Origin of the sequence: Chryseobacterium sp. R2ACT005, from assembly GCF_049949215.1 — a bacterium.
Classification (GTDB): Bacteria; Bacteroidota; Bacteroidia; order Flavobacteriales; family Weeksellaceae; genus Chryseobacterium.
Genome location: NZ_CP188192.1, coordinates 3,631,668 through 3,689,338 on the forward strand (window position 1 = coordinate 3,631,668; position 57,671 = coordinate 3,689,338).

At 35.7% G+C, this 57,671-nt stretch carries 56 protein-coding genes (2 of these 56 cut by a window edge); 37 read left to right on the forward strand and 19 right to left on the reverse strand.

Annotated features, from left to right (window positions below; all coding sequences use genetic code 11):
- On the forward strand, window positions 1-998 hold the 3' portion of the coding sequence (locus ACPF63_RS16575; RefSeq protein WP_426480650.1) for a carbon starvation CstA family protein. It extends 844 nt beyond the left edge of the window; the window shows 998 of its 1,842 coding nt (coding positions 845-1,842); its start codon lies off the left edge, out of view; it ends in the stop codon at window positions 996-998.
- Window positions 999-1,269: 271 nt separating this feature from the next.
- Here ACPF63_RS16575 and ACPF63_RS16580 read toward each other — a convergent pair whose 3' ends face one another.
- Window positions 1,270-4,041 (reverse strand): TonB-dependent receptor plug domain-containing protein, encoded by a 2,772-nt coding sequence (locus ACPF63_RS16580; protein WP_426480651.1) that lies wholly within the window; start codon window positions 4,039-4,041, stop codon window positions 1,270-1,272.
- A gap of 919 nt (window positions 4,042-4,960) precedes the next feature.
- Window positions 4,961-7,291: an ATP-dependent helicase gene (locus tag ACPF63_RS16585; RefSeq protein ID WP_426480652.1), complete on the reverse strand. Its 2,331-nt coding sequence runs from the start codon at window positions 7,289-7,291 to the stop codon at window positions 4,961-4,963.
- Window positions 7,292-7,737: 446 nt separating this feature from the next.
- On the opposite strand from ACPF63_RS16585, the gene ACPF63_RS16590 reads away from it, so the two are divergent.
- The 3 genes from ACPF63_RS16590 to secG all read left to right on the forward strand — a co-directional run bounded on the left by ACPF63_RS16590 (window position 7,738) and on the right by secG (window position 11,637).
- Window positions 7,738-9,051 (forward strand): M16 family metallopeptidase, encoded by a 1,314-nt coding sequence (locus tag ACPF63_RS16590; RefSeq protein WP_180565240.1) that lies wholly within the window; start codon window positions 7,738-7,740, stop codon window positions 9,049-9,051.
- 53 nt (window positions 9,052-9,104) lie between these two features.
- Window positions 9,105-11,150 (forward strand): M16 family metallopeptidase, encoded by a 2,046-nt coding sequence (locus tag ACPF63_RS16595; RefSeq protein ID WP_426480653.1) that lies wholly within the window; start codon window positions 9,105-9,107, stop codon window positions 11,148-11,150.
- A gap of 133 nt (window positions 11,151-11,283) precedes the next feature.
- A complete protein-coding gene (gene secG / locus ACPF63_RS16600; protein WP_426480654.1) occupies window positions 11,284-11,637 on the forward strand; it encodes a preprotein translocase subunit SecG in 354 nt (117 codons plus the stop codon).
- A 51-nt stretch (window positions 11,638-11,688) separates the two neighbouring features.
- Here secG and ACPF63_RS16605 read toward each other — a convergent pair whose 3' ends face one another.
- Together ACPF63_RS16605 and recR are read right to left on the reverse strand one after the other, a co-directional pair.
- Window positions 11,689-12,528, reverse strand: coding sequence for a glycosyltransferase family 2 protein (locus ACPF63_RS16605; RefSeq protein ID WP_426483230.1), 840 nt, complete (start codon window positions 12,526-12,528; stop codon window positions 11,689-11,691).
- Window positions 12,524-13,135 (reverse strand): recombination mediator RecR, encoded by a 612-nt coding sequence (gene recR, locus ACPF63_RS16610; protein ID WP_034697032.1) that lies wholly within the window; start codon window positions 13,133-13,135, stop codon window positions 12,524-12,526. Before recR ends, ACPF63_RS16605 begins: the two co-directional genes overlap by 5 nt.
- 391 nt (window positions 13,136-13,526) lie before the next feature.
- Between recR and ACPF63_RS16615 the strand changes: the two genes are divergently transcribed.
- From ACPF63_RS16615 to ACPF63_RS16635, 5 genes are all read left to right on the forward strand, one after another.
- Complete coding sequence (locus ACPF63_RS16615; RefSeq protein WP_426480655.1) at window positions 13,527-14,132, forward strand: hypothetical protein; 606 nt, start codon at window positions 13,527-13,529, stop codon at window positions 14,130-14,132.
- A 24-nt stretch (window positions 14,133-14,156) separates the two neighbouring features.
- Window positions 14,157-14,648, forward strand: a complete 492-nt coding sequence (locus ACPF63_RS16620) for a hypothetical protein (RefSeq protein ID WP_426480656.1) — start codon at window positions 14,157-14,159, stop codon at window positions 14,646-14,648.
- A gap of 84 nt (window positions 14,649-14,732) precedes the next feature.
- A complete protein-coding gene (locus ACPF63_RS16625) occupies window positions 14,733-16,175 on the forward strand; it encodes an aminoacyl-histidine dipeptidase (RefSeq protein WP_426480657.1) in 1,443 nt (480 codons plus the stop codon).
- A gap of 187 nt (window positions 16,176-16,362) precedes the next feature.
- Entirely contained in the window at window positions 16,363-16,944 is a 582-nt protein-coding gene (locus tag ACPF63_RS16630; RefSeq protein WP_426480658.1) for a TIGR00730 family Rossman fold protein, read from the forward strand.
- Between the two features lie 17 nt (window positions 16,945-16,961).
- A complete protein-coding gene (locus ACPF63_RS16635) occupies window positions 16,962-17,330 on the forward strand; it encodes a hypothetical protein (protein ID WP_426480659.1) in 369 nt (122 codons plus the stop codon).
- Between the two features lie 75 nt (window positions 17,331-17,405).
- On the opposite strand, the gene ACPF63_RS16640 is transcribed toward ACPF63_RS16635, so the two are convergent.
- Both ACPF63_RS16640 and ACPF63_RS16645 read right to left on the reverse strand, forming a co-directional pair.
- The gene (locus ACPF63_RS16640; protein WP_047382628.1) at window positions 17,406-17,735 is read right to left on the reverse strand and encodes a 2Fe-2S iron-sulfur cluster binding domain-containing protein; all 330 of its coding nucleotides are present in this window, start codon (window positions 17,733-17,735) and stop codon (window positions 17,406-17,408) included.
- A gap of 12 nt (window positions 17,736-17,747) precedes the next feature.
- Window positions 17,748-18,803 (reverse strand): NAD(P)/FAD-dependent oxidoreductase, encoded by a 1,056-nt coding sequence (locus ACPF63_RS16645; RefSeq protein ID WP_077414059.1) that lies wholly within the window; start codon window positions 18,801-18,803, stop codon window positions 17,748-17,750.
- A 153-nt stretch (window positions 18,804-18,956) separates the two neighbouring features.
- Between ACPF63_RS16645 and ACPF63_RS16650 the strand changes: the two genes are divergently transcribed.
- A complete protein-coding gene (locus ACPF63_RS16650) occupies window positions 18,957-19,727 on the forward strand; it encodes a DUF3108 domain-containing protein (RefSeq protein ID WP_077414057.1) in 771 nt (256 codons plus the stop codon).
- A 281-nt stretch (window positions 19,728-20,008) separates the two neighbouring features.
- On the opposite strand, the gene pheS is transcribed toward ACPF63_RS16650, so the two are convergent.
- Both pheS and ACPF63_RS16660 read right to left on the reverse strand, forming a co-directional pair.
- On the reverse strand, window positions 20,009-21,019 hold the full coding sequence (gene pheS / locus ACPF63_RS16655) for a phenylalanine--tRNA ligase subunit alpha (protein ID WP_077414055.1): 1,011 nt from the start codon (window positions 21,017-21,019) through the stop codon (window positions 20,009-20,011).
- A 126-nt stretch (window positions 21,020-21,145) separates the two neighbouring features.
- The gene (locus ACPF63_RS16660) at window positions 21,146-21,805 is read right to left on the reverse strand and encodes a YceI family protein (RefSeq protein ID WP_077414054.1); all 660 of its coding nucleotides are present in this window, start codon (window positions 21,803-21,805) and stop codon (window positions 21,146-21,148) included.
- A 75-nt stretch (window positions 21,806-21,880) separates the two neighbouring features.
- Between ACPF63_RS16660 and ACPF63_RS16665 the strand changes: the two genes are divergently transcribed.
- Entirely contained in the window at window positions 21,881-22,816 is a 936-nt protein-coding gene (locus tag ACPF63_RS16665) for a sulfate/molybdate ABC transporter ATP-binding protein (RefSeq protein ID WP_426480660.1), read from the forward strand.
- A 289-nt stretch (window positions 22,817-23,105) separates the two neighbouring features.
- On the opposite strand, the gene ACPF63_RS16670 is transcribed toward ACPF63_RS16665, so the two are convergent.
- On the reverse strand, window positions 23,106-23,450 hold the full coding sequence (locus ACPF63_RS16670) for a zinc ribbon domain-containing protein YjdM (protein WP_077414050.1): 345 nt from the start codon (window positions 23,448-23,450) through the stop codon (window positions 23,106-23,108).
- Between the two features lie 382 nt (window positions 23,451-23,832).
- On the opposite strand from ACPF63_RS16670, the gene ACPF63_RS16675 reads away from it, so the two are divergent.
- The 14 genes from ACPF63_RS16675 to ACPF63_RS16740 all read left to right on the forward strand — a co-directional run bounded on the left by ACPF63_RS16675 (window position 23,833) and on the right by ACPF63_RS16740 (window position 37,841).
- Window positions 23,833-25,038 (forward strand): RsmB/NOP family class I SAM-dependent RNA methyltransferase, encoded by a 1,206-nt coding sequence (locus ACPF63_RS16675; protein ID WP_077414049.1) that lies wholly within the window; start codon window positions 23,833-23,835, stop codon window positions 25,036-25,038.
- A gap of 188 nt (window positions 25,039-25,226) precedes the next feature.
- Window positions 25,227-26,894, forward strand: a complete 1,668-nt coding sequence (locus ACPF63_RS16680; protein ID WP_426480661.1) for a GLPGLI family protein — start codon at window positions 25,227-25,229, stop codon at window positions 26,892-26,894.
- 320 nt (window positions 26,895-27,214) lie between these two features.
- A complete protein-coding gene (gene asnB / locus ACPF63_RS16685) occupies window positions 27,215-28,882 on the forward strand; it encodes an asparagine synthase B (RefSeq protein ID WP_426480662.1) in 1,668 nt (555 codons plus the stop codon).
- Window positions 28,883-29,277: 395 nt separating this feature from the next.
- On the forward strand, window positions 29,278-30,090 hold the full coding sequence (locus ACPF63_RS16690) for a hypothetical protein (protein WP_142719267.1): 813 nt from the start codon (window positions 29,278-29,280) through the stop codon (window positions 30,088-30,090).
- Window positions 30,091-30,228: 138 nt separating this feature from the next.
- A complete protein-coding gene (locus tag ACPF63_RS16695) occupies window positions 30,229-31,632 on the forward strand; it encodes an MFS transporter (RefSeq protein WP_426480663.1) in 1,404 nt (467 codons plus the stop codon).
- Window positions 31,633-31,766: 134 nt separating this feature from the next.
- Entirely contained in the window at window positions 31,767-32,642 is an 876-nt protein-coding gene (locus ACPF63_RS16700; RefSeq protein ID WP_426480664.1) for a pirin family protein, read from the forward strand.
- A 154-nt stretch (window positions 32,643-32,796) separates the two neighbouring features.
- Window positions 32,797-33,108: a GNAT family N-acetyltransferase gene (locus ACPF63_RS16705; RefSeq protein ID WP_149388378.1), complete on the forward strand. Its 312-nt coding sequence runs from the start codon at window positions 32,797-32,799 to the stop codon at window positions 33,106-33,108.
- A 59-nt stretch (window positions 33,109-33,167) separates the two neighbouring features.
- Complete coding sequence (locus ACPF63_RS16710) at window positions 33,168-34,067, forward strand: pirin family protein (protein ID WP_077414039.1); 900 nt, start codon at window positions 33,168-33,170, stop codon at window positions 34,065-34,067.
- Between the two features lie 14 nt (window positions 34,068-34,081).
- A complete protein-coding gene (locus ACPF63_RS16715) occupies window positions 34,082-34,621 on the forward strand; it encodes an NADPH-dependent FMN reductase (RefSeq protein WP_426480665.1) in 540 nt (179 codons plus the stop codon).
- Entirely contained in the window at window positions 34,614-35,192 is a 579-nt protein-coding gene (locus tag ACPF63_RS16720) for a TMEM175 family protein (RefSeq protein ID WP_426480666.1), read from the forward strand. Before ACPF63_RS16715 ends, ACPF63_RS16720 begins: the two co-directional genes overlap by 8 nt.
- A gap of 1 nt (window position 35,193) precedes the next feature.
- Window positions 35,194-35,412: a (4Fe-4S)-binding protein gene (locus ACPF63_RS16725; protein WP_047424288.1), complete on the forward strand. Its 219-nt coding sequence runs from the start codon at window positions 35,194-35,196 to the stop codon at window positions 35,410-35,412.
- Window positions 35,412-35,807, forward strand: a complete 396-nt coding sequence (locus ACPF63_RS16730; RefSeq protein ID WP_077414035.1) for an OsmC family protein — start codon at window positions 35,412-35,414, stop codon at window positions 35,805-35,807. Before ACPF63_RS16725 ends, ACPF63_RS16730 begins: the two co-directional genes overlap by 1 nt.
- Window position 35,808: 1 nt before the next feature.
- The gene (locus ACPF63_RS16735; protein WP_175627200.1) at window positions 35,809-36,096 is read left to right on the forward strand and encodes a GNAT family N-acetyltransferase; all 288 of its coding nucleotides are present in this window, start codon (window positions 35,809-35,811) and stop codon (window positions 36,094-36,096) included.
- Between the two features lie 185 nt (window positions 36,097-36,281).
- Window positions 36,282-37,841: a sodium:solute symporter gene (locus ACPF63_RS16740; RefSeq protein WP_077414033.1), complete on the forward strand. Its 1,560-nt coding sequence runs from the start codon at window positions 36,282-36,284 to the stop codon at window positions 37,839-37,841.
- A 70-nt stretch (window positions 37,842-37,911) separates the two neighbouring features.
- Here ACPF63_RS16740 and ACPF63_RS16745 read toward each other — a convergent pair whose 3' ends face one another.
- On the reverse strand, window positions 37,912-40,149 hold the full coding sequence (locus ACPF63_RS16745; protein WP_077414032.1) for a reprolysin-like metallopeptidase: 2,238 nt from the start codon (window positions 40,147-40,149) through the stop codon (window positions 37,912-37,914).
- Between the two features lie 326 nt (window positions 40,150-40,475).
- On the opposite strand from ACPF63_RS16745, the gene ACPF63_RS16750 reads away from it, so the two are divergent.
- The 3 genes from ACPF63_RS16750 (at window position 40,476) to ACPF63_RS16760 (ending at window position 42,931) form a co-directional block, all read left to right on the forward strand.
- Complete coding sequence (locus tag ACPF63_RS16750) at window positions 40,476-40,994, forward strand: hypothetical protein (protein WP_426480667.1); 519 nt, start codon at window positions 40,476-40,478, stop codon at window positions 40,992-40,994.
- 110 nt (window positions 40,995-41,104) lie between these two features.
- Window positions 41,105-41,956: a transketolase gene (locus ACPF63_RS16755; RefSeq protein ID WP_077414028.1), complete on the forward strand. Its 852-nt coding sequence runs from the start codon at window positions 41,105-41,107 to the stop codon at window positions 41,954-41,956.
- 30 nt (window positions 41,957-41,986) lie between these two features.
- On the forward strand, window positions 41,987-42,931 hold the full coding sequence (locus ACPF63_RS16760) for a transketolase family protein (RefSeq protein ID WP_034697001.1): 945 nt from the start codon (window positions 41,987-41,989) through the stop codon (window positions 42,929-42,931).
- A gap of 203 nt (window positions 42,932-43,134) precedes the next feature.
- On the opposite strand, the gene ACPF63_RS16765 is transcribed toward ACPF63_RS16760, so the two are convergent.
- The 6 genes from ACPF63_RS16765 to ACPF63_RS16790 form a co-directional block, all read right to left on the reverse strand.
- Complete coding sequence (locus ACPF63_RS16765; RefSeq protein ID WP_426480668.1) at window positions 43,135-43,644, reverse strand: hypothetical protein; 510 nt, start codon at window positions 43,642-43,644, stop codon at window positions 43,135-43,137.
- Window positions 43,622-44,101, reverse strand: coding sequence for a hypothetical protein (locus ACPF63_RS16770; protein WP_077414026.1), 480 nt, complete (start codon window positions 44,099-44,101; stop codon window positions 43,622-43,624). Before ACPF63_RS16770 ends, ACPF63_RS16765 begins: the two co-directional genes overlap by 23 nt.
- A gap of 69 nt (window positions 44,102-44,170) precedes the next feature.
- Window positions 44,171-44,731, reverse strand: a complete 561-nt coding sequence (locus tag ACPF63_RS16775; RefSeq protein WP_426480669.1) for a hypothetical protein — start codon at window positions 44,729-44,731, stop codon at window positions 44,171-44,173.
- Window positions 44,732-44,738: 7 nt separating this feature from the next.
- Complete coding sequence (locus ACPF63_RS16780; RefSeq protein WP_426480670.1) at window positions 44,739-45,275, reverse strand: DMP19 family protein; 537 nt, start codon at window positions 45,273-45,275, stop codon at window positions 44,739-44,741.
- 39 nt (window positions 45,276-45,314) lie between these two features.
- Complete coding sequence (locus ACPF63_RS16785; RefSeq protein WP_180565234.1) at window positions 45,315-45,848, reverse strand: DUF4303 domain-containing protein; 534 nt, start codon at window positions 45,846-45,848, stop codon at window positions 45,315-45,317.
- A gap of 98 nt (window positions 45,849-45,946) precedes the next feature.
- Window positions 45,947-46,108: a hypothetical protein gene (locus ACPF63_RS16790; protein WP_426480671.1), complete on the reverse strand. Its 162-nt coding sequence runs from the start codon at window positions 46,106-46,108 to the stop codon at window positions 45,947-45,949.
- Window positions 46,109-46,694: 586 nt separating this feature from the next.
- Here ACPF63_RS16790 and ACPF63_RS16795 point away from each other — a divergent pair.
- From ACPF63_RS16795 to gwsS, 9 genes are all read left to right on the forward strand, one after another.
- Window positions 46,695-46,904 carry a TIGR04139 family peptide modification target gene (locus ACPF63_RS16795; RefSeq protein ID WP_426480672.1) on the forward strand — a complete coding sequence of 70 codons (210 nt, stop codon included), beginning with the start codon at window positions 46,695-46,697 and terminating at the stop codon, window positions 46,902-46,904.
- Between the two features lie 134 nt (window positions 46,905-47,038).
- Window positions 47,039-47,830 carry a hypothetical protein gene (locus ACPF63_RS16800; protein WP_426480673.1) on the forward strand — a complete coding sequence of 264 codons (792 nt, stop codon included), beginning with the start codon at window positions 47,039-47,041 and terminating at the stop codon, window positions 47,828-47,830.
- A complete protein-coding gene (gene gwsG, locus ACPF63_RS16805; protein ID WP_426480674.1) occupies window positions 47,827-48,729 on the forward strand; it encodes a grasp-with-spasm system ATP-grasp peptide maturase in 903 nt (300 codons plus the stop codon). Before ACPF63_RS16800 ends, gwsG begins: the two co-directional genes overlap by 4 nt.
- Before the next feature lie 509 nt (window positions 48,730-49,238).
- Window positions 49,239-49,604 carry a hypothetical protein gene (locus ACPF63_RS16810; protein WP_426480675.1) on the forward strand — a complete coding sequence of 122 codons (366 nt, stop codon included), beginning with the start codon at window positions 49,239-49,241 and terminating at the stop codon, window positions 49,602-49,604.
- 3 nt (window positions 49,605-49,607) lie between these two features.
- Window positions 49,608-49,808: a GNAT family N-acetyltransferase gene (locus ACPF63_RS16815; RefSeq protein WP_426480676.1), complete on the forward strand. Its 201-nt coding sequence runs from the start codon at window positions 49,608-49,610 to the stop codon at window positions 49,806-49,808.
- Complete coding sequence (locus ACPF63_RS16820; RefSeq protein WP_426480677.1) at window positions 49,801-50,085, forward strand: hypothetical protein; 285 nt, start codon at window positions 49,801-49,803, stop codon at window positions 50,083-50,085. Before ACPF63_RS16815 ends, ACPF63_RS16820 begins: the two co-directional genes overlap by 8 nt.
- A gap of 57 nt (window positions 50,086-50,142) precedes the next feature.
- Window positions 50,143-50,451: a hypothetical protein gene (locus ACPF63_RS16825; RefSeq protein ID WP_426480678.1), complete on the forward strand. Its 309-nt coding sequence runs from the start codon at window positions 50,143-50,145 to the stop codon at window positions 50,449-50,451.
- Between the two features lie 146 nt (window positions 50,452-50,597).
- Window positions 50,598-51,515, forward strand: a complete 918-nt coding sequence (locus tag ACPF63_RS16830) for a hypothetical protein (protein WP_426480679.1) — start codon at window positions 50,598-50,600, stop codon at window positions 51,513-51,515.
- A 147-nt stretch (window positions 51,516-51,662) separates the two neighbouring features.
- Complete coding sequence (gwsS, locus tag ACPF63_RS16835) at window positions 51,663-52,733, forward strand: grasp-with-spasm system SPASM domain peptide maturase (RefSeq protein WP_426480680.1); 1,071 nt, start codon at window positions 51,663-51,665, stop codon at window positions 52,731-52,733.
- Between the two features lie 91 nt (window positions 52,734-52,824).
- Here gwsS and ACPF63_RS16840 read toward each other — a convergent pair whose 3' ends face one another.
- The 3 genes from ACPF63_RS16840 to ACPF63_RS16850 form a co-directional block, all read right to left on the reverse strand.
- Window positions 52,825-53,202: a hypothetical protein gene (locus tag ACPF63_RS16840; RefSeq protein WP_047373649.1), complete on the reverse strand. Its 378-nt coding sequence runs from the start codon at window positions 53,200-53,202 to the stop codon at window positions 52,825-52,827.
- A gap of 69 nt (window positions 53,203-53,271) precedes the next feature.
- Window positions 53,272-53,742, reverse strand: coding sequence for an Lrp/AsnC family transcriptional regulator (locus ACPF63_RS16845; protein ID WP_039371059.1), 471 nt, complete (start codon window positions 53,740-53,742; stop codon window positions 53,272-53,274).
- Window positions 53,743-53,876: 134 nt separating this feature from the next.
- Window positions 53,877-57,671: the 3' portion of a translocation/assembly module TamB gene (locus tag ACPF63_RS16850; RefSeq protein ID WP_426480681.1), read on the reverse strand. It continues 996 nt past the right edge of the window; only the last 3,795 of its 4,791 coding nucleotides appear in the window; the start codon falls outside the window, past its right edge; it ends in the stop codon at window positions 53,877-53,879.

Below are 57,671 nucleotides of genomic sequence, written 5' to 3' on the forward strand. Positions count from 1 at the left end.
CAGCGATCACTGCTTTTGTAAATGGTGGAGGGCCTATTATTGGCGGACCTGTACTTCCTTTTATTTTTATCGTGATTGCCTGCGGAGCAATTTCCGGTTTCCATGCTGTGATTGCTACGGGAACAACTCCTAAAATGCTTAATAAAGAAAGAGAAATTCTTTTTGTAGGATATGGAGCAATGCTTGTGGAAGGTTTTGTAGCATTGATGGCACTTATTGCGGCATGTACACTGATGCCGGGTGATTATTTTGCGATCAACACCCCTAAGGAAGCTTATGATTCTTTTCTTGCAACACATCCTTCACTACATGGTGTAGACATAGATTATTATTCACAAAAAATAGGGATTGACCTGTATGGAAGAACCGGAGGTGCCGTATCTCTGGCTGTAGGAATGGCCCATATCTTCAACAAAATCCCTTATATGGATCAGCTGACGGCCTACTGGTATAATTTTGCGATTATGTTTGAAGCTGTATTTATTCTTACTGCTATTGATGCAGGGACAAGAGTGGGACGTTTCTTCTTACAGGAAATGCTGGGTTCTGTAGTTCCAAAATTCAATGATAAAAACTGGATTCCGGGAATTATTATCAGCAGTCTTCTTTTCACTTTTGCCTGGGGATATCTTGTGTATACCGGAAACGTAAACAGCATCTGGCCGTTATTCGGAATCAGTAATCAGCTGCTGGCTGCCTGCGGACTTATCGTCTGTACAACAATGCTAATCAGGATGAACAGGGGAAAATATGCTTTATGCTCAGCTATTCCCGGAGTTTTCATGGCCGGAATTACATTCTGGGCCGGGTATATCCAGGTGACCGCCATTTATATTCCCAAAGGACAGTACTTACTGGCTGCACTAGCAGCAACAGCCATGATTCTTATGCTTATTGTATTTATAGGGGCTTTCCGAAAATGGTATCAATTGCTTCAGATCAACAAAACAGTAATGGATCATTATGGAGAACCTGTGAAGGAACTTGTGGAAAGATAAATTCATATGATCATAAATAAAAAAACAGTTCAGAAATTTCTGAACCGTTTTTTTTTATTGAAGTTCCTTAATCTTATAAAAATGCAGAATATATACATTAAAACCATTAAGAAGGATTTAAGAAATAAAGTATAGTTAAGATGAATCATTCTGATTTTTAAGCTTAAAGCGAAGCTTATCTTAATACTCAATATCTTAATACAATCTTAATGTTTCAAAATATAAAACTTTAAACAATTTCATAAGTCATAAGTAAGATCTGTTATTGAATTTAAAAATTGAAATTAAGTCTCGCAAAAACATATCTACCATTTTGTCCAAACTGTGAAGTAGAACGTGAATAGATAAACTGGTCATTATTGGTAGAAGCAGTAAGGTTTTTTGTTGGATAAATATCAAACAAATTATTTACCCCCAAAGTCAACCCTACGTTTTTAGTAAACTGGTAAGCAGCAGATATATCGGTAATGATCTTATCTCCGATCGGTTGGTGTTCATTAAAATCTATGATTCCGTCTCCGTTCACATCAATAATATCAGCACCTGTTACTTTTCCAAAATAAGTATTTCTCAGATAGAACGTAGCATCCTTCCATGAAAGGGTGTGCGAAAGACTGGCTTTCACTCTAGGCACAGCTTCTTCCAGATACACTCTTGATTTTTCAGAAAAATATACTTTCTCAAGCTGTGGTGACTGTAAAAGTCCTGCAGAATGGATATCTCCTACCTGTTTGGTCTTATTAAGGTTAATAGCAAAGTTATTATCGAGTTTTATACCTGAAAATCTTACATTATGTGAAATCACTACATCCAACCCTTTTGTTTCCGTATCAATTGCATTCGTGAAGAACTGAGCACCGTTCACATTTAATTTATCATATTCTTTTTGTGCATCTGAAGGCACATCTTTTCTTAAGAACTGGTCCGTAAGGATGATACGGTTGTCGATTCTTGTGAAATATCCGTCTGCTGTAAAGCTAAGCCCTGCTGAAGGAATTTTGTAGGTAAATCCCACACTTGCTGATTTGGAAGTTTCCTGCTTCAGTTTTGGCATACCTAGCAATCCTGCCAGCTGGGAATCATTACTGAAAGTTCCTACTTCCAAAAGTTGATTATTCGTAAACAATGTAGAAGTTACATTATAATAAATCTGGTGGATAGACGGAGCTCTGAATCCTGTAGATCCTGCAAATCTCACATTGAAATTAGGCGCTACTTTGATTCTTGAAGCTAATTTATAATTGAATGTCGATCCGAAATCAGAATAATTTTCATATCTCGCAGCAGCGTCTACCAATAACCAGTTGGTGAAGTTAAATTCTACATCTGCATAAGCTGCCACCGACTGTCTGTTTTTATCCACAGCATTCTCAGGTTTAAATCCATTGAATACCTGTGATCCTCCCGGCAGAGGCAGTCCAAAAAAGTCCGTAGCTCTCTGGCTTGGATCTCCGTTCCAGATATTTCCAAATTGATCATATGTCTGATACGAAGCTTCTTCACCTTGGGTAATTTTAAAATTCTCATAGCGGTGCTCTGCTCCAAATGCTACGTTAATCCCTTCCCAAACATCATATTTTTTAGAGAAATCTAAATTGATTGTGTTTTGGGAAAATCTCAGCCCTCCTGCATTAAATTCTCTTGGTGAGTCAAAACGTAAGGAGGTATTTCCGGTGTTTTGAATATTATAGGTGAATGAATTCTGCCCGTATGTATTACTGAAATCAATATTCCAGCCGTCCCATTTCCCTTTGACTCCTGCAGCCAGTGAAATATCCTGGATATCCGTTCCAATCTGTGGAAGATAACCATTAGGATATAATCCTGTAAAGGTTCTGCTTTCACTTGGTCTTCTGTAAAATCCTCCGGAAGTTCCGTGTCTTAAACTATATCCTCCAAAAGTATAAACCTTCCAGTTATCATTGATTGGCAATTCAGCATTTATAAAAAGCTGGTGGTTATTAAGTTTAGACTGTCCTACCTGCATATTGTAGTCTTTTCTGGACTGCCCTCTGTACGCCAATTCCTGATCGGTAAAGTAATTAAGCTGCTCTCTGGTAAAATTTCCAGGTTTCAAAATACTTTGTAATGCAGAAATGGTATTGGCTCCCTGGATTGAATTTTGCAGCTCCTGAGAAAAGTAGTTTACATTTTGTGCATACTGATGTACATAATTTACAATCTGCTGTGAATTGGGTGTATTCCCAATATTCGTAAAAAGAGAAGAAAGATTAACTCCGTCATTTAGTGCACGTTGTTCAATGGCATTATAAGCATTGTAAATAGGTCCATTTTCTGTTCCGGCTCTATAAGTTGGATTTCTGAACTGTGAAGACCAAGTGATATTGAAGAAACCTCCTTTGGTTCCTATTTTATTACCATAGTTCAGATCCAGCTGAATATTCTGTCCGTCAAAATCGCCGGTATGGTCATTAGCTGTTGGTGTTAAATTTCCTCCATAACTTATTTGTCCTGCCAGTTTTCCTGTATCTCTTTTCAAGTCAAGATTAATTACTCCGGCAATGGCATCAGATCCATATTGTGCTGCAGCTCCGTCTCTTAATACTTCTATTCTGTTTAATGCAAAAGACGGAATGGCATTTAAATCCGTTCCTACGGTACCTCTTCCGGGTGTTCCGTTTACATTCACCAATGCTGAAGTGTGTCTTCTTTTTCCATTAACCAAAACCAATACCTGGTCCGGCCCCAAACCTCTCAGCTGGGCAGGATCCAAATGATCCGTTCCGTCTGAGTTAGTCTGAATCGTAGAAGTAAATGATGGTGCTACTGCATTCAGGATTTGTCCAATATTTGTTTGTGGGAGAATGATTGAAGATTCTTTCACATTGAATACATCTACAGGAACCGGGCTGTCTGTTTTAGATCTGGCTCCAGCTCTTGATCCCAGCACCACTATTTCTTCTACATTATTGGTTTTTATACTGTCTTTATTTGTTTTGATGCTGTCTTTTTCCTGTCCGTAAGTATATACTCCAAGAAAAAATAAAACAGAGGCCGAAAGAATAGTTTTTTTATTTCTCATATAATTTAATTTGATTGAACATTTATGTTTTTACAAGCTGCAAATGTAAAATATATTTATTAGTCCACAAAATCAATAGACTTTGTTTTTATAAAAAATGGTTATCGTTTCTTTCTATCCCTACTTAAAGTTATGATAAATTAAGAACATTCCAATAAAATAAGATACTAAAGAATATAAAATCAGACAAATAAAGATTGGAAACGCTATGATCGCAAGGAAATATGTTACTCTCTATTATTCTTCGATCGCAAAGGCACTTCGTTCAGCAGAGAAATTGTCTTCAATAAGTGGAACGTCATTGCGAACGAAAAATAAATACATCTGAATGAACACATTGCGAACTTTGTGTTTAAAATAGGTAATCTAAACGCTATGACCGCAAAGGAAAATTTACAGCTTATTATTCTTATGTCGCAAAGGCACTTCGTTTAGCAGAGAAATTTCTCTTTGCTAAGTGGAACGCCTTTGCGATCGAAAAATAAATACGTATGAATGAAGACATTGCGAACTTTGTGTTTAAAATAGGTAATCTAAACGCTATGACCGCAAAGGAAAATTTACAGCTTATTATTCTTATGTCGCAAAGGCACTTCGTTTAGCAGAGAAATTTCTCTTTGCTAAGTGGAACGCCTTTGCGATCGAAAAATAAATACATCTGAATGAACACATTGCGAACTTTGTGTTTAAAATAGGTAATCTAAACGCTATGACCGCAAAGGAAAATTTACAGCTTATTATTCTTATGCCGCAAAAGCACTTCGTTTAGCAGAGAAATTTCTCTTTGCTAAGTGGAACGCCTTTGCGATCGAAAAAATAGACAGAGTGCAATAGTTACATTGCGGGCTTTGCATTTAAAAATAAAAAAAAACGGATCCAAAAATTGAACCCGTTTTATTTATATTGCATTGTTCTGAAATTAAATCTTAGTCAGTTTTGCATATTTCAGAATCAGGTTTTTCTCTCCTTCATGGATGAAAATAACTTTTGCTTTGATATTCTGAGGATCCGTTCCATCCAGGAAGCTAACTTCTCCAATTCCAAAACGGTCGTGTCTCACCTTATCTCCTACTTCAATATCCTGGGAAGAAGCTCCACTTGGATTGATAATTTTAGCTGTACTTACAGGTTTCAGTTTTCTTACTTCCTGAGCAGGTTTTGAGGCATCACCTCTATCGAGAGTCTTCTTTTCAACCTTTTTGAAAGATTTAATTTCAGAAGGATGTTCATCAAAAATATTGGATCTTACCCCTGAATTATTGATAAATCTTTTTTCCAAAACAGGATTAAGGAATTCAATATATTCATCATCAATTTCACTTAAGAATCTTGAAGGTTCTGCATCTGTGATTTTCCCCCATTGAAAACGGGAAACAGCATATGAGAAAAAGACCTGTTTTTCAGCCCTTGTCAGTGCTACATAAAATAGTCTTCTCTCTTCCTCAAGATCTTCTCTGGTGGCAGAGCTCATAAAGCTTGGGAACAGATTTTCTTCAAGTCCTACTAAGTGAACTACTGGAAACTCAAGTCCTTTTGAAAGGTGAATAGTCATCAATGAAACCATATCATCTTCCAGGTTCTTATCCTGAGTATCTGCTGAAAGGGCGATATTTTCAAGGAAATTGGAAAGACTCGGATCTCCGTCCTCAAGCTGCATCTGCTCTTCAATGAATCCCTGCATGGAGTTCATCAATTCCTGTACGTTTTCTACTCTGGAAATTCCTTCAGGAGTCTGATCATCTTTTAAAAACTTAATCAACCCGCTTCGCTTTGCCACTTCCATAGCAACACTGTAAGCTGTTTCTGTTTTCAGCAATACCTGAAAAGCTTTTATCATAGACCAGAAGTCGTTCAACTTGTTCAAAACTCCGTTGTTCAGGCCCAATTGAGGTGCATACATCGGAAGATTTTCCAATACTTTTGAAACCGCAATATTATGAGCATCTGCAAAAACGATCAGTTTATTCTGTGTTGTTTCTCCAATTCCTCTTGCAGGATAGTTGATGATCCTCATCAATGCTTCAGAATCATTCTCATTGATCAGAAGTCGAAGATAACCAATAAGGTCTTTTACTTCTTTTCTTTGGTAGAAGGAAAGTCCTCCATACACTTTATATGGAATATTTTTACGTCTCAGTGCATCTTCAAAAGCACGTGTCTGAGAGTTGGTTCTGTATAAAATGGCAAAATCACTGTATTTTCTCTGGTCACGGTTACGGAGTTCCCAAATATTTCCGGCAACAAAATTCGCTTCATCAGCATCGGAAAGAGATCGGTATATTTTAATCTTATCCCCTTCTTCATTGTCACTGAATACATTTTTCTTAAACTGCTGTAAATTTTTTGCAATAACTACATTAGCCGCATTTACAATATTCTGTGTAGAACGGTAATTCTGTTCCAGAGATACTGTTTTAGCATCTGTATAATCTTTTTTAAAGTTTAAGATATTGTAAATGTTAGCTCCACGGAAAGAATAAATGGATTGTGCATCATCCCCTACCACACAGATATTCTCAAATTTTGAAGCTAATGCTTTTACAATAAGATACTGAGAGTGGTTGGTATCCTGGTACTCATCCACCATGATATATCTGAACCTATCCTGATATTTTGCAAGCACTTCAGGAAAACGGGTCAGCAACTCATTGGTTTTCAACAACAGGTCATCAAAATCCATGGATCCGTTTCTGAAACACTGATCAACATATTTCTGATAAATCTGCCCGATGAATTTCATATTAGCCTTTTCATCCGCCTCCATCAGTTCCGGGTTGTTGAAATAAGCTTTTACCGTAATCAGATTATTTTTATAGGTTGAGATTCTTGCCTGAACTTTTTTAGGTTTATAAAGATCTGCATCAATATTCATATCCTTCAGTACTTTTTTGATCACATTCAGGGCATCCTGCTGATCATAAATGGTAAAATTGGAAGGATATCCAAGATAATGAGCCTCAATTCTTAAAATTCTTGCAAAAACAGAGTGAAAAGTTCCCATCCAAAGGCTTCTTGCATTACTGTCTCCTACTACTTTTGCAATACGGTCTTTCATTTCACGAGCCGCCTTATTGGTAAAGGTAAGCGCCAGGATATTGAAAGGGTCTATTCCATTATGTATTAAATGAGCAATACGCATGGTCAATACACGCGTTTTCCCGGAACCTGCTCCGGCAAGCACCATCAAAGGTCCTTGTAAAGAGGTAACGGCTTCATATTGTGATTCATTGAGTCCTTTCAAATAGTCCATACAGCAAAAAAATTTTGGGAACACAAAATTAATGTATTCAGAGGAGAATTCAAACTTTCATAAGAAGTTAGAAATTGCAACACTCAAATTTTAATACTTAAAATATATATCAATAGTCAATTTTGCTTTAAAATGTAAGTGGCTCTTATTAAATATTCAAAATTAAACGCTAATGTTCGCAAAGGCATTACATTTAGCAAAGATCTCGGGCAAGCATTGCTGAGTAAAACGCCATTGTCACCGATCTGAAGGTTATTTAAATATCTTAGTGGACTCTGCGTTAAAAATACTATTTGCAGGCAAAGTAAATTGATAATTGACATTATAAATTCCTACTTTTTAAACTTTTAATTTCTAAATATTTTCTTATTACAACATATATTTCTATACATTTTGTAACATTTAATTCACTTTTCGTACTAATTGATAAACAATTTCTAAATTTTATGAAAAAGCGACTTCTTTCTGCTGCTGCCGTAGCTTTCTTCGGGCTAATGCTGAATGCACAGCAAATCAAATTCGAAGAGTATGACCTTCCCAATGGTCTTCACGTAATTCTTCATCAGGATAACTCGGCGCCGGTTGTAACAACAGGTGTAATGTACCATGTAGGTGCAAAGGATGAAGTAAAAGGCAGAACAGGTTTTGCTCACTTCTTTGAACACCTTTTATTTGAGGGAACTCCTAATATCAAAAGAGGAGACTGGTTCAAGATTGTTTCTTCAAACGGAGGACAGAACAATGCCAACACCACCAATGACAGAACGTATTACTATGAAACATTCCCTTCTAACAACGAACAGCTTGGACTTTGGATGGAAGCTGAAAGAATGCGTCACGCTGTCATCAATCAGGTGGGTGTAGATACTCAGAGAGAGGTTGTAAAAGAAGAAAAAAGATTAAGAATGGATAACCAGCCTTATGGAAATCTTTTCACAACTATTCAGAAAAATTTATTTACCAATCACCCGTACAACTGGCCTACAATCGGTTCTATGGAAGATCTGAATTCTGCTAAATTAGAAGAATTCCAGGCGTTCTACAAGAAGTTTTACGTACCGAATAACGCCACTTTGGTTGTTGCAGGAGATATCAAACCTGAACAGACTAAAAAATGGATCGAAACCTATTATGGAGGAATTCCAAAAGGAACTTTATATCCAAAAGATTTCCCTAAAGATGCTCCTATCACTCAGGAAAAAGAAGTAACGGCAACAGACCCGAACATCCAGCTTCCTGCTTATGTTTTCGCGTACAGAACTCCGGCTAACAAAGAGAAAGATGCTTATGTTTTAGATATGCTTTCTTCTTATTTAAGTAATGGAAAATCTTCGGTTTTATATAAAAAATTAGTTGATCAGGACAAAAAAGCACTTCAGGTAGCTGCTTTTAACCAAGGGCTGGAAGATTACAGTATTTTCGCCTTCTTCGCGATCCCGATGGGACAGACTACAAAGCAGGCTTTACAAGCTGACATTGATGCTGAAATCAAAAATCTTCAGACTACATTAATCTCTGAAGATGATTATCAAAAACTTCAAAACCAGTACGAAAATCAGTTTGTAAATGCTAACTCAAGCATTCAGGGAATTGCTGCTTCATTGGCAACCAACCACGTATTGATGGGTGACACGAATTTGATCAATAAAGAAATCGACATTTACAGATCTATCACAAGACAGGATCTTCAAAATGCTGCTAAAAAGTATCTTAATTCCAACCAAAGAATAATCATTAACTACGTACCTGAGAAAAAGTAATCATTTCAACTTTTAAGGTTACAATATGATTATTAAAAATTAAATTTTTACAAATGAAAAAGCAATTAACATATATAGCTGCAGCGTTTTTCTTTACAGGAATGGTTTCAGCACAAAAAATAGATCTTAATGCAATGCCGAAGCCGGGACCTACTCCTGCGATTAACATTGCTAAGCCAAAAACTTTCCAGCTAAGCAACGGTCTTACAGTAATGGTAGTTGAGAACAACAAGCTGCCAAGAGTAAGTGCAAGCCTTTCTATGGACAGACCTCCTTACAATGAAGGAGCTGTAACTGGGGTAAGCGGAATCATGGCTGAACAGTTTGAAAACGGAACTACGAATATCTCCAAAGATGATTTCAACAAAAAAGTGGACTACCTTGGGGCAAATCTTAATTTCTCTTCAGGAGGTGCTTCTGCCAACTCACTTTCAAAATATTTCCCTGAAGTATTAGGCCTGATGGCTGATGCAATTATTAATCCTAAATTCTCTGCTGAGGAAATTCAAAACTCTAAAGAAAGAGCTATTGAAGGATTAAAATCTGAGGAAAAAAATGCTTCTTCTATCGCGGAAAGAGTTTCAAACGCTTTGATGTATGGAAAAAATACTTCAAGAGGTGAATTTGAAACTGTTGAATCGATTAACAAAATCCAGCTTGCTGATGTACAGAACATCTATAAAAAATACTACGCTCCGGACAATGCTTATTTAGTAATCGTTGGAGACGTAAAGTTTGACCAGGTAAAACCTTTGATCGAGAAAGCTTTCAATGGCTGGAAAAAAGCAAATACCCCTGTTGCACAATTAGAGCCAGCTTCTAATGTTGCGAAAACAGAAATTAATGTAGTGGATGTTCCTTCTGCTGTACAGTCTGTTGTTTCTCTAAACAACTTGAACACGTTGAAAATGAAAGATGCCAATTATTTCCCTGCAACAATTGCCAATTACATCCTTGGAGGTGGTGGTGAAGCAAGACTTTTCATGAACCTTAGAGAGAAGAACGGATTTACTTACGGTGCTTATTCAAATATGGTAGCAAGCAAGTATTCTCCTGAATTTTCTGCAAGTGCGAGTGTAAGAAATGAGGTTACAGACAAAGCGGTTAAGGAATTCATGAATGAACTTAATGCTATTTCTACGGTAAAACCAGAAGAATTGGCAAATGCAAAAGCAAAGCTGAAAGGTTCTTTCATCATGTCCTTAGAGCAGCCTGCAACTATTGCAAGATTTGCATTGAACCAAAAAGTTCAGGATTTACCAGCTGATTTCTACACCAATTACCTGAAATCTATCGATAAAGTAACAGCTGCAGATGTTTCAAATGCTGTTAAGACTACCATTTTACCAAACCAAAGCAGAATTTTCATTGCAGGCAAAGCATCTGATATTTCTGAAGGATTGGAAAAATTAGGTTACCCTGTAAAATATTTTGATAAGGATGCAAACCCTGTTTCAAAACCAACTGTACAAAAAGTAGATGCAAGTGTTACGGTTGCCTCTATTGCAGATAAATACATCAATGCTATCGGAGGAAAAGCTAATTTGGCTAAAATTACTTCATATACTACGAATGCTTCAATGTCTATGCAAGGACAAAACATCGATTTTAAAATCGTTAAAGCACAAGGCGGAAAGGAGCTGACAACTGTAACAGCAATGGGACAGGTTGTTCAGAAGCAGGTATTTGATGGAAAAACCGGTTATTCTATGCAGATGGGACAAAAAATTGACATCACACCGGAAGAAATTGCTGAAAAACAAAAGAACCCGGAGCTTTTTGAAGAATTAGGTTTTGCAAAATCTGCTGATTATAAATTAGGAGGAATTGAGAAAATCGGAGGTGAAGATTCTTATGCAATTAAAAGTGGAGATACAACGTATTACTACAGCGTTGCAACAGGATTAAAAACCGGAGAAACAAAAAAAGTAAAAGCTAAGGGCCAGGAAGTGACAATCCCTACAACATTCTCTAATTACAAAGATGTAGAAGGGGTAAAAATGCCATATACAATCTCTGTAAGCCAGATGGGAATGGATATGACCATGAATGTAAAGTCTTATGAAATAAATAAGGCTACTGATGCTGATTTTAAATAATAACATCCAATTTTTATAGAAAAAGCGGCAACAATTGTTGCCGTTTTTATTTTTATCAACATTTGGCGATATCTTTCTTTGTCATTCAGTAAAAAAAGATTAAATTTGCCCATTCAAAAAGATATCAGAATTAATGGATACTATATTTACACTATTGATGGTTCTTGTTATGGTTGCCAGCGTTTTATTGGTAATTATCGTTATGGCACAAAATCCAAAAGGAGGAGGCCTTTCCAGTACATTCGGAGGTGCATCATCTGCACAGTTTGGAGTACAGAGAACCAATGATTTCATGGAAAAAGCAACATGGACTCTAGGCGGAACTATCATCGTTCTTATCCTTTTAAGCGTTGTTATTACAGGAAAGCCGTCTCAGGTAGCTCCTACACAAAAACAACCAGTGAAGAAAGAAGCTCCTGCAAAACAGTCAGCTCCTGCTTCTTCTACAACAATTCCGGTACAAACTCCTGCAGCACCGGCAAAATAAGAAGAATACCATCTTATATAAAACAAAAGCAACTCCAATTGAGTTGCTTTTTTATTTTAACTTGATCTTTTCAATCTGATAGCGAAGTTTCAGCCCTGCCTTTAAAAATGAATATTGTACAGGCTTCGATTCTTTATAATATTTATCAATAAAGATCTGCATGGCCCCATAAAATCTCTTGAGATATACTTCATTCTTAATAGTGCTTTCTCCTTTGTGATGAAGAATAGAAACTTTACCATAATAAAAGTTTTTGTAACCGTTTCTTAAGAAAGTATAGCAAAGATCAATATCTTCTCCATACATAAAATAAGCTTCATCCAGCCCTCCTATTTTTTCGTAAACGTCTTTTTTAGCCAGTAAAAAAGCGCCTGTCATAACTTCTATTTCAGCAACCGCATTTTCCTCAATGTCGTTTCTGTAATAAGACTTGGAATTATTCTTTTTAAAATTTGTAAACAGCTTTTCAAAAGAGTTAAACATATCCGGAACAGAACGTTTACTTTCAGGAAGAAAATTACCTTCCGCATCATGCATCCTCACTCCCAGACATCCGAATGCAGGCTGAGAATCGGCAAAATCCAGAAGTTCCTTCATATAAAACCCTTCAAATTCTGTATCAGGATTCAAAAGTAAAATATATTCTCCTTTTGCTGCCTGAATCGCCCGGTTGTTCGCTTTTGAAAAACCTCCGTTTATTTCAGAAGATATAAAATGTACGCCAGGAAACTCGGGAATAAGATCTGTCCAGGAATTGTCTGTAGAAGCATTATCAATAACAATCACTTCATAGTCTATCTCCTGTATATATTTCTGAAGTGACAAGAGGCAGCTTTTGAGCAATTGTACAACATTATAATTAACGATAATAACAGACAGCTTCATATTAATCCTTTTCGTTATATGGCAGCCTGTTGATAATGGATCTTCCTAAAGAAATTTCATCAGCATATTCCAGTTCATCTCCTACTGAAATTCCTCTTGCAATGCTGGAGAAATTCACATTGAAACTTTTAAATTTCTTATAGATATAATACGCTGTTGTATCTCCTTCCATCGTGGCACTCAATGCGAAAATAAATTCCTTCACCTTTCCATCATTCAATTTCTTTTCAATACTTGGAATATTTAACTGCCCGGGTCCTACTCCTTCCATTGGAGAAATTTTTCCGCCCAGGATCAGATACTTGCCTGTATATTTTCCGGTATTCTCAATAGCAATTACATCCCGTACATCTTCAACGATACAGATCAGTTCACCATTTCTCTTTTCATTGCTGCATATTTCACAGATGTCAAAATCTGAAAAATTATGACATTCTTTACAATATTTTATTTCATTGACAAGGTTAATCAGGGAGTTTCCAAGACTTACAGCTCTGGAATTGGGCTGCTTCAACAAATGCAGTGCTAATCTCAATGCGGTTTTTCTTCCAATCCCAGGCAGTCCCGAAATCTCGTCTACCGCCTTTGCCAATACTTTACTTGGATAATCCATAGGTACAAAAATAAGGATTAAAGTTGATAATTAATAGTGAATAGTCAATCGTCAGTTCGCTTCGCTTGTGAATTTTTATACAGTATAATAAATTTTTAACGCTGAGCGCGCTAAGATGTCTAAAGGTTAAAAAAATGATCGCAAAGGCGCTTTACTCAGCAATAAGAAGACTTGTATCTCAGCTGAACGAAGTGCCTTTGTGAACAAAACATAAAACAATAAACAACCCTTGCGAACTCAGCGTTTAATTTTATTTTTCACAAAAATCACCTTATAAATTTCCGTCAACATAATGTCTCAATATGATATTTTAAATTTCACCCATACCTGAGAACTCTAAAAAAACCTTTATATTTGCGGCTTAAATTAAATATGAAAAAAATTAACTAACATGGTACTTAACAATCTTAACTATCCCCTGGATTTCAAATTCAAAATCACTACTTTAGCAAGTGACTTCAATATTACTGACAAAAACGGAAATTATGTAGCGTATGTGCGTCAGAAAATGTTCAAGTTGAAAGAAGATGTTATCGTTTTCAATGATGAGAGCAAGTCTAAGGAACTTTTCAGAATCAAAGCTAATAAATGGATAGATTTCAACTCTTCGTATTCTTTGAATGATCTTATTGACAATAAAAACTTCGGTAGACTGGCAAGAAAAGGAATGCGTTCTATCTGGAAAGCAAGTTACGATATTCTGGATGCCCAAGATCAGCCTAAGTTTAAAGTTCAGGAAGACAGTGCATGGGTGAGATTCTGGGACAGCTTTGTAGGAGAACTTCCTATCATCGGAATGTTCACAGGATATTTCCTTAATCCATCTTATACGGTGACTGGTATTGATGGGAAAGCTTATTTTAAACTTAAAAAAATGCCTTCATTCTTCGGAAGAAGATTCCAGCTGGACAGACTGATCGATATTGATGATGAAGAAGAAAGTTTAGTAATCCTTTCTTTATTAATGATGACACTTCTTGAAAGAGCAAGAGGGTAAGAAAAATAATAAAACCACAAACACATGAAATATTTAATCATTTTATTTTCCGCATTTCTATTGGTAGCCTGCAAAAAGGAAAAAGAAACGGTTTCAGGTTCTCCTTCTGCCGATTCTTTACCTATTGCAAAAGATTCTGCTTCAACAGGTACATCTTCTGGAAATATTCTGGTGGGAACCATTCCGTTTCCTAAAGAAATTAAAGAATGCTCCTGCTATTTTGCGATAAGCAAAGCTGATTTTGAAAATGAAAGATACATCTACGCAGATGATGCCGGAAAAACTGCTTACATGATGCTGGATGGCAAAAGACTGGCTCTGAATCTTATCTCTTCAAGTGATATGGAGGTAGATGAATTGCTTACCAAAGAAATAGAAAATGATGATTACAAAATTTCCGTAAAAGGTAAAAAAATAAAAGGCGAAGAAGCTTTACTGTTTGAAGGGACCCTGACTATAGAGAAACCAGACGGAACTACATTTACGACTCCGATCTATGGAGAATGTGGATGCTAATAAAAGCAAAATCATACAACAAAAATGCTTCTGTATCTCACGGAAGCATTTTTTATTTTGTAAATTTGAGAAAAATAAAATTCAATGGAATTATCTAATATAGAACCGCAGATTATCTGGAAAAACTTCTCCAAATTAAATGCTGTTCCAAGACCTTCAAAAAAAGAGGAAAAAGTAATAGCTTTTATCAAGGGATTTGGTGAAAATTTAGGACTGGAAACTACGGTAGATGAAGTAGGAAACGTTATTATTAAGAAACCTGCCACTGCTGGCATGGAAAACCGTAAATCTATCGTGCTTCAATCGCACCTTGATATGGTTTGCCAGAAAAACAACGATGTTAATTTCGATTTTGAAACAGAAGGAATCAAAATGGAAATTGACGGTGACTGGGTAAAGGCAAAAGGAACTACTTTAGGAGCTGATAATGGTTTAGGAGTAGCAACCATTATGTCTATTCTTGAAAGTTCAGATATTCCACATCCTGCATTGGAGGCTCTTTTCACTATTGATGAAGAGACTGGAATGACGGGTGCTTTAGGACTAAAGCCAGGACAACTGACAGGACAAATTCTATTGAATCTTGATACTGAAGAGGATGATGAGATTGATATTGGCTGTGCAGGAGGTGTTGACGTAACTATCACTCAAAACTATGCTGCAGAAGCTCCCAAAGGACAAATTGTAAGACTTGAAGTAAAAGGTCTTCAGGGTGGACACTCCGGAATGGATATTCATAAAGGTTTCGGAAATGCCAATATTATTTTGGGAAGACTTCTTTACAGCGGACTGGAAAACCAGAATATTGAATTGGTTTCTATCGACAGCGGAGGTCTGAGAAATGCAATTCCAAGAGAAGGTGTAGCTCTAATTTCTGTGAGAAATGCTCAGGAATTTATAGAAAACGTAACGATTCTTAAGAAAGATATTTTAGAAGAATTTGCGACTGTAGAGCCGGGAATTCAGATCAATATTGAGAACTCCACGTCTTCTGACAAAGCAATTTCAGAAGGAGATTCTAAAAAAGTAATCCTTACTCTAAAAGCTCTTCATAATGGAGTATACAGAATGAGTCCGGATGTGGCTGATCTTGTAGAAGCTTCCAATAACGTAGCAAGAGTAGAATTGAAAGTTGGAGAACTTAAGATTTTAAACCTTACAAGATCTTCTGTAGATTCTTCAAAATATTCAGTGGCAGAACAATTGAAATCTGTAGCAGAATTGGCTGGAATGAATGTTGAATTCAGCGGTTCATATCCGGGATGGAAGCCAAAACCAGGCTCAGAGATTGTACAGCTGATGGAGAAACTTTACACAGAGAAATTCAGTGAGAAACCTCATGTAGTAGCTTGCCACGCAGGTCTTGAGTGTGGTATCATCGGTGCCAATTATCCGGAAATGGAAATGGTAAGCTTTGGACCAACGATCAGAGGGGCTCATTCTCCTGATGAAAAAGCGAACATTCCTTCAACTCAGAAATTCTGGAGTTTCCTGAAAGATATTTTAGCGAATATTCCTCAGAAGTAGAACATTAAAATTACTATATTCAATATCCAAAGTCTTATGATTTTGGATATTTTTAATTTTAATTGAAATAAAAATACTTCGACAAGCTCAGCATGACACAGCTAAAAATTTATACCTAAAAAAAGTTAGTATTAGAGATGTCATGCTGAGCTTGTCGAAGCATCCAAACCATAAAAAACCTTATACAATGAAAAGTATCACCGTATTCTGCGGCTCAAGTTTCGGCTCGCATGACATTTACAAAGAACAGGCATTTCTCCTTGGACAAACCTTGGCTAAACATGATATACAGCTTATTTATGGCGGTGCTGATGTTGGACTGATGGGAACGATTGCCGACGGAGCATTGAGTGAAAATGGTAGCGTCATTGGAGTCCTTCCCCACTTTTTACAAACCAAAGAAATTGCCCACAAAAATCTGACAGAACTCATCATTGTGGAAACGATGCATGAAAGAAAGACCAAAATGAATGAACTCTGCGATGGAGTTATCGTTCTGCCAGGTGGCTATGGAACACTGGAAGAACTCTTCGAGATGATCACATGGGCACAGCTGGGGCTTCATAAAAAACCGATCGGAATTTTGAATATAGATGGTTTTTATGATGATCTGATTAAATTGGTTCAGACTATGGTGGATAAAGGATTCCTAAAGCAGATAAATAGTGATATGCTGTTGATCAGTGATGCCATTGATGATTTACTTGAAAAGATGAGAAATTATCAGGCTCCTACTGTTGGAAAGTGGATTTCTAAGGAGGAAATATAAGTTTTATAGTCATTTATATGAATAACTATAACGTTAATAAAGAGATGTTTGGAGTTGCCACAGTATTTGTAACTATACTCGTTATTGTTCCTGCTCTTTCTTCTTATTTTATGGAAGATTGTAAGACTGCAATGGAAAGAGTCAAGAAGCAAAAATGTAAAATTAGAGTCGAAAGTATTGAAGGTATAAAATCTCTTAAATTAAAGGGAACTATTCCTGAAAGCATTCAACCTTGTGAATGTTCTGAAGATGGCCAATGGTGGGTTTCCTATAAAAATGAAATAAACCCTGGAGATTACTTTATAAAGAATGAAGGGGAAAGTCATTTCGAAATTATCAAAGAAGACACTCTCATCAGACATGAATTTACATGTTCACCGGAATAAAACAGTAAACCTAATAAAAGCAAAACCCGTCCGGAAAATCCGGACGGGTTTCTTATTAAGATTAAAAAATATTTTCTAAGGATAAGGAGCAATTTCCACTTCGAGCCCTTCCATGGCATCGGCAATATGCAGCTGGCATCCCAATCTGCTGTTTTCTTTCACATGGAAAGCTTCACCCAACATAGCATCTTCTTCATCTCCCATTGGTTCCAGACCAGGATCATTGATTACATATACCTGGCATGAAGCACACATCGCCATTCCTCCACATACACCAATAGTACCTTCTTCTGCCAATTCATAGGAACGGATAATTTCCATTAGGTTCATGGACATATCCGTAGGAGCTACGACATCGTGGGTTACCCCTTCTCTGTCGGTAATTTTAATATTAACATCTGACATAATTCTGCAAAATTAGTCAATTTTTTTCACAACTGCCTTCTCTGCTTCTTTACGGCTTCCGTCAAATCCGTCAACACCACTTACCGTTGTATATTTTAAAACGAATTTTTTCCCTGGATTAAGTCTGTTATATACACTCTGACACATCAAAGTAGCTTCGTGGAAACCACAAAGAATTAATTTCAGTTTTCCAGGATAGGTGTTGATATCTCCGATGGCATAGATTCCGTCAATGTTCGTCTGGTAATCTAAAGCGTTATTTACAACGATTGCATTCTTCTCGATATTTAATCCCCAGTTCCCGATCTCTCCAAGTTTTGGAGTCAATCCGAATAATGGAATAAAATAATCTGTTTCAATATCATAAGCTTCTTGACCGTCAACCTGTACCGTGATCGCTTCTACTTTTCCGTCACCTTTAATAGCTGTAACTTCTGCTGGAGTGATTAATTTAATCTTCCCCTGATTCTTCAGGTCCTGAACTTTTTCTACAGAATCCAAAGCGCCTCTGAATTCATTTCTTCTGTGAATCAATGTAACTTCGCTGGCAACATTTGACAAGAAAACACTCCAGTCAAGAGCAGAATCACCACCTCCGGCAATAACTACTTTTTTATTTCTGAAATGCTCAGGCTCTTTCACAAAGTATTCAAGGCCTTTTTCTTCGTAATCTGCAATATTATCCATCGTAGGTTTTCTAGGTTCAAAAGTACCCAAACCACCGGCAATGGCAATAGCTTTACATCTGTGAACAGTTCCTTTGTTGGTAATTACTTCAAACCATTCATCATCTACTTTAGTATAAGAAACAGCGGTTTCTCCCAAAGTGAATCCAGGCTGAAACTGCTTGATCTGTTCCATCAAATTATCCACCAATTCCCCAGCATTTACTGAAGGATAACCTGGAATATCAAAGATAGGTTTTTTAGGATACAGTTCTGCCAACTGCCCTCCCGGCTGTGGAAGCGCATCAATAATATGGCACTTCATTTTTAATAAACCAGCTTCAAAAACTGCAAAAAGTCCTGTAGGTCCCGCACCTATGATCAATATATCAGTGGTTATCATAATATTTAAGATAATTTAATTATACATGTAACTGCAAATTTACTAATTTTAATGCGAAGCATATTTAATTGATTCTAAATAAAAACCTGAGATTTGTCAAATATCTATCATTTAAGATTTTAAATTTGGCAATGTTTTTGTAAATGTCTTGTTATGAAGAAAATTTTAAACCTTTTTGCAGTATTTATATTCTTTTTAGGCTCAGCCCAGATTGATAATATCGCGGACGGAGAATCTATCACTCTCAGAATACATTACGGCTTCCTTAACGCAGGAACAGCGAACCTTACTACAAAACAGACCAATTACAAAGGGATTCCCCATCTGTATGTAAAAGGAACAGGACAAACTACCGGCGCCGTAAAAGCATTCTTCAAGGTGGAAGATTTATATGAAAGTTTCATCAATACCCAAACAGGATTACCAAGTTTCTACGTCAGAAATGTACGTGAAGGAAGCTATCGCCAGCATTTTGAAACGGTTTTTAATCACGATAATAATACATTAATTTTAACAGATAAAAAAACTCCTGCCAATGGCTCTAAGGTTCTAAAATCAGTAAAAGGGGTTCAGGATATGCTTTCATGTTTTTACTATTTAAGGAGTAAAAGCCCGGATGAATTGAAGGTGGGAACCATCATCAATATGAATGTATGGATTGATGACGAGATGTTTCCATTTCAGTTAAAAGTAACAGGAACAGAAAATTTAAAGACAAAATTCGGTACCATCAATTGTTTAAAGATTATTCCATCTGTAAAAAGCGGACGAGTATTTAAAGAAAAAGAAGGCGTAACTATGTGGGTTTCCAATGATGCCAATCATATTCCGATGCTGTTGAAAGCTGAACTGGCAGTAGGTTCACTGAAAGCCAGTATTGATGATTACAAAAACGTAAAATATCCTTTAAAGTTCAGCAAATAACAATTGTAAGTTTTTAAAGATACAGCCTGTAAATTTTACAGGCTTTTTTTATTGCTAATGTAATATATCCTTAACACGGATTGTCTTAATAATAGAGGCAGATAAAAGAGTTGCAGCATGTCAATACTTCCATTGAGGTACCAAGCGGATCCGAACCGAAGTATAGATATAAGAGACAGACACGTGTAAATTTTTCAATAAGATCAGTTTTTAATTACGTTTTGTTTCTTAGGTCAGTAATTAAAAACAAAAAACCTCCGGAGCTCCGGAGGTTTGATTTTTTATAGTGTTTTGAACTGTTCGAGTGTTCTGATATCATTTTCAAAGAACATTCTGATGTCACTCATCTGGTAAAGAAGCATTGTAATTCTTTCAATTCCCATTCCGAATGCATATCCTGAATATTTCTCAGAATCGATATTCACATTTTTCAGTACGGCAGGGTCTACCATTCCGCATCCCATGATCTCCAGCCATCCTGTTCCTTTTGTAATTCTGTAATCTGTTTCAGAGTTTAATCCCCAATACACATCAATTTCAGCACTCGGCTCAGTGAACGGGAAGAAAGAAGGTCTCATTCTGATCTTAGATTTTCCGAAAAGTTCAGTAGTAAAGAACTGGATTGTTTGCTTTAAATCTGCAAAACTTACATTTTCATCAATATATAATCCCTCAATCTGGTGGAAGATACAGTGAGAACGTGAAGAGATGGCTTCATTTCTGAAAACTCTTCCCGGAGATAAAATCCTGATTGGAGGCTGATTTTCTTCCATAAAACGAGTTTGTACAGAAGATGTATGTGTTCTCAAAAGAATATCAGGATTCTGCTCAATAAAGAATGTATCCTGCATATCTCTTGCCGGGTGATATTCCGGAAGATTAAGTGCCGTAAAGTTATGCCAGTCATCTTCAATCTCTGGTCCGTCTGCTACTGCAAAACCAATAGATTTAAAGATTTCAATAATTCTGTTTTTTACCAGATTAATTGGGTGTCTTGAACCCAATTCCAATGGAAATTCAGGTCTTGTAAGATCTTCTTTTTCTACGACAACAGAAGATTCAGAAGAATTTTTCAAATCTTCCAATTTTACAGCAACTGCCTGTTTCAAAGTATTGATCTTCTGTCCGAAATCTTTCTTCTGGTCGTTAGGAACTTCTTTTAATGTTTCGTAAAAATCATTAAGAACCCCTTTTTTACCGTTGTACTTGATTCGGAAGTTTTCGATATCTTCCCTAGAGGTAGCATTGAAGCCGTTTACTTCGATCAGTAGTTCTTCTATCTTTTCTATCATTATTTTACCCTTTCAAAATGTTTTGCAAAAATACGATTTTAAGTTGAATAATAAGTCCGTCAAAAAAAAATCTGCCTCTTTTTCGGGAGGCAGACTTCAATCACTTATTTCACTTAAATAAAAAAATTATTTCTTTTCTAAAGCTTTAACGTTGATCTGAAGAGTCACCTCGTCTTTAATCACACCGTTTTCAGCAGGAGCCTGGAACTTCACCCCAAACTCTTCTCTTTTGATATCCTTTGGTTCAGTAGCTACACTTACCACTCCGTCTTTTACAGAAACATTAGCCTTAAACTGAACGGATTTTGTAATTCCTTTAATTGTTAAATTACCATCCAAAAGAGTATTGTAATCACCTTCTGTAGCCGGAGTAACTTTTGTAATTTCATAAGAAGCCGTTGGAAATTTTTCAACTTCAAAGAAATCACCGCTCTTCAGGTGGCCGTTTAATTTTCCCATATCTTCCGGGCTGTCTTTCAAATCCACAGAAGTTAATGAGTTCATATCAGCAACGAATTTTCCGCTTTCCAGTTTTCCGTCTTTCACTGTCACATCTCCGCTTTCAAACCTGATTGTTCCAAAATGACTTGTATTCTCAGATTTAAAAACTTTATATCCCTTCCATTCAACTTTACTGTTTAGCGTATCCAAAGTGAACTGGCTACCTTCTTTGGTAGTCGTCACCTCATTACTCTCACTGGTAAGCGGTTTATCTTTTTTACAAGAAACCATTACAGCAGCAACGAATAAAGCAGGAATCGCTATCGAAAACAGTTTTTTTCTCATTTTTGATTTATTTTTATTAGTTCCGCTAATATAATAAAAAAAATTATGTTTTCATAAAAACCTTACATTTGTAATATGCTATTAGAAATAAACAATTTATTTTTCTCTCATAACAAAGAAAATCCCCTGTTTCAGAACCTTAATATAAGGTTTGAAGAAAACAGAATTATAGCTCTTGCGGGAGAAAGCGGATGCGGAAAATCCACTCTTCTCAATCTTATTTATGGTCTTCTTGATTGGGAAAGTGGAGAAATTATTTTTAACGGAACAAAGCTTTTGGGACCGAAAGGGAATCTTGTTCCCGGAGAACCGGAAATGAAATTCGTAGCACAGAATTTTGATCTTATGCCTTATGCTACAGTTGCCGAAAATGTAGGAAAGTTTATTTCTAATATCAATTTAAGACAAAAAAAAGAAACCGTAACGGAACTTCTGGAAGTAGTGGGTCTTCAGGAATTTGCGAACGTACTTCCCAAATATTTAAGTGGCGGACAACAGCAGAGAGTGGCCATTGCCAGAGCATTGTCTGTGCTTCCAAAGCTCCTGATTTTAGACGAACCATTCAGTAATCTGGATTTTCCGAGAAAAATTGAGCTTCGAGAAAGACTTTTCAGATATGTAAAGCAGCATGGAGTTTCTTTAATCATCTCTACTCACGAACTTCAGGAGATTATGCCGTGGCTGGATCAGATTGTTATTCTTCAGGACGGAAGACTGATTCAGAATGACAGTCCGGAAGAGACCTACAGACACCCTTACAACTCTTATGTTGCAAAATTATTCGGAGAAGTGAATATTTTCAGTGAAAACGAGGCTGAAGACTTCCAGCTTCCCAAATTCTCTTATTATCCCAAAGAAATCAAAATTACAGAATCCGGCCTCGAAGCCGAAGTTCTGGAAAGCAGATTTGCAGGAAACTATTATTGGAATAAGCTAAGAACAAAGGAAAAAGAACTTGTAGTTTATACAGATGAGAGCATATCAGGATCTATAAATATTTCATTTATTTAAAGACAAAAAGGCAGGGCTATTATTATATACGGGACATTTTCCCTTTTCTCTGTGTTTTACATAACTTATACATTTACTTACACTTATCTATAAAAAAAATACAAACATAAGAATTGGTTATTCAAACTTTTTCTTACATTTGTACTTCCAAAGCTTAAGGAAATTTTTGGTTATTTCTCTTTCTGCCTTCCAGACGGACATTAGCAATCTTGCAATTAAGTCTTAGAAAGATTACACTGTCCAATTTTTTCCTTTTCTTATTTTTAAGACATAAGAAAACAGTAATTTCTTATGCTTTCTTTACAAACTCTGATTTAAGAGCCATTGCCCCGAAACCATCAATTTTGCAGTCAATATTATGATCACTTCCTGGTCTTAAACGGATATTTTTCACTTTGGTTCCTGCTTTTACCGGTTTTGGAGCTCCTTTTACAGGAAGATCTTTTACTACGACTACAGAATCTCCATCCTGAAGTTCGTTTCCATTTGAATCTAATATTTTTCCTTCGTTAGCTGCTTCAGTAGCCGCTTCTGCAGGATCCCATTCGTGGAAACACTGGGAACAGACCATCATATTATCGCTCGGATAGGTAAACTCAGAGCTGCATTTCGGACAAAGTACTGTATCACTCATATTTTTTATTTTTTGCAAAGGTAGAGCTTTTTAGAGGTTGAAGTCAAGAGGGAATAATTTGGATAACGGAAGAGTAATTAAGATTAAACGCTAAGGTTCGCTAAATTTGCTCATAATGTAGATTTTTTTCGCAAAGGCATTTCATTTAGCAAAGAGAGAATCATTGCTGAGTAAAACGCCTTTGCGATCCTTCTTAAAAAACTATACGATTTCTTAGCGGTCTTTGCGTTAAAATTTATTTATACTTATAAAAATCTACAATCGAAGCGGATTGACCATTCACTATCACCATCAGCCTGCCATTCTTAAACTCTCACATCCCAAATTCCAAACTCTCAATTAAAAGTCGTATTTTTGCAGATTCAAACAGCGAAGCAAACTTATGGAACTTATTCACAGAAACTTGGCAATCGGAATTCACGATGCCTTACAGGAGACATTTTTTGAGAAAAACAAATATGCAGATAAAGTTATTGAAAGGCTTTTGAAAGCAAACAGAAAATGGGGAAGCCAGGACAGAGCTGTTGTTTCTGAAATTTTTTACAATATTATCCGTTGGAAAAAACGTCTTGAATATTATATGGGGGAAGGTGTAAAGCCCAACAACATTTACAAGCTTATCATCGCCTATTTACTTTGGAGTAAAACCAATTATAAAAAGTTTGAAGAATTTGACGGAATCAAAATTGCCGACATTCTTACCAAACTTAAAAAGAATACAGTTCCTACAAAAGCAATAGAGCATTCTATTCCTGAATGGCTTGCTGAAACTCTTGAAAAAGAACTTGGAGCTAAATGGGAAAGAGAAATGATTGCTTTGAATGAGCAGGCACCCACTGTTCTAAGAGCAAATTCTTTAAGAACAACAACAAAAGAACTTATTTCTGACCTTACTGATGAAGGTGTTGTTTCTTTTCCTATTAAAAATTATCCTGATGCTGTTCAGTTAGAAGAGAAGAAGAATGTTTTTCTTACCACAGCGTTTAAAGAAGGATTATTTGAAGTTCAGGATGCTTCTTCTCAAAAGATCGGTTATTTCCTTGATGTGCAGGAAGGACAAAGAGTGGTAGATGCATGTGCAGGTGCGGGAGGAAAAACACTTCACTTAGCAGCATTAATGAAAAACAAAGGCCAGATTATTGCCCTGGATATTTTCGAGTGGAAACTTGCCGAATTGAAGCGTCGTGCTAAAAGAGCTGGCGCCCACAATATTGAAACCCGTATGATTGCCGATAATAAAGTAATCAAACGTCTTCATGAAAAAGCTGACAGACTTCTGATTGATGCCCCATGTTCTGGTCTTGGAGTTTTAAAAAGAAATCCGGACAGTAAGTGGAAAATTGATCAGGACTTTATTGACAGAATTAAAAAAGAACAGCAGCAAATCCTTCAGGACTATTCTAAAATGCTTAAAAAAGGAGGAAAAATGGTATATGCAACATGTTCTATCCTTCCATCTGAAAACAATCTGCAGGTAGACGAATTCATCAAAAACAACCCCGGATTCAAAATGATTAAGGATGAAAAAGTAATGCCTAGCGAGGGTTATGACGGATTCTATATGGCTTTGATTGAGAGAATTTCTTAATCCAAACCCAATAACAATATATAAAACTACTCTATTTTTTGGAGTAGTTTTTTTTATTTAAAAATCTTTCTAAAAAAATGTAACATTTTTTGTAACATTTAAAGCACATTGTCTACTAACTGTATAGATTAAACCGGTTTGATGCTGTGGAAACTTTAGAATAACTTTGCAGCAAACTCATTTTATTTATGCATACAAGAATTGTTTTCAATTTTCTAGCCATCTTCTTATACTGTCTGTTTTCTGCACAGACCTATGAAATTCAGTATACCAATTCATATAACGGAAAAACAAATACAGACCAGCCCTCTACTATCGTTTGGGTTAATGAGAAAGAAAATTTCATTCTCAACAGTACAATCAAAGAACAAAAAAGCAGCTTCCCTTATGAAATTACTAAGGTAGAAAAGCCATCAAATACTATTGTTTCGTATGCTTTTTTAAAACCGGGATCTACTATTTCAACATCAGATACTGAGTCTGTGGGAAAGCAGGATTTTGAACTCACCAATGAAACTAAAAAGATTCTAGGGTACACTTGTAAAAAAGCAGTCACAAAGGTCAACTCAAACACCATTGAGATCTGGTACACGAATGATTTGAAGCTAAAAGGCGGGCCTTCTGTTTTAGGACAGAATTTAGGACTGGTTCTGGAAGTCGAAAGAAATAAAAACTCTTTAATTACAGCCAGTTCGATCAAAAAAATCAAGGATACAGGAATTGAAAATATAGTAAAGGGAAATATACAGACAACGGATCAGTTGGGGTATAAAGATTTGCTTTGGAAAAGCAGATTTACTACGCTGAATGTTTTTGAAAATGAAACCATCAATTTCTCTGATTCCTCAAAATCTGATGACCAGATAAAAAGATATGCCAACGGAACCATCATTCTTAAAAAAGTAAAATTCCCTGCGATTACAGAAGGAGAAAATATTTTTGTAGAACTGAAACAACAGTCGAACGGGGATGCCTATGACAGAACCGGAACAATATTTTTCATCCCTCAGGATAAGGAAAAATCTTTTTTTGATGGATTGGAAAAAGGAGCAAAAACACTTCCTGTCTATGAAAATGGAAACGGAAAGCAATATTACGGGATAACATCTACAGACAACTATAGCCCTGCTACGGAAATGATGAGATTTTTTACCGCTTTTGGAATCCAGAAGTTCAATCATATTCAGCTTAAAGGAAAAAACTGGCAGACCATCAGCCCTTACCGGCAGGATATTACAGAGCTTAAGCCTGCATTATCAGGAAAAGAAATTTGGGTAGGTACATTTATTGGCAACTATGACAAAGGAGGACATCAGGTGAGTCTTGATATTACCATTCACAAAAGCGATCAGACAGTTAATAAAAACAATACAGCGATACCATTATTCAATACTTTAAATATTATGGAAATGGCCGGGCAGGACTACTCTACGATGTTCAATCAGGATAAAGGACTCCTTGTTAATTTCACTTTAAATAAAGATTTGAAAAATGCTCAGTTAAGATATACTACAACCGGACATGGAGGCTGGGAAAACGGCGATGAGTTTGTTCCTAAAGCCAATTCTATTTTCGTTGATGGAAATCAAATATTTTCATTCGTCCCATGGAGAACAGACTGTGGTTCGTACCGTTTGTACAATCCGGCATCAGGAAATTTTCAGGACGGTCTTTCTTCATCAGACCTCAGCAGATCAAACTGGTGTCCGGGAACGGTTACCAATCCTAACTTCATTCCTCTTGGAGATTTGAAAGCCGGAAAACATACGATTCAGGTGAAAATTCCTCAAGGAGCTTCCGAAGGCACAAGTTTCAGTTCATGGAATGTTTCGGGAACGTTACTTGGGGTACAATAAAAACAAAACCTTCTTGCATGAGAATTGCAAGAAGGTAAAAACACAAATGATGAAAAAAAATTATTTCGAGCCACAAAGTAAGGGTTAAAATTCATATAATTAATTACCATAGATTAATAAATATGTCATTTTTATTTTGTATGGAAATATCACAAATTTTAGCCTGACGAAAAAAATCAATCAAAAACACGCCAAACCGAACAAATAGTTAATATTTTTAACTTTAAAATATTAATTGATTAAAAATATTCCGTTTCAAACATTTTTAATTGTTATTTATAAACATCAACTTTACTTTTGTCTCATAAATAATAGAAATTATGTGTGGAATTGTATGTTTATTTGACGCCAAGCAGAAAACTGAAGTATTAAGACCTCAGGTGTTGGAAATGTCAAAAAAAATCCGTCACAGAGGACCGGATTGGAGTGGAGTTTTTCAGGATGAAAAAGTAATTTTCTCTCACGAAAGACTTGCTATTGTAGATCCTACCTCTGGAAAACAACCTTTATTTACAAAAGACGGAAAAGTAGTATTAGCTGTGAACGGCGAAATCTACAACCATAGAGAACTCAAAGAAGAATTTCCTGATTATGAGTTCCAAACTCAGTCTGACTGCGAGGTAATCCTTGCTCTTTACAGAAAGTACGGAAAAGATTTCGTTGAAAAACTGAACGGGATTTTCGCCTTCGCATTATATGATACTGAAAATGACGTCTATCTTATCGCCCGTGACCACATGGGAATATGCCCTCTTTATCAAGGCTGGGACAAAAACGGAAACTATTATGTAGCTTCTGAATTAAAAGCCCTTGAAGGAGTATGCAAGAAAATCGAAACTTTCTTACCGGGTCATTTCGTTTACAGTCCGGACGGCACAGAGCTTCAGCAATGGTATACAAGAGACTGGGACAGCTTCGATCATGTGAAAGAAAACGAAACAGATATCGCAAAATTGAGAAAAGGCCTTGAGGATGCTGTTCACAGACAACTGATGAGTGATGTTCCTTATGGTGTACTTCTTTCCGGAGGTTTAGATTCCTCAGTAATTTCAGCGATTACCGCAAAATTTGCCCGCCAGAGAGTTGAAAGTGGAGACACACAGGAAGCCTGGTATCCAAGACTTCACAGTTTTGCTGTAGGGCTTGTAGGTTCTCCCGATCTGGCTGCTGCACAAACAGCTGCAAAACACATCGGATCTGTTCACCATGAAGTTAACTTTACCGTACAGGAAGGGCTGGATGCTGTACGCGATGTAATTTACCATCTGGAAACGTATGACGTAACAACAATCAGGGCATCCACCCCGATGTATCTTCTGGCAAGAGTAATTAAGTCTATGGGGATAAAAATGGTGCTTTCAGGAGAAGGTTCTGATGAATTATTCGGTGGTTATTTATATTTCCATAAAGCTCCAAACGCAAAAGAATTCCACGATGAAACGGTAAGAAAATTAGGCAAACTTCACCTGTATGACTGCTTAAGAGCTAACAAGGCATTAATGAGCTGGGGAATTGAAGGCAGAGTTCCCTTCCTTGACAAAGAATTTATGGATATTGCCATGACTCTTAACCCAAAAGATAAAATGATCAATACGGCTGAAGGAAAAATCGAAAAATGGGTTTTGAGAAAAGCCTTTGAAGATATGCTTCCTGATTCTATTGTCTGGAGACAGAAAGAACAGTTCTCAGATGGTGTAGGCTACTCATGGATCGATACCTTAAAAGAAGTTGCAGAAAAAGAAGTGACGGATGAAATGATGGCTAACGCGAGATTCAGATTTCCGCTAAATACTCCTCAGAACAAAGAAGAATACAGATACAGAACTATTTTTGAAGAACATTTCCCAAGTGAAACGGCAGCAGCTACTGTCCCTTCTGTTCCATCTGTCGCATGCTCCACTCCTATCGCCTTAGAATGGGATGAAGCCTTCAAAAAAATGAATGATCCGAGCGGAAGAGCTGTGAAAGTACATGAAACGTCGTATTAGATTATGTTATTGTTTCGGGATATTTTAACGCAGAGTACGCTAAGATATTTCCATTAGTGTTTAAGAACGATCGCAAAGGCGTTTCACTTAGCAACAGACAAACTGATATCCTCGCTGAACGAAGTGCCCTTGTGAACGAAATATATGGGATTAAAATATAAACCTTGCGACCATAGCGTTTATTTAACCTTGCCAATAATATTAATTCACTAATTAAAATATATATTTTTTTCATTCAAACATATAACTCCCTCAGTTATAATTTATCAATCCTGTAGCAATACAGGATTTTCTTTTGAATTAACAATAACAATATGGCATAATTTAACTGACAATCCAAAATAATATCTAATAAATAATTATATTTGGAAAACGAAAATATCAATTATAAAAAAATGAGAAGAAACCTAACTGTTTTATTTGCCTTATTAGCCATAAGTTTTGCTTTTGGACAAGGAAAATATGGCAAATATCTGAATTCAAAGAAGCTTGCTTTGGCTTATAAGAGTGTAAAAGATCAGGATAAAGATGATTATTACCAACAATTCTACTGGCTTGTAAAAGCAGAGCAGCTAAAAACGTATCCTCACCTTAAAGATATAAAACCTGTTGTTTTATATGAATTTGTAAAATATGTAAATCCTCAGAATCCAACAAAAAAACTGGATGCCAGAGGTAAAGAACTCAGAGCAACTGCAGAATTATCTTTAAATCAATATTTTAAAAATAAAAAATTTGAAAACAATTCTGTTTTAATGTATAACCTTGAAACCTATGTAGATCCTTCAAAAGGGCAATACTACACAAAGGTTGATCCTGAAAAAATCAAGGAACTTGTACCGAAAGAATTATTTGCTTTCAACTCATTCAACAGAAATATAGGAGAAGAAAAGACGTATTATCTTTGGATTGATAAGAAAAAAGACGATTTGAATATTGTAGATATCATTCCTAGCGAAAAAGAAGACAAAGCTTTCTACGCAAGACTGAAACAATATCTTCCAAGCTATAAGTTTTCGAAATATGTTCCTACTGTAAAAAAAGGAAACAAATCTGATAAAACAGACATTGAATATTATTACATCATGCCGTTTGAGCAGAATACCGATAACATCGAATACAAAACAAAGGATTTCAAAACTTTCACTTTAAGCCAGTACAGAAAAGCCGGTGATGAATGGAAAGGAGTAGAAAAACCTAGAAAATAAATCAAAAAGTCCTGTGAAATTTCACAGGACTTTTTTAATTTTATATGGATTTCTTTATCTAAAGATCAAACCGCTTAAAGAAGGCGGTTCATCACATAAAACAAGTCTGGACATTTTTCACGTTCCAGCCTATACAAAATGACAGAAGCAAACACACAACAGACATCCATAAAGAAAATACTTCCCTTAATTCTGGCCACTGCTATTTTTATGCAGATGCTGGATTCCACGATCCTGAACACTTCTCTGCCCGCTATTGCAAAAGATCTGCACGAGTCTCCACTTAATATGCAGAACGCCATTATCAGCTATGTTCTGACGTTAGCTGTTTTCATGCCTGCCAGCGGATTTCTGGCAGACCGGTTCGGGACCAAAAAAGTATTTATTTTCTCGTTGGTACTGTTCAGCTTAGGTTCCTTGTTTTGTTCCTTGTCTCAGAATCTTACCCATTTGGTAATTTCAAGGGTCATCCAGGGAGTCGGAGGAAGTTTAATGACTCCTGTCGGAAAGCTGGCATTAATCAAAACATTTGATAAAAGTGAGCTCCTTAAAGCAATGAACTTTGCCATTATTCCGGCTCTTATTGGTCCTGTACTTGGTCCGTTAGTCGGAGGTTATATGGTAGATTACCTTTCATGGCACTGGATATTTCTGATCAATATCCCGATTGGTGTTTTAGGAATTCTTTTAGGATTAAAATTCATGCCCAATTACAAGTCGGATGATGTTGATTTTGATTTAAAAGGCTTTTTAATTTTTGCAGCGGCCTCCCTCCTGCTTTCCGTTTCACTGGAACTTTTTGGGGACATGCAGAATATCACTCCTGTTTTACTTGTATTCATTATGGGCTTCCTGTTTCTGTATTATTATTACAAACATGCTAAAAGAGGAGGAAATCCTATCTTCCCGTTAAACCTTTTTCAGGTGAGAACTTTTCGGGTAGGTATCGTGGGAAACCTGGCCACCAGATTAGGAATCAGTTCTGTTCCGTTATTGCTTCCCCTGATGATTCAGATTGCGTATAAACAATCAGCAGTAACTTCAGGCTGGATTATTGCTCCCATGGCTTTAACGGCAATCTTCGGGAAATCCTCAGTAATTAAAATTCTTGATAAATATGGCTATCGTCAGACTTTAATGATCAATACATTCATCATCGGAACGCTGATCTGCCTGCTCGCTATACCTGATATACATACTTCCTTATATTGGTTTATTCCCATTATCGCAGTATTAGGTTTTTTCAACTCTATACAGTTCACCTCTATGAATACCATTTCTATTGCTGACCTTCGGAATTTTCAGACCAGCAGCGGAAACTCTTTAATTTCAGTGAATCAACAGCTAGCTATCGGTTTCGGAATTGCATTCGGACTGATTGTTTTAAAGCTGTTTGAAAATACAGATCTTATTAATGGTGAAATTCACAATGCCTTTCGACTCACATTTCTCACGGTAGGAATATTGACAATTTTATCAGGATTTGTTTTCAGAAGGCTACACATTTCAGATGGAAAGAATATGAAGTCGAAGGAAGATTAAAGTATGAAACTTAAATGGTAAATTTGAAACTTCACGCTGTACATTTTGCCTTTCTACGCTTCCTACGAACTTAACACAGATCAATGCTTTTCGCATATAACTATGGTAATTTTGTTAACATAATCAACAATGTGATGGCAACTAAAAAAATAGAAATCGTAGTATCTCCGAGACCTGCACACTTTGTAGGCGATGGATTCAGGGTTCATAATTTTATTCCGGGAGTATCCGGATTAGATATGAAAAGAATGGACCCGTTTATTATGCTTGATTACAATTCAAAATTTCATTTCAATGGTTCCGAAAAACCAAGAGGAGTGGGAGTTCATCCGCACAGAGGTTTTGAAACAGTAACAATAGCGTATAGCGGAAAAGTAGAACACCATGACAGTGCTGGCGGCGGCGGTGTTATAGGAGAAGGTGACGTTCAGTGGATGACCGCAGCAAAAGGAGTTCTTCATAAAGAGTACCATGAAACAGCATGGGCAAAAGAAGGAGGAATTTTTCAGATGGTTCAGCTTTGGGTAAATCTTCCGGCAAAAAATAAAATGAGCTGCCCGAAATATCAGGCTATCGAAAATTCTAAAATGGAAAGAGTAGATTTAGGTGAAAATGGTTTTGTAGAAATAATTGCCGGCGAATATGACGGTCATAAAGGTCCTGCAAGTACTTTCACACCGGTTCATATGATGAATGCCAAACTTAAAGCAGGTGGAAAAGCTGATTTTAATTTTCCGGCTCATTTCAATACTGCAGCTTTGGTTATTGAAGGAAGTATTACCGTCAACGGTGAAGAAACGGTGAAGGCTGATCATTTTGCATTATTTAAAAATGAAGGTGAAACTTTCACTATTGAAGCAAAAGAAGATGCTGTTGTTTTAATTATCAGTGGTGAGCCTATCAATGAACCTATCTACCCTCATGGCCCTTTTGTAATGAATTCCAGAGAGGAAATCATGCAGGCTTTTGAGGATTTCAACACCGGGAAATTCGGATATCTTGAAGATTAAAAGAATTAAATTTATCTTAATCTTAGGTAATTCCTTTTTTATTAACTTTATATAATTGCAAACCTTATGGGTTTTGAAAACCTGTAAGGTTTAGCTATGATAACAAATAAGCTTTGCTCTATTACAGAAGCAGGCAATCCTTAATTCAAAAATTATGAAACCAGAATTTGAAAATATACCTCTTGTAAAAGCGGAAAAAAGATTTGAAATAGAATTCAACGGGCATTATGCATTTATAGATTACCGTGAGACAACACACCAGATTGCTTTGGTACATACTGAAGCAGATCCTGAACTGGCAGGAACAGGTGCAGCAGCAGCTGTGGTAGAGAAAACGCTCAATTATATCGAAGAAAGCGGGAAAAAGCTTCTTCCCTTCTGTCCTTACGTTTTCGCTTTTATCAAGAAACATCCTGAATGGAAACGTATCGTGGATGAGAAATTTGAAGGATATGACAAACTTTAAATTTCCTGTAAAACCCCCTCAATCTATTTATTTAACATTAAAAAAAGTATCACATCATCATGTCAAATATTGGACTTATCATTGAAGAAAAAGCAGCAGATATCGGAAATTTTCTGGTAGGAAGGCTTCTGCCTTTCCGTGAGAAAAGAGCGGTTGGCCCTTTTGTTTTTATCGATCACATGGGACCTTCAGAATTGAAGGATTATCAGAACCTTGATGTTCCCCCTCATCCCCATATCGGATTATCCACATTAACGTATCTGCTGGAAGGTTCTATTTTCCATAGAGACAGTATCGGAAGTGCTCTTGAAATAAAACCGGGTGCTGTCAACTGGATGACTGCCGGAAAAGGAGTTGTACATTCGGAAAGAACCCCTGAATATTTAAGACACACCGACAAAAGACTTCATGGATTCCAGATCTGGGTGGGACTTCCAAAACATCTTGAACAGTCTGAGCCTACATTTCATCATATTGAAGCTGATGAGATTCCGGTGTGGGAAGAAGATGGTATTCAGTATAAACTAATTGCTGGTGAAGCATTTGGCAGAACATCTCCGGTTCCTGTACACAGCAAGTTATTTTTCATCGAAATAAAAACAAAAGAGGCTAAAAAAATAAGCATCGGAAAAGATCTTTACGGAGAAGCTGCAATGTATGTTCTGGATGGAACGGTTACCACAGAAGGAAATTCTTATGGTTCAAAACAGCTGATGATCGCTAAAGACACCAAGCTTTGCGAGTTTGATATGAGCGAAAACGGAACAGTTTATCTTTTCGGAGGTGAGCCATTCGATGAAGAACGTTTTATATTCTGGAATTTTGTTAACTCTGATAAGGAATTACTTGATCAGGCAAAAGTAAACTGGAATGACCAGAATCACGAAGCTTTTCCTTTGGTTCCGGGAGATGAAAATGAATACGTTCCGCTTCCAAAGGCTATTTTAAACAGAAAATAATTTCAGTTCAAACCATGAAAATATTAGCATTTGCCGGAAGTACGTCTTCCACTTCTATCAACAGGGAACTGGTAAAGTTTGTTCTGAAAGATTTTCAGGACGAGGAAATCGATTTGATAGACCTCAACGATTTCAATATGCCTGTATTCTCTGTAGACCTTGAAAAGAAAGGTTTTCCGGATGAAGCCCATCATTTTTTAAAAGTTATTGATGAATGTGATGTGATCATCTGCTCTCTTGCGGAACACAACCGTTCTTACAGCTCAGCTTTTAAAAATGTTTTTGACTGGTCTTCCAGAATTAATGTAAAAGTATTTCAGAATAAACCAATGTTTTTGATGAGCACTTCTCCGGGGGGCTATGGCGGAGGAAATGTAATGAATACGGCAAAAACATTTTTCCCACAGTTTGCAGCTGATATCAAGGAAACTTTTTCATTGCCTAAGTTTTATGAAAATTTTGATATGGAAAGCGGAGTCATCAATCCGGATATGCTGAATGATCTGAAAGGTAAAATACAAAACTTTAAAAATCAGGTTAAAGTAAATGACTAAAGGAAGATTAGAGGCCTTCAGTGACGGTGTCCTTGCTATTATTATCACCATTATGGTACTTGAGCTGAAAGTACCGGAAGGAAATAGCTGGACCAGTCTCAAACCTCTCCTTCCTAAGTTCCTGGCTTATATTTTCAGTTTTATTTATGTAGGAATCTACTGGAACAATCATCATCATTTGTTTCAGACGGTAAAAAAAGTAAATGGCAGCATTCTTTGGGCCAATCTCCACCTTTTGTTCTGGCTTTCTCTGATGCCTGTTGCTACAGAATGGATCGGAACCACCGATTTTGCTAAAAATCCTGTTGCAGTATATGGGATCGGACTTATTATGGCGGCAATTGCCTATACCATTATGGAGCATGTCATTATCCGGTGCGAAGGGGAAGATTCAAAGCTGAAAGAGGCCATCCATTCGAAATATAAAGAATATATCTCTATTATTTTTTATGTTCTTGGCATCGCTACTTCGTTTTTTTATCCCTATATTGCCATAGGTTTTTATTATCTAGTGGCTCTTATATGGCTGATTCCGGACAGAAGAATCGAAAAATCATTAAAAGAAAATTGATATGGAAACACACGAATATCCCAACGGTAACATCACCGTCATCTGGCAGCCTCAAAAGTGTATCCACTCGGCTGTATGCGTAAAATTGCTTCCCAAAGTCTACAATCCTAAAGAAAGACCCTGGATAAAAGCAGAGAATGCAAGCCCGGAAGAACTTAAAACACAGATAGACCAATGCCCTTCAGGCGCATTAAGTTATAAATTCAATACAGAAAAATAATGGCGGTAACGGTAAAAGCAAGTTTAGGAAAAACAAAATATTATACAGAAGTAACAGCCGGCGAAAATAAGATCATTACGGATGAACCGATTGATAAAGGCGGACAGAACAAAGGTTTTAACCCAATGGAAATTCTGGCTACGTCACTGGCAAGCTGTACAGCAGCTACCTTGAGAATGTATATTGAAAGAAAGGAATGGGACGTAGAAAACATCAATGTAGAAGTAGAGCTTGAAAATTTCCCATTAACAAAAAGAGCGGTTTTCAAAAGAGATATCAGCTTTGAAGGTATTCTGGATGATGAGCAACTGAAAAGACTGCACACCATTGCTGATGCATGCCCAGTTCATAAAATATTAACCAACGACATAGAAATACTAACTAAATTCTCATAACATGATCGAAGTAAAACAAAACAACGACGAGAAACACGGAAGTTTTGAAGCTTTCATAGATGGAAGTAGCGCAGGAGTGATGACATATACCTGGGCGGGAGAAGAAAGATTTATTATAGACCACACCGAGGTGGAAGAAGCCTACAACGGAAAAGGTGTAGGTAAGGAAATGCTACTGGCTGCAGTGGATTTTGCCAGAAAAAATGGGAAAAAGATTATTCCCCTCTGCCCTTTTGCTAAGGCAAGTTTCCAGAAAAGTGAGGAACTTCAGGATGTTTTAGTGAATTAGCCACTGTTTTCCACCCTTACAATACAAACCTTTCAGAGTATTTCTGGAAGGTTTTTTATTTTTATGCAAATTACAGACTGTAAAGCAAATTAATAATCACAATTTGTTCTAAAACTAACAGTATTTTAAATTCATGATTCACGACTGATCTTTTTTATATATTTGCTAAAATTTAAAAATCAAGCATGAATTCAGGAACTATCCTTTTGCTATTTGTTTTCATCTATTTTATCGGCCTTTTGGTGATTTCTTATTTCACCAGCCGGAATTCTGATAACCAGTCATTTTTTATCGGTAATAAAAAGAGTAAATGGTGGCTCGTTGCATTCGGAATGATAGGAACCAGCTTAAGCGGAGTTACTTTTATTTCCGTTCCGGGAACTGTAGGAAAAATGACCGGCTCCGAATATATTTACGGAGGTTTTGAGTACTATATGATGGTCATCGGATTTTTCATCGGATATTTTATCGTTGCAGCCATATTGCTTCCGCTTTATTATAAGATGAACCTCACCTCTATTTATACCTATCTGGGGAAAAGATTCAATGTAGAAGCTCATAAAATAGGTTCTATCTTCTTTATTATTTCAAGAGCAATTGGTGCTACGGCAAGATTATATCTGGTTGTCAATGTTTTACAGATATTCTTACTGGAAGGACTGGGAGTTCCATTTTGGGTAACTTCTCTTATTCTTTTGCTGATGGTCCTTCTGTACACTTTTGAAGGGGGGGTAAAGACAATTGTCATTACGGATACCCTGCAGACTTCTTTTATGATTATCAGCCTTGTAGCATGTATCGTTTATATTTTATCAAATCTGAATTTATCATTTGGGGAAGCATATACTATTCTGGAACAGAAAAACTACACCCATTTCATCAATTTTGATCCTAATTCCAAAACCTTTTTCCTGAAAACAATTTTAGGCGGAATTTTTATTACGATTGCAATGACTGGGCTGGATCAGGAAATGATGCAGAAAAATATCTCTGTAGACAATCTTAAGAATTCAAAGAAAAACATGCTGACCTTTGCAGGAACACTTCTTATCGTGAACCTTGCATTTTTATTCCTGGGAGGACTGCTTTATCTTTTTGCATTACAGCACGGAGCAGAATATGGAACTCTGAACTCTGAAACAGTGACGAATATTTTCGGATTTAAAGATAGTGCCGGAAATATTAAAAATATAATGGGAGATGACCTTTTCCCGGCTTTATCACTTCAGGGGCATTTCCCAATGATGATTTCCGTTATTTTCATTATCGGATTGATCTCAGCGTTGTTCCCTTCTGCAGATGGTGCTTTAACGGCTGTAACCAGTTCGTATTGTGTAGATTTATTAAACCTTAATGAAGATAAAACCAAAACTGAAAAAGAGAAGAAACGTCTTCGTATGAAAGTGCATTTGATTTTCACGGTTGTTTTCTTTATTCTGATCATGGTTTTCAAATCATTGAATGACAAATCTATTGTTTACCTGATCATGGAAATTGCAGGATATACCTACGGACCGCTTTTAGGCCTTTTTGCTTTTGGAATTTTCACAAAGTTTCAGATCTCCAGAAAATATTCCATCCTTGCAGTAACTATTTTAGCACCTGTACTTACTTATTTGATCAATCTTGCTGTTACCACTTATACCGATTACAAAATCGGTGTGGAACTGATTGTTCTTAACGGACTGCTGACCTTTATCGGTCTGTGGCTGGTAAAAAACAAAAACTATTTAAAAGTCGTTTAATCTTTATAAAAATCTAAAAAGGCTGTCCTCTAATTGAAGACAGCCTTTTTTATTTCAGTAAATGGATTCTTTATTCTTTAATCCACTTGATTGTTTTCTCTATATTCTTAGATTTAACTTTAATCAGATAGTCACCTTTCACCAACTGAGACAAATCAAAAGTACCTACTTTATCATGGTTCAATTTATTATTAGCCTGAGTGAATACTAATTTTCCGCTTACATCGTATACAGTCATATCATACACTTCATTTGAATTGGTAAATTTAATATTCAGAAGCCCTTTACTTGGATTAGGATATACCACGAATACATCTTTATTTGTAGCAATTTCATTCACACCCAGTGTTTGAGTGATGGTAAAATTAATAGGGTTAATATTATAAAATACATTCGTTTCTGCTGCCACCATAATTCTGGCCTGCGTGGTCGTTACATTAGGAATGGTAACGGTCTCGGAGCCATCATTTGCAGTGGAACCTAAAATAAGTGTTGGATACGTAAGACCTCCGTCTGTGGAAAGGAAAATATTTACAGTAGCACAATTTACAGGGAAAGCAGTTGTATTCGCTACATCCCATGTTATGGTCTGAGTAGAATTACCTGCCCAGTTTACCGCTGTAGTAGGTGCAGTTACATTGAACGGTCCTGAATTTCCATCAACAGTAATAATAGCATCATCATTCGTAACTCCTGCACAACCTGCATTATTATCTCTTACAGTCAGTCTGAACTCCATGGTTCTGGCATAGGCTGGTCTAACTTCTCCTTTGGATACCGTTCCATTGATCACGTCTGTAAGTTTCGGGAAATATCTGTAAGGAACGGTTACAGGTACATATGATCTGAATATAGCAGCATTCCCTGTTGGGGCATTCCAATCACTTGCTGGTCCTACATCATTCTGTTCCCAGCTGTAAGTAAGCGGATTATTGTCTATATCTGTAGCAGATCCCTCTAATCTGAACGGTGTACTCTTAGGGATGGTATAATCGCCTCCGGCATTTACAGAAGGCGGAAAATTGTTAGAAGGAATGGTCACCTGGCATGTTGTTGACTGAACTTTCGCTGTAATAGACTGGAATGATTTGGTATGGAAAGTAGGAATACTGTTAGAAGCCAAGTTATTTGTACTTCCGCAAATTCCGGCATATGCCATAATCGTAATTCCGCTTCCGGGCTCTACGGCATTGGCAGCACTTCGGTTTCCTCCTCCGCAGCTTCCTGTAGTTGCATTAAAAGTATGCGGACCTCCAAACTGATGTCCTACTTCATGTGCTACATAATCAATATCGTAAGGGTCACCAACAGGGTTAGGGGAACCGGTAATTCCTCTTCCTTTATTGGTTGCATTGCAGATTACTCCTAATCCGGCTAATCCACCACCACCTGTACTGAAAGTATGTCCGATGTCATAATTAGTATTTCCTATCAGTAAATCAATCTGAGTCTGGCTTTCATTAATTAATGTTCCTGCAGCATTATTCCCGTTAAAAGGATCAGTAGCAGCATTTGTAAAAACAACATTTGTTTCATTATCCACCAATACCAGTCTTGAAGCAACTTCCTGCTCATAGACTCCATTTACTCTGTTTACTGATGTTACAATTGCTGAAAGTGTCTGTGCTATAGTAGGAGCGGCTGAACCAGTGGCTGCTACAGCATATTCTCCAGTACAAGCCACAGCCAATCTAAAAACTCTAATTTGAGTTCCTACGCTTGGGCTTACGGTTTTTTGAGCGTTTTTTTTTCCCAATGGAGAATCGTCCTCATCTTTTACTCCGCAGGATCTTGGATTTTTATCAATTAAGTCACTCTTTTTATAAATAATATAATTGTTAATATCCTGTTTTGCATAAGGATCAATGTAAGTATCCCCTGCTACCACAGATTTTATCTGCGCATGGAAACCAAGCTCAGTAAAATCAAGCTTTATAGTAGCATATTTATCATCAACTCCCTGTCCTGTAAAAGTAATGATCTGTGGAAACTGGCTGGCTAATCCAGGAGCCATTACCGAAGATTTCCAGATTTTGAATTTCGCTTTCGTACCGTCAGGCATTGGCAACACAATAATGGGTGCATTATCTTTACGGTCGCTGTCTTTCAATTCCGGAACGGAATTAAAATAACTTTTCATTCCAGCCACATCCAATGTATAGGTTAATGACTTTTCCGGTTGTACAGTCCTGTTTTTAGGATCTGCTTTGATAGACCTCTCACTGATCACGGTAAAAAAGTCCTGTGCTTTCCCTGAGGAAATAGATATAATAAATATCCCCAGGTAAAATAATTGTTTAATTTTCATATATAATGGTTTGTAATTTTTATTAATTCAACTAATAATACCAAAAACTAAGAAATAATCAGTCAAAGGTTCATAAATCAAATAATATTGAATTATAAAAATAGTTAAATTTATCCAAATTCATATATGAAAATTAAAAAAAAGCATGTTTTTTTTGTACAAACAGCAACAATCTAGCTACCACAAAGCCTTCAACTTAAGAAGTAAATTTTCTTTATTTAAATAACTAATTTTATAGACTTTTTCATTTTAATTATCTTTGATCCGAATGATATAAAGTCATTCAAAAATTCAACAAAATAAAAAGAAACAAAAATCAAAAAACTATGAAAAAAATTATCTCAATTTTAATGTTTGCATTCACATTCGGATGTATGAGTGCTCAGGAAAATTTTGAAGTATCAACATTAAGAATCGGACCGTTTAAAGTCTTCATGCCCAGGGCTGAAGCTGAAAAACTTGCAGGAACAAAACTTACAAACTCTAATGGGGAGAAAAAAAATACAGTAAAGTATAATGGGGAGGCCATCCAGGTTGATCTTTTTGACAATTATATTAACGAAGCCAATCCTAGTGTGCCTTCTATTACTTACATGACAACAACGAGTAAAAAATTTAAGACCAAAAGCGGAATTGGGGTTGGAAGCACCAGAGATGACCTTATCAATGCTTACAGAAATTATCCCAACTTCAGTGTACGCCCGGATTGGGATGACAATAGCAAACCTATTAAAGATTCCGGTTATTTTAATATTGAAGACAGCCAGGCTGGAACTCTATTAAGCTTTAAATTTATTAATAATATAGTAACCGAAATCTCTGTTTACCTCAATGAAGGCTGTTAAAAGCAGGAAAATATTCAAATTAATCAAAATCTGGGTTTTCATATCCGGATTTTTGCATTTCCATAAGCCGGTAAAAAATTGTAAATTCGCGTGCAAATAAATCAGACATAATGAGTAAAAGTATTGAAGAGCTAAAATCTCTTACTACACAGATCAGAAGAGACATTTTAAGAATGGTTCATGCTGTAAATTCAGGACACCCGGGCGGAAGTTTAGGTTGTACAGAATACTTCACAGCCCTTTATGGAAAGGTAATGAACTATAAACTTCCTTTCACAATGGAAGGCAAAAATGAAGATCATTTTTATCTATCAAACGGACATATTTCTCCGGTATTCTACTCTACTTTAGCAAGATTTGGTTTCTTCCCTGTTGAAGAACTGAGTACTTTCAGAAAATTAGATTCAAGATTACAGGGACACCCTACTACTCATGAGGGACTTCCGGGAATCAGAATCGCTTCAGGTTCTCTTGGACAAGGACTTTCTGTAGCTCTTGGTGTAGCTCAAGGTAAAAAGTTAGATGGTGATCAGTCTCTTGTTTACACTCTTCACGGAGATGGTGAGCTTCAGGAAGGTCAAATCTGGGAAGCATTGATGTATGCTGCTGCTAAAAAAGTAGATAATATCATCTCTACTATAGACTACAATGGTCGTCAGATTGATGGGGATACAGATGATGTATTAAGCTTAGGAAATCTTCATGCTAAACTTGAAGCATTCGGATGGATTGTTTTGGAAGAAAAGAACGGTAATGATCTTGAAGCTGTGATTGCAATCCTTGAGAAAGCAAAAACAGAAACCGGAAAAGGCAAGCCGGTAGCCATTCTTCTTCATACAGAAATGGGTTACGGGGTTGATTATATGATGGGATCTCATGCTTGGCATGGTAAAGCTCCTAATGATGAGCAGCTAGAAACAGCATTCAAGCAATTGTACCTAGAAGCTCCAGCTGATTACTAATATCTTAACATCTCGATTAATACAATAAAAATGAAATATACATATACAGAAAAAAAGGACACTCGTTCAGGATTCGGAGCAGGATTAGCAGAACTGGCGGACAAAAATCCTAATGTAGTAGCACTTTGTGCAGACCTTATCGGTTCTTTGAAAATGGAGAAATTCATTGAAAAAGCTCCGGAAAGATTCTTCCAGATAGGGATTGCAGAAGCGAACATGATGGGGATTGCTGCAGGTCTTAGCATTACAGGAAAAATTCCATTTACAGGAACTTTTGCTAACTTCTCTACTTCAAGAGTATATGATCAGATCCGTCAGTCTATCGCTTATTCTAACAAAAATGTAAAAATCTGTGCATCTCACGCAGGTCTTACTTTAGGAGAAGATGGAGCTACCCACCAGGTTCTTGAAGATATTGGTATGATGAAAATGCTTCCTGGAATGACGGTTATCAATACTTGTGACTACAACCAGACTAAAGCGGCTACCCTGGCGATTGCAGATTTTGAAGGTCCTGTATATTTAAGATTCGGAAGACCGGTAGTTCCTGTTTTCATTCCGGAAGATATGCCTTTCGAAATTGGAAAAGGAATTATGCTTCAGGAAGGTACTGATGTAACGATTGTTGCAACAGGACACCTTGTTTGGGAATCTCTTGTAGCGGCTGACGAGCTTGAAAAAGAAGGTATTTCTTGTGAGGTCATCAACATCCACACAATTAAGCCTCTTGATGAAGAGATCATTCTAAAATCTGTTGAAAAAACAGGTAAAATTGTAACGGCTGAGGAGCACAACTACCTTGGTGGTTTAGGAGAATCTGTTGCAGGTATGCTTGCAAGAAAAAGGCCTACAAGACAGGAGTTTGTAGCGGTAAATGACACTTTCGGAGAGTCTGCAACACCTGCAGAATTGATGAAGAAGTACAAAATTGATGCTGCTGCAGTGAAAGAAGCTGTAAAGAGAATTTTAGCTTAAGATAAGCTATTTTTATATAGACAAACCCCGGCTGTTTCCTTGAAACAGCCGGGGTTTTTATTAGATATTTGTAAAAAGTTGATTGTTGTAGAGCATATAACCACCCGTCAAAAATCCTTTGAATTTTGTCACCCCTGCAAAGGAGGAGAATGGTTATATTCCTTTTTCATAGTATTAGTTTTTATCCTTCATTATTGTTCTGGTTACTGATTTAGAGGAATTCCAACCGCTATCAAAACAGGAAATAAGATTTTTTCGACATACTCATCTTCTCTTTTGTCTGAAGCTTTTGAACCAGAAAAGTAATTGCTGATTCTGTAGTTTTTCACAAACTGATTTCTCTTTTTCCCTATTGAATAATAATACCCTCCTCTTTCATCATTGACAAAATAGGTCATTTCATCAAAATTCATGAGCTTTTTGGAAAGTAAAAGTTTTCTGTAAATACACTTCTCTGATTTATCAAAAATATATTTCACCGGAACCCTGAAAAAGAAGTCAAACAGGAAGTAAACCATATAAATTGTCCACAATCCCAATGCAATTTTGAACTGGTCACCGGACATTTTATCCATAAAAAAGTATATGATCAAAGGAAGAGCAATAACACCCAAAGCCAACCACCATACCAAAACACGCAGGAAATTGTAGTTGGGCATAAAGCTTATTTCACTTCCGTTTTCCTGAAACTTATAGCGGTCTCGGATATCCATTCTCTGGATTATTAATGTTCATAATATCCTCCGTTTCATTTACCATCTTCTGTATTCCTCTTTGTGTAAGAGCCTGGCCTATGGTAAGCTGCTTTTCTTTACCATTAACTTCAAAATAAACAGACAGCATCACATTGGTAGTGATAAAACCCATGTATTTTGTTGCCAGCACATGAAAGTTTCTGAAATTCTCTATCGGATAGGTTCTGGCCGGAACAAAAATGGTATGTTTTCCTGTAATCGTCATGCGATCCATATCAATGATGAATTTCTTGGTGAAAAAATTAATCAGAATAAGTGCTACCACAGCAATGATAACGTAGCTAAGAGTCCTTACGCTGTTAAAGAGCAATCCTGCCACAATCAGAAAGATAATGCAAAGTACCGTTATAAATACCGGCTGGTTCTTAAAGATATACTGATTACCCTCCTGTTTATAAAATTTGTAATTGTTCATAATTAATATAATTATTGTTTATAATTTGATTTGTTTTTAATGTTCTGAAAAGGTTTTATTGTAGGACAGTTATTCATAACGCAGTGCTATTTCATCCTCATTAATGGTTTTCAGGGTATTCAGATCTGTTCTGAAATAGGTATCATGAATTGAGAAATAGGCATCTGTTTTTACGCCGGTCTGTTCTGATGCTCCTTTCCAGACATCAAAAAACCACTGTTCAAATAACCTGTATTTTTCATCATTATATTCATCCAGAATCTCATCAAAATCATCACCTTCATAATTGTCCTCAAAATCTGAAGCTTTCTGCCATATCTTCTGTGGAATCAAGCCGCTCCATTTTTCATTTCCATTATCATTGTTATTCTTTTTGGTTGGCAAAAACATGATTTCTGTTGCAATTTCTCCCTTATGGTCTACGCCCCAGAATACAATATTCAGATAGTCAAATTCATATTCAAAATAAAAAGCTTTGATATAAGCCTGCGTATTTCCGTTCAGATAATTGATACCTTCACCTTTCAGCAAATGAATAAGGTCTTCGGTAAACTTTCCACTGATTCCTGCCAGATAGTTCTTAAATTCAATATTGAGTTTTTCAAGATCTTCCATAGACTGAGGCTTCATTTAAATTTTAACGGTCGATTTTCCTTCCTACCCATTTTTCCAGCTGAGAAAACATTTCATCAATAGACAAAACTTTCAGATCCGGATGGTTCTTCAGCCATTGCGAATGAAGCTCTGTTAAGTTTTCATCCAGACTGTAAAAGGAATCATTTTTCAAAATATCTCTCGTTTTGTTAGGTCCGAAATATTCACTTTCCAGGAACTCTTTCTTTTCTCCTTCTTCCATATTTTCTACTTTTGAAGACTGTTCCAGAAATAGTTCCCAATGTTTTTGGGCACCTATTTTCTTTAAACCTTCTTCAATGATCCTGTTTAGTTCTGGTGACCATCCGGAATTCCAGACAAACTGAGAAAAATTTCCATTTTTATACTGACTGACATAATAGTCGACATAGTAACTGGTTATTGAATCTTTATGCATATTTTCTTCTCCAACTCCTTCTTCGTGTAAAAGATTGACAACAGAAATATTGGAATTGATGACATCATAAGGATCACTGCTGTTAAAAGAGGCTTCTGAGACAATTATTTTATCGGGCTTCATATGTATATATTTAAAGTGTTTTTTTAATTTGTCATACTTTTAATTGCCCCAGGTAGCCATCCAGTTAAGATATTCACTTTTATATTCATTATCATTAAGTCTGACGATAATATTTTTCAGTTCCTCCTCTTCAAACTCATAATCTGAGACCGTGAAAATCAGGAAAATATCTTTGCCTGTTATCTTTGTGAAAAAATTCTCATTTCTAAGCTTCTCCAGCACTTCAATGCAGATGGAATATAACTTAGTCTGAAAACCTTCAAACCATTGATCATCGTCGTCATGATTATCCAGCTCTTCTCTCAGTTGAGTACAGATATCACCAAATTCTTTTTCCGCTCCCTCCATTTCATAAGTCCATTCTGCCGGTTCATATTTATAATAAAGAGCATCATCTTCATCTGCCATTTCCATAACTTTCATTGTATTGACAGCAGGACATACCGTCATTGCGCCTTCATCACTGTACAGTGCAAAACTGTAAACTCCCTCTGCCCCATGCTTTTCATACACTTCTAAAAAAGCCTTCCTGGCAGCATTTTCTATCTGCTGTTTTAAAATTTCAAAATCCATACGTCTTTTCTTTTTTAAAATGGGCGGTAAAATTACCTTTATCTTATCAAATCAGCACATTATATTCTTTAGAAGGCTGTTCAATTTCATGATTATAGCTATCTGTTTTTATTATACAGGAACAATCCGGGAATCAAAATAGCTGCCCCAATCAGCAAAGGAACCAATTCTCCATATTTAAACAACCAGAAAGCTTCTCTGGATGATCCTATTTTCCGAGTATCATATGTATATACCTTACTTTTATATTTAAACCACATAAACTTTTCAACACGGTTTTAAAAAATTTCATTTTTATGACTCAATATTGTCTATCTGAATTAATTTATCTGAAACCAATGCTTTTTCTGTGAAAATTCACAAAAAAGCACATCATTTTTGAGCAGAAAATCAGTACTTATTTATAAAAACATGTTTTGGAACATACAAATTTCTTTCAAAATAAAAGAATTATCGTGTGATTTCTAATGTTAAATTCATTCATTCCGCCGTATTGTACAATAGAATATATTACTGCATAATATCCTATACTATTCCTAAGCTTTCTTTACATTATCGGACTTCACTTTATACTTTTCAATATTTGGAATATTTCACCAAATCCTCTGACATATACAGAATTTGCACATGAATATGTGTACACAAAATAAACAACTCATTTACATGTTTTATCCCATTGAAGTGAACTGAATATTGATAGATTTGAAAACATCAACGTTGACGGAAGACATTCTACATTTTTGCATTGTATGTGTACAGTACATGAAAACATGTGAATTATTCACCCCAAATGTCAGGGTTTACATGACATAAATAATTTACACAACACAACAAAAAATTATCAACATGAAAAAGTTAATCGGTATGAAGAGTAATTTCTCTTCTTTGGAAAACAAAAAACTGAAAGATCTTAAAACAATTCAAGGAGGCAGCTATAATGTTAAATCTAACGTTTCCGTTGGAGAAGGCTGTGAAGAATATGATACCTATACAAGCCCAGGAGGTACATTTATAGGTAGAATCACCGTGTGCAATCCAACACAGTCAGTAAACTAATGTATGGAGGGCTGTGCCCTCCTTTTTCACTCTTCAAAGTTAACTTTCAAAAACTTTATAAGCTTATGAAACAATACACTTATTACATCCTATTATTTATTTTGATTTCTGCCTTATCATGTAAAAATCGGGAAGTGAATTACATTACTTATTACAACAAAGTAAACAAAATTGACAGTATTTACAGAATGGCTAATAAACCTGAAAAAGCCATAAAAAAATTCAAAAAATTGTTTCAGAAGTATGAACCTAAAAACCAAGAGCTTACTGAAGAATATAAAACCTATATTAAGCTTGCAGATCAGTACCATAAAAACTTTGGTGGGAAAAAGGGTCTATACAAACTTATTACATTGGTAGCTCCTTATCGTAATGAATATAAAAAGCTTTATCCGCTTTGCAAGAAATATGGAATAGACAGTCTGGAAGTCAACCAAAAAGTAGCCGACTGGAAAAAGAACTTGAATAAAAGACTCGTAGACTCCTTTACTATTGCTATGATCCGTGACCAGGAGGGAAGGCCTGAAAATATAGCCCTTGTAAATAAAAACATTGAAAAAAATGCAGATCTTTTTTTCTGGACATTCAAACACTATGGGTTTCCTGATGGACAAAAAATAGGTAAGTTCGGAAACAATGACGTTTTCATCGCTATACCTACATTGCTAAGCCATATGATTGCTTCAAAAAAGTATCCTGAATTTAGAAAAAAATTATTCGAATATGTAAAATCAGGCAATTGCTCTCCTCAAGAATATGCCTTAATGTCCGACACATATGACTACTATAGAAATACTGCTGTACGATACAGCTTACGGAACAATAATGAGGATTCTGTTCGGATTAACTGCAACCGAAAAAGTATTGGACTTCCTAGTATAAAGCATTCATCTAAAATCAGAAAAGATAAAATTAAGAAAAAATGATTCTTATTCTTTCTACCAATCAGGAAACAACAACAAATGAAGTTATTAAGTGGCTCAAAGCATTAGATAAAGCCTTTATTCGTATACATGAAGATGAAATTTTTGAAATAAAAGAATATCAAAAAAGAATCTTTTTGAAAAGTCAAAGACATAGTTTTTTTATTGATGATATTACCAGTGTTTGGTATCGAAGAGGTGGACTACAATTTATAAGAAAAGAATATGATAACCCTTCGATTAATGCTTATATGGATGAAACTCAATATTGGCTTGAAGATTATGTAATAAAAATGCTTGAGACAAAAAAACATATTAATAAGCAAAGCAACAGTCATTTGAATAAACTTTTAGTACTTGAACAAGCAAAAAAAGTAGGCTTGAAAATCCCGGAATACTACTTGGCAGAAAACACAAATCAGCTAATTGTGAATAAAACCATTACAAAATCTATTGCTGAAAATATAATATTAAAATCAGTTGATCATTTTTCTGAAGGTATTTTGTATACTTCACTTGTTACAGAAAAGGAAAAGGAAAATTTCTTTATTACCTTTTTTCAGGAGATGATTGAAAAAGATTTTGAAGTGCGGGCCTTTTATCTTCAGGGTAAAATATGGGCTACTGCTATCTTTTCTCAAAATGATAAGAAAACCTACATCGATCATAGAAAATATAATCATGAGATGCCCAATCGGAATGTTAGATATAATCTTCCAAAAGAGGTTGAAGAAAAAATACATACCCTTATGCAACAACTCAATATAAACTGTGGCTCACTTGACTTTATAAAAAACAAAAATGATTTTTACTTCTTAGAAATAAACCCTGTTGGCCAGTTTTTAGGATTATCAGCAATTTGCAATTATATACTTGAAAAAGAAATAGCAGAATACTTATGAAAAAGAAATTCAAAGAAAAAAATAAATTACCTCTTACTCTCAAATATATAGAAAATTTCAGAAATGATTCAGCTGAAATACAAGATAGCTATAAACAGAATTATGTTATCTCTATAAAATATCAAACTGATTTTTTAATGAAAATAAAACCTATGAAGCCACTGGTAAGATTAATATGAAATCAATAGTCTTATGCTAAATAATATGGATTCATAACAGTAAACGAAGCTTCAGAGAGTAAGCCCATCTGATGAGCTGATGAAGATATATAAAATTGCAGCAGTAGCGAAAGTGGTTGTAAAGGGAATTTTAAAGAAATAATTTTCTGTTAAAAACAAAGTAAAGCATCTCATTTAGTATTTTTTTTGATATATGCAGAAATAAATACCACAAAACAACAGTAAAATATAATTTATTTCATCTATAAAAACAGACACAACTAACTGATTATCAATAAACAAATATACAATTTTACATAATTATTCATATTTTTGGGAAAAACAAAATGTATGAAAAAAGCTACTTATCAAGATAGAGAAAAGGCAGTTGATATATTATGTCAGGCTTTTATGGATGTTCTTATTCCCAACTCTATAAACTTTGTTATAAATAAATCTGGTAATAGATATAGCCGCTTGAGAGCTTTAATGGAATTTCAGTTTGACTTATCAATGCTCAATGGGAATGTATTTTTAAGTGATGATTACAAGGGATGCATTTTATACCTAGATAAAACAGGATTTAGCTTTAAAAAGTTATTGTTGGAAATTAAATTATTATTTGCTTGTATTGGTTTAACCAATATGTTTAAAGTTTTAAGAAGGGAAAAACTTTTGAAGAATTTTCATCCTAAAGAAAAATTTATTCATTTATGATTAATGGCTGTTGTTCCAAACAAACAAGGAAACGGTATAGGAACAAAACTATTAAATGAATCATTAGAATTTTATACAAACGAATTAATTTATATAGAAACGACAACTGCTGAAAATTGTACTTTTTATACTCAAAATGGATTTACTATTTTTCATGAAACTTTTGAGCTAAACTACCCCCTTTATTTTTTAAAATATGTTTAATACTGAAATGAACTTTAGTACATTTCTTTATATAATAATATTTGTACTATTAATTATAATTGTTTCCATACAGCTTACTTTGGTTTGGAGAAGAAGAGATAGAAGATTTTATTTAAAATTTTTAGGACTTATTTGTTCTGGCTTAATTTATAGCACATATGCTATTCCTATTAATGAAGAATTTCATTGGGAAATTATTGACGAAAAAAAGAAAATTGGGAATTATAATTGTCAAAAAGCAAAAGTAGAATATGGGGGAAGAAACTGGACTGCATAGTTTACAAACGAAATTCCTTTACAGCAAGGTCCATATGTCTTTTATGGTCTTCCAGGATTGATTATAAAAATTTCTGATGAAAAATTGGATTATGATTTTGAGCTCATTCAGATAAGAGACTTCAAATGGAAAGAGCTTTATACAGATAAATTTCAAAAGAAAATTACCTGGGAAGACTTCAAAAAACTTCAAAAAAATTTTTACAATGAGCCGCTATCCATGATCAATACATCTGAAATAACATCTTACGACGAAAGTGGAAATAAGATAAAAACCAATTTTAAAGAAATGACAGGAAATATTCAAAAACGAATTCGGGAGAAAAATAATCCTATTGAGCTAAATCATAAAGTAGAATATAAATAGGTTTAAATGATACTAATTATCTCAGAGAATTGTGTACAAGTAGTGAAATAGCCATTGTAACAGGAAAAAACAGATTCAATACATAAAGACTATTTTTTTAAATCAAGGTAATAAACACAGGTAATTTATTTTATAAAATTTAAGAAATGAAATATTCTAATTTAAAAACACAAAGCCCCAATATTAATTTTAAGCCTACCATTTACCTGATTCTCTGTCTATTTCTTTGTGCCTGCAAAAATCGAAATTATATTTTATATTATAATAAAGTAAACGAAATTGACAGTATATACAGAATGGCTAAACAACCTGAAAAAGCCATAAAATTATACAAACCATTATTTAGAAAATACCGCCCTCTCAATCAAGAACGTCATGAAGAATATGAAACTTATATAAGGCTCTCTGATCAGCATCATACAAAATTTGGAGGAAAAAAAAGTCTGTACAAACTTATTCCTTTGATAGCTCCTTATTGGGAGTATAAAAAACAAGATCCAAAATTGATTAAGCTGTATAAAAAATATGGAATAGACAGTTTGGAAATGGAGCTGAAAGTTGCACAGTGGAAAAAAAGACTTAATCAAAAGCTTGTAGACTCTTTTACTGTTGCATCTATGCGTGATCAGAACAGCCGAAGAGATCTAAATTATCAGGAAATTACTAAAAACGATAAAAAGAATGCTGAGCTTCTAAAATGGATGTTTAAAAATTATGGATTTCCAAGTATGCAAAAAATAGGTTTATTAAATGGTGACTTTTTTATGCCGTCAGGACCTATACTGCTTCATATGGCAGATTATGATGAATACTACCCTTATTTTAAAACTAAAATATTAGAATATGTAAAATCTGGTGAATGCCCACCTCGTGATTATGCTGCGATGATTGACAGAAATAATCTGCATCATAAAGTTCCTTACACTTATGGAGTTTATCAGGGATATGAAAATATAAAAGATTCATCAATAGTAAATGATAACCGAAAAGGCATTGGTCTTCCAAGTTTAACGTACCGAAACAAATTAGCAAAAGATTTAGCCGATAGTTTAAAAACCAAATGATAATGATTTTCTCAAATGATAATGACAGAACAATGATTGAAGTTATGTGTATCTCACTTCAATGAATAAAGACTTTACTCATATTCATGAAAATGAAGTTTTTGAAATTAAAATAAACTAATTTTTTCCCATATAATTTATTAATTCATGAACTATTTCAACCTATTCAGCAACATTCTGATCACCAAAGGAGCAACCCGGATATTGATCTCAGATCTACAGAGAAATGTTTCAGAATTGTATCCGTTAGAATTCTATGGAATCATAGAAGAACTTAAAAACCAATCTATTGAGGGGATATTGAAAGATTATGATGAAGATTCCAGAGCAATTGTCCATGAATATATCAATCTCCTGCTGGAAAAAGAATATGGATTTGTTACTGAAAACGATTGGGACAGAAATTTCCCTCCTCTTTCTTATGAATATCATGAACCCAGTGATATAACGAATCTCTTTATTGAAATGGAAGATATTGAGATCGTAAAAAAAATAAAACCTTCTATAGAAAATCTTGGAATTAAACATTTGGTTATTTACAGTTTAAAACCATTAACAATAAATGAATTTATAGAAATTGATGATGTATTTAAAACCTCCGTGCTTTCGGGAATAGAAATATTCTCTCCGTTTCATAAGGAAACCAACCTATCTTTTATACAGGCTCTTCAAAAAAATACAGTCAGAATATACAGTCTTATTTTCTACAATTGTTCGAAACCTCCTTTCAAAGCTAAAGATGAATATAGATTCTCGCTGAATTTCCTGAAAGATGACCTGAAAATATCTGCCTGTGGAAAAGTGGAACTGAAGTATTTCAATACCAACCTTCCAAAAGTACTGGAAGCGATGAACTACAATTCCTGCCTGTATAAAAAGATAGGCATTGACCGAAACGGCGCCATTAAAAACTGCCCGCTGATGGTTGAAAGCTTTGGAAACATTCGTAATAACAGTCTTGAAGTGGCTATAACCCAGCCGGATTTCAAAAAATACTGGGATCTGACCAAAGACAATATAGAAATCTGTAAGGACTGTGAGTTCCGTTATGTCTGCACAGACTGCAGAGCGTATACCGAAAATGCAGAAAAAAGCAAAGAAGGCCTAAATGTATCAAAACCCTTAAAATGTGGCTATAATCCCTATACGGGAGATTGGGAAGACTGGACAAAAAATCCTTTGAAGCAAAAAATTTTTCATTCGTTAGAACTCAGATAGCATTTCTCATCCCCTTATATTATATTCAAAAACGGCTTTTAAATGGAATTTAAAAGCCGTTTGTTATTTTTATTATAAAGTGATTATATTTCTATTTGAAAAACTTCCATTTCGGGATAATGGCAAGCATTCCGAATCCTGTAAACAGAAAAAGGTTGGTAACATCTGTATACAGGAATGTAGACAGGTAATAATTGTGCATAAAGAAGTGCATTACCAGTAAAGCCGGGAACATGAAGATTCCTATTTTTCTGTAGAAGAACATCAGTACCAGCCCAATCATCATCAACACATCAATTGAAAAAATAACATAGAAATACCACCTTGGGATCTCCAGGTATTCATGCTGCAGATATTCATCCACATCTATTCCAAGCCCCATTATGGTAAACAACATTAAGGCTGCAAATGCCAGTACAAATCCCCATCCTTTCTTCGGGTCTTCGTCAAAATAACTGTATTCTTCCATACCTACAAAAATAAAGAACTTATGAGAGATTTCATAAGTTCTTTTATAATTATTCGTTTAAAATTTGACTTATATAGAGATCGCGTTGATCAATCTATTTTTGTCACTTAAGAATTCTTCCATAGAAATCATACTTTCAGTTCTCATTACGTCCTGAATGTCATCTATCTGATAAATAATTCTTTTAGCATCATCTGTATTCTTAGCTCTTACTTTACAGAAAATATTATATTTTCCTGAAATAACGCTAGCTTCAATGACGTTAGGTAAAGTTGACAATTCTTTCAATACTTCCTGAGTACGGTTTGATTTTGTCAAAAGGATCCCTATGAAAGCTGTAAAGTGATAATCCAGCTTACCATAATCGATATTAAGAGATGATCCCAAAATAATACCTGCATCTTCCATCTTTTTCACTCTTACGTGAATTGTTCCAGCAGAAACATCCATCTGCTTTGCAATTTCAGTAAAAGGCATTCTTGTGTTTTCTACTAAGAAATCAAGAATTTTCTTGTCTATTTCGTCCAGTTGATAGTTCATATTAGTTAAATTACAATTTCTTTAAAAAATCTATGTATTTTTTGCAAATTTACGAAAAATAATTTAACTAAAAAATATATATCAAATATTAACAATAATTAACACAGATGATAAAAATCATTAAAATATTCTAATTATTTACCATTTGATTTTATAGAATCTGTTTTTATTTCACCTTTTGCATCTGAAGTTTTTTTGTCTTTTTTCTTCTTTTTAAACAAAGAATTGAAGCTTTTACTCCACACGACCCCTCCTCCATAGGCTTGATTTGCAGAACCGTTTGTACTCACCATTCCGATGTTCGTAGGCTTGGAATAAGCGCGTATAACCAACGTTCCGTCGTTCTTTTTAGATAAATCATACTCTACAGAGCCTTCTGTAGACAAATAGTTGTTTTGGGCACCATCTGTTTTCGATAGTGGAATACCCAGACCTGTTTTTATATTCACTCTTGGGGAAAGGGCTACACTCAATCCCGCATTTGCTCTGTCTCCAAAGTTTGAGTTCTGGTCACCTTTTACATAATTAAGGTCAATCTGGAATTCATTACTCATCGTATTAAGTACAGATCCCAATTGTTTCAGAAGCATATTATATCCGGAAGACTCTGCAACATTTCCCACATTCACATCTACCCCGCCAGAGTTTGAAACGTTGAAAGTACTCAACAGCAGGACAGATCCGAACTGAAGAACCTTCTCCCCTTCCTGACTCATTTTGGCAGCAAGCGTTTCCCTCACCTGGCTGGAAACATCCATAGCAGTTACGTTAAGGTCAATATTAGGGTCTACCAACGACTGGGTAATGTGAGCCTGCAGCAAAATACTTATAGGCTGTAGTTTTCCCATACTAAGATACTCCCCGGCATTAGAAACCATTCTTATATAGTTGGCATTAATGTCTAATGCAGGCTTCATGGCATCACCATCCCATCTGATACTACTGTTCCTTTCTATCTGGAAAGTTTTATTAAGAATTGCCTTAGAGACAAATGTTCCGTTATCTACTTTATAAGTACCGCTCATGGCGATATTCCCTTGTCTGTTCATGTGGAACCTCAACGGATCTGCGGAACCTTTTACTGTAATATTTCCTACATCATCTCCTACCAGCACATTTACAGTAGTTCCTTTATCTACGGCCAGATTGAAATCAATATTCATATTGGCTCCTGTTTTTTTCTTTTCTTCCAGTGTAATCAGACCGTCTTTTCCTTCTTTCAGGAATCTCAGCATCTTGAATTCTTCAACATTGGATGTAGAACTGGAATTAAAGGTAAAGGTACTTCCGTTAAGCGCCTTCATATTAGGAGTTGTAATACTTAATCCTGAAACAGGTCCGTCTACATAAAGATCTCCCTGTCCGTAAACTCTTCCCCAGAAAAGGTCAAAATCTTTTTGTGTTGTATTTAGCATGAGAAGGTTATCAGCTCTCATTACGAGAGATACCCCCATTGAAGAAAGGGTCTCAAACTGAATCGCCCCGGAAATATTCCCTTTGGAATTGGTTCTTCCATCGTGTACCTCAATATTGTTGAGAATGGCCAGCCCTTTGGTCAGCTGAATGACAGTATCATCAAATGCATAATCTACCCCGGTAAACAAAAGCTTTAGTCCAAAATCTTTTAAAGCAATATCACCGTTATAATCCAGATTATTAAGCTTTCCGTTAATTTTAAGATCCCCGGTAGCTTTACCACGAAGGTTTCCAAAAACAGTCTGCACAAACTGTTGTGTAAATGACAGGTCAAAATCACGCATTTCAGCCGTAAGGTCAATAATCGGAGAAGAGGTGTTATTATTAACAGTTCCTGTAAGATTAAGGCTGTTATTTCCAAGGACTCCTGCAGAATGAACTTTCACATCAATATCATAAACATTCAGTGAGAAACCATTGGTAGCAGAAATAGAGATATCTCCCATATCGTTGCCATTCATCTTAATATTATCAATGTTAAGATCTACCAGTGGCTGCAGGGTACTTTTATCCATTTTGATCTTGACACTTCCGTTGGCAAGACCTTTTATATCCATGGTATTTCCTCCGGACTGCATTTCCAGAAGCTTTTCTACAGCAAATTCATTGATATCGGCATCTACATAAAAATCTTTTGCTGATTTAAATTGCGCTTCTTTAATAAACAAAGCACTTTTATCGGAATACACCCTTAGGTTCCTGATATCAAAATCTCCGGTATTCCTTCTATAGGTAATGGAGTGATTCAGTTCCGGACTTGTATCTATAGCCCAGGTCACTTCATTGAATTTCACTTCGGTAGGCTCAAATCTGAATACATAATCTCCCGCCGCATCCGTAGACTGATCTACGTTAATAGCATATTCTTTAAGCTTTTCATTAATTTCATCATCAGGACTTCCATACTTAAATACGGTAGCTAAATGAAGGGTATTTCCATTCTCATTATTCCCTTTAAGCTCAAAATCTTTGATTACATTTTTATTATAAACTACTCTATTGATCTTTGCATACAATTGCTGGTTAAGGTCGGCTGTATTAATTCTGACTTTAACACTGTCTACCATTGCACTGTCTCTGTTGAGATTCTTTCTGTCGTGAACCTTATAATCAGGGCTGGAAGATGCCAGTGCCTTATCAGCATCGGTAATTTCTTCCTCTTTTGTCATAACATATTTCAAAGAAGCGGCATCCAGATTCAGAATCAGGTTGTTTGAATTTCCGTCATATTCTCCTTCCACTATAGCCCCCTGCGGTAGTTTAAGTTCCGGTAAAAAATAATTGACCAATCCTTGCTGAACATCAAATTTCAGTGCAAAATTCTGCCCACGGTATAATTTTCTCGGTGGTGGCCCTACCAATATCTTTCCAACTCCGTTTTCTACCATTCCTGCAAGATCAGCCAGGCTGTATCTTCCCGATATCTTCCCTGTAGCAGCTCCCGGAGCATCTACATCAATCACACGGCCTCCTGCTTCTACAAAAGTTTTTAATTTAGCATTCGGAATATTATATTTTTGAGTTGCCGTAGCAAAGTTCAGATTATTGGCATTAACATCCAGCGTAAGATCATTAATGGAAGACATGGCCATCTTTCCTTCAACCTGACCGCTTACCACCTGGCTGCCAGGCTTATTGGTAAAATAATTCATATTCAGGTAAGTGACATCCGCGTTGACATCCATAGCCACTCTTGAAGTACTGAAATCTATTAATCCTTTGATCGTAGCTTTTGCCTGTTCATCATTAACGGTAATAAGTCCGTTGTATTTTTTATGATCCAATAATCCATCCAGATACAGATTATTGATCGTTTTATCCATAATTTCAACGCTTGCAATCTGAGATTTAGTCGTCAGACGCATGGTATTGACATCAAAGCTTTGTCCGTTAAGATCGAATTTACCGGAGATTAAGCCTACCGTTTTATTCTTTGTAATAACAGATGTATTAAGATCTTTCACATCAAGATAACCGGAATATTTAGGCATTGCAGTGCTGTAACCGGATAAAGTAAGTTTGGATATTTTAGCCTGTCCTATACCTGTCATTAAATTCCCGCTATCCACATAGATCTGATCCGGATTTACTCTTGCTGTCCCGTTGTATTTCAATTTTCCAAAATCATCAGCAAAATTCTTCATCTTTTTGGAGATAAAAGAAGGCATCATTGCTTTTAGATCCTTGTAAGTAAAATCTGCAGAAAGATCTTTTGTTTCAATGGCAAAATGTCCTTTCAGCAGGTTATCAACCTTCATTGTTTTGGTTGCAATGTTGACATCAGGATTTCTGATCAGGAAATTCTCCAGATGAAATTTATTTAAGGGTCCCGTCATTGTCCCTGAAAGGTTGAACGGTTTGATATTATCCCAGTTCGTCACAAAATAGCTGATATCATAACCACTGATCTGACTTCCCTGTTGAATGTTCATATCCCATCGTACCCTGTCAGC

Bases quoted from the DNA above. Each gene is read 5' to 3' on its own strand.
- ACPF63_RS16720 (WP_426480666.1), top strand. From the start codon at position 34,614: ATGACTAAAGGAAGATTAGAGGCCTTCAGTGACGGTGTCCTTGCTATT.
- ACPF63_RS16820 (WP_426480677.1), top strand. From the start codon at position 49,801: ATGTTTAATACTGAAATGAACTTTAGTACATTTCTTTATATAATAATA.
- ACPF63_RS16660 (WP_077414054.1), bottom strand. From the start codon at position 21,805: ATGAGAAAAAAACTGTTTTCGATAGCGATTCCTGCTTTATTCGTTGCT.
- ACPF63_RS16595 (WP_426480653.1), top strand. From the start codon at position 9,105: ATGAAAAAGCAATTAACATATATAGCTGCAGCGTTTTTCTTTACAGGA.
- ACPF63_RS16710 (WP_077414039.1), top strand. From the start codon at position 33,168: ATGTCAAATATTGGACTTATCATTGAAGAAAAAGCAGCAGATATCGGA.
- pheS (WP_077414055.1), bottom strand. From the start codon at position 21,019: ATGATAGAAAAGATAGAAGAACTACTGATCGAAGTAAACGGCTTCAAT.
- ACPF63_RS16635 (WP_426480659.1), top strand. From the start codon at position 16,962: ATGAATAACTATAACGTTAATAAAGAGATGTTTGGAGTTGCCACAGTA.
- ACPF63_RS16755 (WP_077414028.1), top strand. From the start codon at position 41,105: ATGAGTAAAAGTATTGAAGAGCTAAAATCTCTTACTACACAGATCAGA.
- ACPF63_RS16750 (WP_426480667.1), top strand. From the start codon at position 40,476: ATGAAAAAAATTATCTCAATTTTAATGTTTGCATTCACATTCGGATGT.
- ACPF63_RS16775 (WP_426480669.1), bottom strand. From the start codon at position 44,731: ATGAAGCCTCAGTCTATGGAAGATCTTGAAAAACTCAATATTGAATTT.
- ACPF63_RS16730 (WP_077414035.1), top strand. From the start codon at position 35,412: ATGGCGGTAACGGTAAAAGCAAGTTTAGGAAAAACAAAATATTATACA.
- ACPF63_RS16625 (WP_426480657.1), top strand. From the start codon at position 14,733: ATGGAATTATCTAATATAGAACCGCAGATTATCTGGAAAAACTTCTCC.
- ACPF63_RS16765 (WP_426480668.1), bottom strand. From the start codon at position 43,644: ATGGATATCCGAGACCGCTATAAGTTTCAGGAAAACGGAAGTGAAATA.
- recR (WP_034697032.1), bottom strand. From the start codon at position 13,135: ATGGATTATCCAAGTAAAGTATTGGCAAAGGCGGTAGACGAGATTTCG.
- ACPF63_RS16590 (WP_180565240.1), top strand. From the start codon at position 7,738: ATGAAAAAGCGACTTCTTTCTGCTGCTGCCGTAGCTTTCTTCGGGCTA.
- ACPF63_RS16745 (WP_077414032.1), bottom strand. From the start codon at position 40,149: ATGAAAATTAAACAATTATTTTACCTGGGGATATTTATTATATCTATT.
- ACPF63_RS16585 (WP_426480652.1), bottom strand. From the start codon at position 7,291: ATGGACTATTTGAAAGGACTCAATGAATCACAATATGAAGCCGTTACC.
- gwsS (WP_426480680.1), top strand. From the start codon at position 51,663: ATGAACTATTTCAACCTATTCAGCAACATTCTGATCACCAAAGGAGCA.
- ACPF63_RS16780 (WP_426480670.1), bottom strand. From the start codon at position 45,275: ATGAAGCCCGATAAAATAATTGTCTCAGAAGCCTCTTTTAACAGCAGT.
- ACPF63_RS16795 (WP_426480672.1), top strand. From the start codon at position 46,695: ATGAAAAAGTTAATCGGTATGAAGAGTAATTTCTCTTCTTTGGAAAAC.
- ACPF63_RS16830 (WP_426480679.1), top strand. From the start codon at position 50,598: ATGAAATATTCTAATTTAAAAACACAAAGCCCCAATATTAATTTTAAG.
- ACPF63_RS16760 (WP_034697001.1), top strand. From the start codon at position 41,987: ATGAAATATACATATACAGAAAAAAAGGACACTCGTTCAGGATTCGGA.
- ACPF63_RS16695 (WP_426480663.1), top strand. From the start codon at position 30,229: ATGACAGAAGCAAACACACAACAGACATCCATAAAGAAAATACTTCCC.
- ACPF63_RS16670 (WP_077414050.1), bottom strand. From the start codon at position 23,450: ATGAGTGATACAGTACTTTGTCCGAAATGCAGCTCTGAGTTTACCTAT.
- ACPF63_RS16680 (WP_426480661.1), top strand. From the start codon at position 25,227: ATGCATACAAGAATTGTTTTCAATTTTCTAGCCATCTTCTTATACTGT.
- ACPF63_RS16640 (WP_047382628.1), bottom strand. From the start codon at position 17,735: ATGTCAGATGTTAATATTAAAATTACCGACAGAGAAGGGGTAACCCAC.
- ACPF63_RS16810 (WP_426480675.1), top strand. From the start codon at position 49,239: ATGAAAAAAGCTACTTATCAAGATAGAGAAAAGGCAGTTGATATATTA.
- ACPF63_RS16790 (WP_426480671.1), bottom strand. From the start codon at position 46,108: ATGTGGTTTAAATATAAAAGTAAGGTATATACATATGATACTCGGAAA.
- secG (WP_426480654.1), top strand. From the start codon at position 11,284: ATGGATACTATATTTACACTATTGATGGTTCTTGTTATGGTTGCCAGC.
- ACPF63_RS16615 (WP_426480655.1), top strand. From the start codon at position 13,527: ATGGTACTTAACAATCTTAACTATCCCCTGGATTTCAAATTCAAAATC.
- gwsG (WP_426480674.1), top strand. From the start codon at position 47,827: ATGATTCTTATTCTTTCTACCAATCAGGAAACAACAACAAATGAAGTT.
- ACPF63_RS16770 (WP_077414026.1), bottom strand. From the start codon at position 44,101: ATGAACAATTACAAATTTTATAAACAGGAGGGTAATCAGTATATCTTT.
- ACPF63_RS16735 (WP_175627200.1), top strand. From the start codon at position 35,809: ATGATCGAAGTAAAACAAAACAACGACGAGAAACACGGAAGTTTTGAA.
- ACPF63_RS16650 (WP_077414057.1), top strand. From the start codon at position 18,957: ATGAAGAAAATTTTAAACCTTTTTGCAGTATTTATATTCTTTTTAGGC.
- ACPF63_RS16700 (WP_426480664.1), top strand. From the start codon at position 31,767: ATGGCAACTAAAAAAATAGAAATCGTAGTATCTCCGAGACCTGCACAC.
- ACPF63_RS16630 (WP_426480658.1), top strand. From the start codon at position 16,363: ATGAAAAGTATCACCGTATTCTGCGGCTCAAGTTTCGGCTCGCATGAC.
- ACPF63_RS16690 (WP_142719267.1), top strand. From the start codon at position 29,278: ATGAGAAGAAACCTAACTGTTTTATTTGCCTTATTAGCCATAAGTTTT.
- ACPF63_RS16840 (WP_047373649.1), bottom strand. From the start codon at position 53,202: ATGGAAGAATACAGTTATTTTGACGAAGACCCGAAGAAAGGATGGGGA.
- ACPF63_RS16675 (WP_077414049.1), top strand. From the start codon at position 23,833: ATGGAACTTATTCACAGAAACTTGGCAATCGGAATTCACGATGCCTTA.
- ACPF63_RS16665 (WP_426480660.1), top strand. From the start codon at position 21,881: ATGCTATTAGAAATAAACAATTTATTTTTCTCTCATAACAAAGAAAAT.
- ACPF63_RS16620 (WP_426480656.1), top strand. From the start codon at position 14,157: ATGAAATATTTAATCATTTTATTTTCCGCATTTCTATTGGTAGCCTGC.
- ACPF63_RS16740 (WP_077414033.1), top strand. From the start codon at position 36,282: ATGAATTCAGGAACTATCCTTTTGCTATTTGTTTTCATCTATTTTATC.
- ACPF63_RS16845 (WP_039371059.1), bottom strand. From the start codon at position 53,742: ATGAACTATCAACTGGACGAAATAGACAAGAAAATTCTTGATTTCTTA.
- ACPF63_RS16705 (WP_149388378.1), top strand. From the start codon at position 32,797: ATGAAACCAGAATTTGAAAATATACCTCTTGTAAAAGCGGAAAAAAGA.
- asnB (WP_426480662.1), top strand. From the start codon at position 27,215: ATGTGTGGAATTGTATGTTTATTTGACGCCAAGCAGAAAACTGAAGTA.
- ACPF63_RS16725 (WP_047424288.1), top strand. From the start codon at position 35,194: ATGGAAACACACGAATATCCCAACGGTAACATCACCGTCATCTGGCAG.
- ACPF63_RS16815 (WP_426480676.1), top strand. From the start codon at position 49,608: ATGGCTGTTGTTCCAAACAAACAAGGAAACGGTATAGGAACAAAACTA.
- ACPF63_RS16715 (WP_426480665.1), top strand. From the start codon at position 34,082: ATGAAAATATTAGCATTTGCCGGAAGTACGTCTTCCACTTCTATCAAC.
- ACPF63_RS16645 (WP_077414059.1), bottom strand. From the start codon at position 18,803: ATGATAACCACTGATATATTGATCATAGGTGCGGGACCTACAGGACTT.
- ACPF63_RS16580 (WP_426480651.1), bottom strand. From the start codon at position 4,041: ATGAGAAATAAAAAAACTATTCTTTCGGCCTCTGTTTTATTTTTTCTT.
- ACPF63_RS16785 (WP_180565234.1), bottom strand. From the start codon at position 45,848: ATGGATTTTGAAATTTTAAAACAGCAGATAGAAAATGCTGCCAGGAAG.